Source organism: Parabacteroides sp. AM58-2XD, assembly GCF_003463685.1.
In the GTDB taxonomy this organism is placed as follows: Bacteria; Bacteroidota; Bacteroidia; order Bacteroidales; family Tannerellaceae; genus Parabacteroides; species Parabacteroides segnis.
Window position 1 is genome coordinate 1 of record NZ_QSDP01000001.1, and the last position, 57,671, is coordinate 57,671.

The window sequence follows — 57,671 nt, forward strand, 5'->3', positions numbered from 1 at the left end:
GTTTGCAAAATCTTCACGTAAAAAATCCAGTCGTTAAGGTTCTATTTTCATAGTTAAGACTTTTCTATCTGCAAGATTACCTTTATTCCCCAATTACACAACTTTTTTTGAAATATTTTAATGATTTATGCCACAAAACATATTTTAATAGAAATTTTGGTGCGGTTGCCCTGGAGCTGCATCGAAAAGAGACTGGCGATCCGAGTCATGCCCGTATGTTTATGCATAATGTGAACCTGAATTACAGTATTCAGGATCCTGAAAAATATTTGTTTAATGCTACATTTCGTTATTGGAACAATCACCAGCCAAACTGGGATTACCGGGGAATTCTTTCCAACCTGGAAAATCCGGATGATTATGTAGACATGGTAGACTTAAATAGCGAGGACAATCAGGTTCCGGCACTGGACTTATATTACCAACGTAATTTAAAGAATGACCAAACGTTGGTATTCAATGTTGTGGGAACTTATAACCGTACCTCTTCCCGCCGTTTTTATCAGGAAAGCCGTGACCGGGAACTACTGACTGATATTAATAATCGCGTTTCCGGTAATAAATATTCTGTAATCGGCGAAGGTATTTATGAAAAGAAACTGGCGAACGGGAATCGTTTGAGTACCGGTCTGCGCCATACACAGTCATTTTCCAATAATGAATATCGCAACGGGCATAATTATGATACCCATATGAACCAGGCTGAAAGTTCTCTTTACGGAGAATTTAAAGGAAAAATTCGGAAACTCGATTATACATTAGGTGTTGGTGTTTCGCGATCCTATTATAAACAGGACGGAACGGACGATTCTTATCAGTATTATACGTTCAATCCGCGGTTCACGTTGCAATATGCTTTGCCTGGTCAGTCATTTGTCCGTTTAAGAGGTTATGTCGGAAATTCATCCTCTTCTTTAGGAAACCTGAGTGCTATCGAACAGGTGATCGACTCTTTGCAACTGCAACGGGGTAATCCTCAACTCGAGGCTTATATGCGTTATCGTCTGGCTCTTACTTACGAATTTCAGAAAGGTATTTTTTATACCAACCTGGACGGAGCTTATGAATATTTGCCGAATCCTATTATGGATGAGAAATTCCAGGAAGGGAATAAGATCATTCAGACCTGGAATAATCAGAAAAACTGGCAGCGTGTGACCGGTTCTGCCATGTTCCGTGTCGGACCGATTAAAGATATTCTGCAATTTTCGTTTACAGGCGGAGTAAACCATTATATCAGCAACGGCAATACTTACTCTCATACTTATACAAATTGGTATTGTAACTTACAGGCATCGCTTACCTGGAAAAAGTTTATGTTGATGTATCAGTTGGATACGAACTGGAACTGGTTCTGGGGTGAAACGTTGGACGGAGGAGAGAATATTCAGATTCTTATGGCGAAATATAATTTCAAGAACCTTTCTTTAGGCATTGGGGCATTTAATCCTTTCTCCGATAACTGGAAAGTGCAGTCCGAGAATTGGAATCAATATGCTTCCAGCAAAAAAACTTCTTATATCAAGGAAAGTTCCCGTCTTTTTGTTGTTTCGGTATCGTATAATTTCTCTTTCGGACGTACATATAAGGCCGGACAGAAACGTTTGAACAATAGTGACAGTGATTCGGGCGTAATGAGTACGGGTAAATAATATTCTTTGTATCTTTGAAGGAAATTAAAGAGTATAAAGTATGAAAGCAATTGAACCCAATCTGATAAAGGATAACTTTATTGAAATTATCGGGAAGGAGTGGATGCTGGTAAGTGCCGGTGATAAGGATAAGTTTAATATGATGACAGCCAGTTGGGGCGGCGTAGGTTTCCTTTGGAACAAACCGGTGGTGTTTGTTTTCATCCGTCCGGAGCGTTATACCCGTGAATTTGTCGATGAAAAAGGGTGTTTTACGCTCTCTTTCCTGGGGGAAGAACACAAAGCGGCTCATAAGGTCTGTGGATCCAAATCAGGCCGTGATATGGATAAAGTGGCGGCTACAGGCCTGACTCCTTATTTCACGGAGCTCGGAAATCCCTGTTTTGAAGAGTCACGCCTGACGTTGGAGTGCAAAACGCTTTATGTGACAAAGATGGATAAAAATAGTTTTATCGATCCGGCTTTGTATGAAAAATGGTACAGCGCATTGGCGGGTAATCTGCATAATGTATATGTGGCAGAAATCGTGAATGCCTGGGAAAAGTAATTTTACTTTATTCCCAATTCCCTGAGCATTTGCTCCGTATGAGTCAGAAAATACTTCGTTAATTGATAATGTTGTGTTTCCTCATACGGAGTAATATGTGCTCCATCCTCATCTATGGAATAGATATCTGCTCCCGGGTAAGCCATGATGATGGGAGAATGCGTGGAAATAATCAGTTGGCAGCCTTGTGCCACCAGTTCTTGTATCCGGACCAGTAAAGCCAGCTGGCGTTGAGGCGATAGGGCTGCTTCCGGCTCATCAAGGATGAAAAGGGTATTTCTTCCTGCATAATTCAGAAAAGTGCTAAGAAAACTTTCACCATGCGACTGTTCGAGGAGGCGGCGTCCTCCGTAAGCTGCCATAGAATAATCGCGGCCATAGTTTAGTATGTCTTTCATCGATTTGGCATCTATTTCGGCAGCATGTTCGAAGAAAGATTCTGCCCGGAAGAAGAAATGGTCGAACGGTTTCCGCTCTTCGATGAGGCGGATGCATTGGGGCAATACGTTTGAATAGGATTTCCAGGCTTCTTTTCCGTCATATAGCATGCCCTGGCTGTCTTCATCCCGTTCTTCGTATTTGAACATGATGCCTCGAGCAAGGTTGACTTGCCAGCTCCGTTTTCTCCGACCAGGAAAGTAACCGGTTTTCGGAAAACAATCGATTCGATGTACCGTACTGCTGCGGCTCTGAACGGATATTTGAGCTCTTCTACCGGGCCTTCCACTTCGGCAGGGTTAAGTAATTGTGCTTGTTTGAGATAAATCATAGCTTTCTTTTTTACAAATATATATAAACTTCCTGTTTTATTCAAATGATAAATAAGGAGTCAGTCTTTCTTTATCTGTTTCAGTAAATTCTTCCAGTAATTGAAGATTTTCCCAGCCGGATAACTTCCCTTTCTGTTTCCGTAGCTGTTCGATGATGTGGGCTTGCTGATAATTTATATAAGGATGTTTGCATAGTTCTTTAAAGGACATTTTATGGACCTCTAACGGACAGATCAGGGAGATATCTGCCGAAAACCACGATTTCATCGCATTATATCGTTCTTCATCAAGACCGTACACTTCACGAAGTTGTTCTACAGTATAGAAACCTCCCAGCAGTTCTCTGTATTTTATGATCCGGCGGGCAAAAGTGCTTCCGATCCCGGGAACTTTTTTCAGGATTGTGGTGTCGGCAGTATTTAGTTCGACAACAGTTCCGACAGGGTATTTTTCTGTTTTAGGAAAAGTCCTTCTTTCGGATGTATTTGGGGTTTCTCCCGAATGAAATTTATTTTTCTCTCGGGAGGAATTGTTTTTTCTCCCGGATGCAGGAGTTTTTACCTTTTCCGGATTCGGTTTCTTTGAAACGATTTTTTGAGCTGTTTTAGCCGGTTCAATGATCTGAACATTCTCTTTAGGAATTTGTTTCGGTTTATCATCAGTTAATAATAAAATGATCCAGGAAATAGAGATAAGGCAGAGCAAGAGAGTTAAGGCTCTGCGTTCTCCTTGGGAAAAATAGAGTAAATCACGCCAATTCATAGTTTATAAGATATTATGGTTTGATATTTCGTCGGTTTTTGATATGTGAGATGCTTTCCTTATAGGAAATGATGTCTAGCACTTCAATCCGTTTGTTAGTAATGCGGTATAAAATAAAATGGGCAGGGAGCATAATGGTTCTGTACATCTTATTTTGGGTTGGCATATATCTGCATTCCGGATGGATTAAATATCTTGAAGGTAGTTGTCTGACTTCTTCATAGATAAGGTTTTCATATTTAATTGCTTGATATTCCCCGAATAATTCTGTTCCGTAAGAGTATATATTGTCTGCAGAGATGAAAAATTCGGAAGAGACAATCAATGCTTTTTCCTTTGTTCCCTCCATTGCCGCATCATTTCGAATCCTTCTTCCAATGTATAAAATGGTCCTTCTTCGGCTTTACGAACGCGGGCAATAAATTCTTCCCGAGTCATGTCTAATCCGGGAAGTAACTTTCTTTTCTTTGAGACGGTTTTGATTTCCATACTGATAATTATTAAATGATGAATATTCTTTTGCAAAGTTATAAGTTACCTGTTGATAAGCAAATAATTTATACCTTTTTATTTTCAAAACAAGGAGGTTATCTTTTTGATCAGTCCCAATTCGTTCAGGAAGATCAGGCCGATTGCTACGGGAGCGATGTATTTTATAAAGAACGCATACGTATTGAAGAAGTAAAAGGTAATTGTTCCTTTATTCGTCAATTCTTCTTTCAATACTTTTCTTTCGATGCGTAAACCGACAAATACGCAGATCATCATTCCGCCGATAGGCATCATAATTTTTGCTGTGAGATAGTCCAGTGCATCAAAAATGATCATTCCGCCGATGGTATATTCTTTCAATAGACCGAAAGAGAGAGAAGCAAGGGCTCCGATGACGGCAACACCGGCAGAAACGATCCAGGCCGCTTTCTTTCTGGTCATATGATATTCTTCATGTACATAGGCCGTTGCCACTTCATGCAGGGAAATGGTAGAGGTCAAAGCTGCCAAAGCTAGTAGAATGAAGAATATGAAAGACCATATATTTCCGAAAGGTAACTGTTCGAAGATATTCGGAAGGGTGATGAACACCAGTTCCGGGCCAGCTGTCGGTTCAATACCAAAGCTGAATACGGCAGGGAATACCATGATACCGGCCAGTAATGCGACAAAAGTGTTCAGAACAGTCACCTGTATCGCTGTTAATTGCAGATTCGTATCTTTCCCGAAATAAGAAGAATAGGTGATCAGACACCCCATCCCGATACTCAGAGAAAAGAATGTTTGTCCCATAGCACTTAAAATAACGGAGGAGGTGATCTTCTCGAAGTCCGGTTTGAACAGGAAAGACAATCCTTCGTTTACCCCCGGCAGGGTTATGGAACGTATACATAATACCAGCAGTATAAGGAATAAGGCCGGCATCATGATCTTGGATGCCCTTTCGATTCCCTTCTCAACCCCTGAGACGATGATGAAATGTGTTATTGCGATGAATACGATTGTCCAACCGATCGGTCTGAGTGCGCTGGAGGAAAAGGCTTCGAACTCGGTGGTAAACTCGGCAGTAGTCTTTCCCGACAAAGAGCCGGTCATTGCCTGCCAGATATATTCCAGTGTCCATCCGGAAACGACGGAATAGAAACCCAATATAAGAAATGCAGCCAAGACTCCGTTATAGCCGATCAGCGACCATTGTGTTCCCGGCGCCAACTCCTTAAAAGCTCCGGCAGCGTTTCTGCGTGAGTGGCGGCCGATAAAAAATTCGGTGATCATGATAGGAAGGCCCAGTAAAACAGTGCATATCATAAAGACCAGCAGGAAAGCTCCTCCACCGTTCGATCCTACCATATAAGGAAAACGCCAGATACTACCCAAGCCTACAGCACACCCTACAGTTGCTAATATTACTCCGATTTTACTTCCAAAAGTTACTCTATCTTTATTTGCCATAGATTATTTGTCCTCTTTCTATTTATAATAAAACAACCCCGTCCTTGATATGAATTACGCGGTCGGTGTTGGCAGCCAGTTGTTCATCGTGCGTTACTATCACAAATGTCTGGTGCATCTGGTCGCGCAATTCGAAGAAAAGGCTGTGTAATTCTTCTTTGTTTTTTGTATCCAGGCTGCCCGAAGGTTCGTCAGCCAGGATGACGGCGGGGTTATTGATTAATGCACGGGCTACGGCAACGCGTTGTTTCTCGCCACCGGATAATTCAGCCGGTTTATGAGTCATACGATCCGATAGTTTCATGAAATCAAGTATTTCCTTCGCTCTTCTTTCTGCGTCGGACGCCTTTTCCCTGGCAATCAGTGCCGGGATCATTACGTTTTCCAACGCTGTAAATTCCGGTAGTAGCTGGTGGAACTGAAATACAAAGCCGATATTCTTATTACGGAAGGCAGCCAGTTCTTTTTCGGAAAGTTTGCCCGTTTCTGTTTCGTTAATAAATAATTTACCGTTGTCGGGCGTATCCAATGTCCCGATAATCTGGAGCAACGTTGTTTTTCCAGCACCGCTGGGGCCGACGATAGCTACAACTTCACCTTTATTGATCGTCAGGTCGATGCCCTTCAAAACCTGTAAATTCCCGAAACTTTTAGTAATACCCTGCGTTTGTATCATGTTGATTAAATATTTCTTATTACATAGGAAGCCAGATAACAGCCGAAAATAGCCGGCATATACGAAACTGTCCCGGTAGTCGTCCGCTTGCATTGTTCGTTCTCCACTTCCACTACGGCTTCCGGATTGGCGATTTCTGTAGAGAAAACGACCGGAATACCTTTGTTTAGTCCCATTCCCCGAAGCCGTTTGCGCACCGCTTTTGCCAGTGCACAGTTGCATGTCTTGGAAATGTCAGCGATTTTCACCTGCGACGGATCGATCTTTGCTCCGGCACCCATGGATGAAACAATGGGGATTTCACGTCGGTAAGCATGATATAGCAGATATGCTTTCGGACTGAGTGAATCGATGGCATCCACGATGAAATCGTACTTTTGGGCAGAAAGAACCTCTTCTGTCCGTTCGTCACGCAGGAATTCATTGAGTATTGTCAGCTTCAATCGCGGGTTGATATCCAGTAAACGTTGTCCCACAACTTCCGCTTTCTGCATCCCCAAGGTAGAATGTAGAGCCGGCAGTTGGCGGTTAATATTGCTGTCGTTCACCGTATCCGCATCAACAATGGTCATATGTCCTATCCCGGCACGGCATATCTGCTCGGCTGCATAAGCCCCGACGCCTCCGAGTCCTACGACCAACACATGGCAATGTGACAAGTACTCCATCCGTTCGGCCCCCAGTAAAAGTTCCGTCCGTGTGTTCCATTTGTAACTCATTTATATGTTTTTGAGCACAAAAGTAATAAATCAATCAGAAACCGCCTTTTTATTAGTCATCTTTTAACTATTCCTTCATTTCCGGTTTGTGCAGATGAGTAAAAAGCAGTAATATTGTACGCTTAAATTTAAAATACAATGAAGATAAAACGCTATTTAATGCTGGTTGCAGCGTGTACTCTCTTTTTAGGGAAAAGTTTTGCTGCCAATAACGAGAAACCGTTCGTGATACCTGAATTACAGGAATGGAGAGGTGCTCAGGGAATGTTTACTCCTTCTGCTACTTCCCGTATTGTTTATGCGGGTAAAGATCCTGCCGTTGCCCGTGTAGCCAATCAGTTTGCCGAAGATTATGAAACAATGTTCGGGCGTAAGTTGGCTGTCGTGCAGGGAAGAGCCTCTGCCGGTGACTTTGTTTTCTCCATATCCGGAGACAAACAACTGGGTGAAGAAGGATATGCAGTGAAAATTGCTGACCGTGTAACCGTATCGGCTCCTAAAGCTAAAGGTTTATACTGGGCAACCCGTACGCTTCTTCAGATGACGGAGCAAAACAGCGACCTGGCTTTGTCAAAAGGTTCAATGCGCGATTATCCGGATTATGCGATCCGCGGTTTTATGATGGATTGCGGCCGTAAATTTATCCCGATGAACTTTCTGCGCGATTACGTTAAGATGATGGCCTATTATAAGATGAATACGTTACAGGTTCACCTGAATGATAACGCTTTCAAACAGTATTTTGAACATGACTGGAACAAAACATATGCAGCATTCCGCCTGGAAAGCGAGTTCTTTCCGGGGCTGACGTCACGTGACGGCTATTATACAAAGAAAGAATTTATTGATTTCCAGTTGATGGCTGATAGTCTGGGCGTAGAAATCATTCCGGAAATAGATGTCCCCGCTCATTCTCTGGCATTGACGCATTATCGTCCGGAAATCGGTAGTGAGGAATATGGCATGGACCATCTGGATTTGTTCAAGCCGGAGACTTATCAGTTTGTAGACAGCTTGTTCCGGGAATATCTGGAAGGCAGGAATCCTGTATTTGTCGGTAAACGAGTACATATCGGAACAGACGAATATTCAAATAAAAAGAAAGATGTAGTGGAAAAATTCCGCGAATTCACTGATCATTACATTCGTTTCGTGGAAGGTTTCGGTAAACAGGCATGTGTGTGGGGTGCCCTGACCCATGCTAAAGGCGATACTCCCGTAAAATCAAAGAATGTATTGATGAATGCATGGTATAATGGTTATGCCGAACCGAAGGATATGATCAAGCAGGGATACGACCTGCTCAGCGTACCGGACGGTTATTTGTATATCGTTCCGGCTGCGGGTTATTATTATGATTATCTGAATACGGAAATGTTGTATAAAGAATGGACTCCGGCGCACATCGGGAAAGAGGTTTTCCCTGAAAAGCATAAACAGATTAAAGGAGGAATGTTTGCCGTTTGGAATGACCATGCCGGTAACGGAATCAGTACGAAGGATATTCATTACCGCGTATTCCCGGCTTTGCAGACACTGGCTGTAAAGATGTGGACTGGCAAAGACTGTAAAGTTCCTTATGAAACATTCAATGCGGCTCGCCTTTCCTTGAGTGAAGGTCCGGGAGTCAATGTAGCCGGTCGTATCGGTAAAACACCGCGTGCCGTATATAATCAGGAAACATTGAAGCCGGGAACCGAGACCGGGCTGAAGGAAATAGGTTATCAGTATACTGTTTCTTTTAATATCACATCAGTTCCCGAAGAACGCGGAACAGAGTTATTCCGTTCGCCGGATGCCGTCTTCTATCTGTCCGATCCTGTTTCAGGCAAACTGGGATTTGCCCGTGACGGTTATCTGAATACGTTCAACTATCAGTTCTACCCCGATGAAATGGCTTCAATTGCTATCAGCGGAGATGAGAAATCGACTCGTTTATATGTAAACGGACAGTTGAAGGAAGATTTGAATATCCAAAAACGTTTCTTCAACGGAGGAAAAGATTCCATGAGCTATGTTCGTACATTGGTTTTCCCGCTGGAAAAGGCCGGAAATTTCAAGAGTACGATTACTAATTTGGAAGTGCTGAATTATTGTAAGTAATAGGAAAGCAAATAAAAAAGCTCTTGCCGGCCGTATCATTGACAGCTGGCAAGAGTTTTTTATTGACTGGTAATTGTTAAAACCGTACTTGCAATCGAACCTGCATCATATTGATTTCGCATTTACCCAATGCAGAATACTTGTCCATCCAAAGATGTGCGTAGTTCAGGCGGGAGGAAATGTATTTGTTGAAATAATAGTTGATGCCGATGGATACGTCATGCTGGCTTCCTCCTGTGATATGGCTGCTGAAATCATTCAGGTTCGTATAATTGTAACGGCAGGCAAGAAGAATGGAATGTGGGTCTTCAGGCATCACCGGTATTGCATCGAGTGCATCGTAAGCATATTTGCTCCCTTTTAAGAGGAATCCGCCCAATATATATCCTCCGTGGGCAGAATAGGAGGGTAGGGAAGAATTTTGTTTGATTTTCGTGTAAAGAAACTCTGTTTGTAACAGCCATTTTTTTTGAAACAACAGGCATTCTACGTTCGACTGAACCTGATTTTTGGCATGTTCGAATGTCAAATCCAGTGTCCGTGGGGAAGGTATGTAAGTGACGCCTTTTGTCTTTAACCGGATTTGTTGTTCGCCGGTTTCCGTATTTTCATCAGGGACCTTGAATAAAACTCCCGTGCCTATATGGAATAATTGTCCCGGAGAGTTCACCGGACGCCAGACGACACGTCCGGAAAAGTTATAACCGGGTTTGGTTGTCTCGGAGAAACTGAGTCCGTCACCGCAAAAAGCACCGGCTGATAAATAATAGGAAGGAAGGGAACGTGTGTAGGATATGCCTATTCTGCGGTCCGGATAGAAAGTTTCTGCCACATTGGAGGCTGTGTTGAAAATTAAATCATTTGTGCTGGTGGACTGGTCTATACTGTAATAGCCGAGCATATAACCGGCACGGAAATAATTCCCGTCTTTGCCATATTCGGTAAATGCATCTTTCAGTGTTATCTTATTATTTGCAAAGCCTACATCTATTTTGGTATACCAGTTCGAATAGATACGGACTTTGGCTGCCAGCCGGACATCTGCTATATGCGCTCCGGCATGTAACTCTTTGGGAGAATGAATATAAACACCGCCATCCAGGAATAAACGGCCTGATAATTTCCAGTCGATAGGTGAAGAATCCGGCGTTGCAAAAACTGAAAAAGCAAAAAGAATAAGTAGAAATAAGGTTGTTATCCGTCTCATGAAAAATGTTCCTTTACAGTATTGAAACTGTAAAGGAACGAAAAAAATGGAAAAAATCGAAGTGATATTGTAAAGATATTGGTTATAGACCGAGTTATATCGTTTATTACTAAGACAGGAATTTTGAAAATACCCCTACTGGTATGGAAAGAAATATTGTTGTAGTTTGGAAGATACAAAAAAATGAAAGGGAAAGTCTGGATTTAACTCCAGGTCTTTCCCTCTCTTACTTAACCGACCCCTTATTTCCCAATAAGTTTTATATTACAAATGTATGTGATTTGTGATTATGATTTGTTTCATTAATCAACCAAATTAGGAAGAATGGCAGGCAAATATCAGCTAATGTATTCATCTGAGGTTCTTTAATAAGGATGAAGACTCGTTTTTGGGGAAATAGTTTTGGAAAGAATGTCAAGGAAGATGGGGCTGTTTCGATATCAGTGTATTGTGTCCGATACGGTCTGCCGGGTTCGGTATTCCATATTTATAAAAGAAAAGCCTCCTGCGCGCTAACTTTCTTTTTTCTCCCTTGTTTTAATAATAAGGGCGTTTTAACAATTGTAACATGTTTGTAATATCTGTGTAACACATGTGAAATATTTGTTTCAGACCTTTGTTGTCGAATATGTAACACTCATTTATGGAAACATTCTATCTGTTCCTCGTAATTTTTCTTTTCGTGCTGGCGGTATTTGACCTGTCGGTCGGAGTTAGTAATGACGCAGTAAACTTTTTGAATTCTGCAATCGGTTCGAGGGCCGCATCGTTTAAAACTATTATGGTCATCGCCGCAATCGGTATTTTTGTCGGCGCTTCTTTGTCTAACGGTATGATGGATATTGCCCGGCATGGGATTTATCAGCCGCAACACTTCTTTTTCTCCGAGATTATGTGTATCCTGCTGGCTGTCATGTTGACCGATGTCGTACTGCTCGATATCTTTAATTCATTGGGGATGCCGACATCGACGACCGTTTCGCTTGTGTTTGAATTGCTGGGAGGTACGGTGGCCCTGTCGCTGGTCAAGATAGCCAATTCCAACGGTGCTTTGCAGTTGGGGGATTTGCTGAATACCGATAAGGCCTTTACCGTGATTCTGGCCATCTTCCTTTCTGTGGCGATTGCTTTCTTCTTCGGAAGCGTGGTGCAGTATATTTCGCGTCTCATCTTTACATTTAATTATAAGAAACATACAAAATACTTTATAGCGCTGTTTGGCGGTCTGGCGGCTACTTCCATCCTTTATTTTATGCTGATAAAAGGGTTGAAGGAAAGTTCGTTTATGACCGGTAATCTGAAAGAGCTTATTTACGGCAATACCAGCATGGTTGTGTGGGGAGCTTTTATTTTCTTCACTATCCTAATGCAAATCCTTCACTGGCTGAAAGTGAATGTATTCAAGATTATTGTGATGCTGGGTACTTTTGCCCTGGCGCTGGCTTTTGCCGGAAATGATCTGGTGAACTTTATCGGTGTTCCTCTGGTCGGCTATTCTTCTTATATGGATTTGATGGCACAGGGGGGAACGACGACGACGGATACATTCCTGATGGGTTCGCTGCTTGCCCCGGCTCAGACACCCTGGTATTTCCTGGTCGGTTCGGGTCTGGTGATGGTGATTGCACTGGCTACTTCCAAGAAGGCGCATAATGTGGTGAAGACTTCGCTGGATTTATCCCGCCAGTCGGAAGGAAACGAGAGCTTCGGAACATCGCCGGTGGCACGTATGCTGGTCCGTACTTGCAATAATGCTTCCAGCACGATTCTGAGTGTGGTTCCTCCAAAGGTAAAGGACTGGGTTGACAGCCGGTTTAATAATGATGAAATTATTCTGGAAGACAAAGCCAGCTTTGACCTGGTCCGTGCTTCGGTTAATGTGGTACTTTCGGGATTGCTGATTGCGTTGGGTACTTCTTTGAAGTTACCGCTTTCAACGACTTACGTGGCATTTATGGTGGCAATGGGTAGTTCGTTGGCCGACCGTGCCTGGGGACGTGAAAGTGCAGTTTACCGTATTACCGGTGTGTTGTCGGTTATCGGCGGATGGTTTATTACGGCGGGAGCTGCTTTTACGATTTGTTTCCTGGTTGCTATTGTTATTTATTTCGGAGGTATCGCGGCGATGGCTGCGATGGTCGGCCTGGCAGTTTATATGTTGATACGCAGTCAGATTGCTTATAAGAAAAAGATGAAGAAAGAAGCCTTGAAGGAAGAAGTGAACACGACAGTGGCCAAACTGCGTGATACGACAGACAGCCGCGAAGCCCTTTCTTTGTTCCGTGAACATAGCCGCGAAGAATTACAGTCGGTATTGCTGTTTACCGCGGATGCACTCGACCGCTCCGTTCATGGTTTCATGAATGAAAATCTCCGGGAGCTGCGTAAAGTCCTGAACGAAATAGAAGAGAAAAAGATACATTTGAAGCAAGTAAAACGTGTCGGTACGCTGGGCGTAACGCATCTGGAACACGATATTGCCGTCGAAAAGGGATTGTATTATTATCAGGGGAATGATTTCGCCAGCGAGATTATCTTCAGTGTTCGCCGTCTGACAGAACCCAGCAAGGAGCATGTGGATAATAACTTCAGTCCGCTCAACGATATTCAGAAAGAAGATTTCAGCAAAATGACGGAGAGCATCATTACTTATCTGAAACGTTGCGCTGCCATGATTGAAACGAACGATTATCATCGCCTGGACGATGTCATAGTCGAATCCGTCTCCTTGACCAACCAGCTCACCGCCCTGAAAAAAGGTGAATTGAAACGTATCCAGGGACAGAGCGGAAGTACGAAGGTAAGCATGGTCTATCTGAATATGGTACAGGAAGCGCAGAACGTTGTATCGTTTACTGCAAACCTGGTGAAAGTAAGCCGTAAATTCCAAAAGGAATAAGGATGAAAAACGGCACCGGGGCAAAATGACTTATAATGTTATTCGCTAGTCGATTACAGTTTCCTCGTAGTTCCTGTTTCAGGAAACTGTAGTTCCCTGCCCGGGGAACTGTAATTTCCTGGGCAGGGAACGCGAGTTTCCAAGGCAGGAAACCGCAGTTTCCTAATAAGGAAATTGTAAGGAAACTATAAGGAGTTTATAAAGGAACTATCAGGGAAGAAGATGCCGGCTTTATAATGCCAGCATCTTCTTTTCTTTTATCAGGTCGCTTTCATCCATGCGGAGAGAAGGGACGGTGCACATTTTGATGTAATCGCCGGTCTGGCAGGTGTAGTCGTAATAGGATTGTTGTTCGGGCGTGAAGTCTTCTTTGGCTATCAGGCCGTTTTTCATTGCCAGAAACTCTGCGATGTCCGTACTTTCTGATTCCTTTATGAGGACGATACGGCGGGCGACCGGATTGCGGTTGTAATCCAGTCCCAGATATAAACCGCGCAGCTGGCGGGGATTCTTGAACATGGGAATTTGCAGATAGACAGTAACCAGCGTTAACGGGGGAACCGGATTTTCACTGAACATGCAATAGAAGTTTTGAGGGTCCCCGTTTACCCCGATGCCCCATTGTGCTTCATCGTATGCATTGAGCCGGCCGATACGGATATGGTCCTTATTGTCGGACAATGTGATTATATAAGGTTCGCATTTCAGGCAATCGCTGGAGGAGGAGAGGCTATAGCTGGTATATAACCCGCAGATGTTGGCTGTCTTCCGGGCGGAAAGAGATAATTCCTCGTTGAGCGACTCGATGAAAGGAATCCCTTTCTGTGTGTGCAATGCCGCTGGTTCCAGTTCGTCGAGACGGTTCAGCGTGTCTTCCAGTCCCGAAAGCAGTTTTCTTTTGGATACGTTATTAACCAGCGATAGCGCCTGGTCGAGCGCCTCTTCCTGCAGCATTGTTTTGGCCGATTCAAAATAGGCGGGCAAGACAGTTGTATAGAGCGATGACAATACGCTCGGAGCCATTCCCACCCAATCGGCTATTTCTTTCATCTTCGTACCGTTGTTCCTTAAATATTCAATCCTTTTGTAGAGTTCTAAGAAGTCATTCATCATGTAACATTTTCTTTAATACAATACAAAATAACGCCCCGTTTGTTGCATTTCCGTTACATGAATGTTACATAAATATTTCTTTATAATTTATTGATATTTAGTTATATATTAATAATACATATTCATGTGTTCAGTAATATTCCTGTAACATCTCCGGGATACTTTTGCCGTCGAAAACAAAACGACAGCATGATGAATAATTTGTTACATATCAACGAAACAACCCGGAAACGTCTTTCCGATTTTCTTTTTATCCTTTGGGCCGGAGGTGCCGCCTTGTTATCCTATTCATTAGTATATGCACTACGCAAACCTTTTACGGCTGCCTCCTTTGAAAATGCGGAATTCTTCGATTTGGATTATAAAGTGGTGGTGACAATCTCACAGATACTGGGATATGTCATTTCCAAATTCATAGGGATTAAGCTGATTTCCGAGTTGAAGCCGGAAGAACGGTTTAAGTTTATCCTCACTTCTGTGCTGCTGGCGGAGTCTTCGCTTATTTTATTCGGATTGCTTTCCACGCCGTTCAATGTGGCAGCCATGTTCCTGAACGGGTTGTCGCTGGGATGTATGTGGGGAGTCATTTTCAGTTTTATCGAAGGACGCCGGGTGACGGATATTCTGGCAAGCCTGCTGGGAGTCAGTATGGTGATTAGTTCGGGTACGGCCAAGTCTGTCGGGTTGTATGTCATGAACCATCTCCATGTAAGCGAGTTCTGGATGCCGGCCCTGATTGGCGGCGTTGCGCTTCCCCTCTTGTTGTTGCTCGGTTGTGCGCTGAACAAACTTCCAGAGCCTAACAAAGAAGACATCGCCATGAAGTCTGAACGCGAAACGTTGAACGGACAGCAGCGCTGGGAGTTGTTTAAGAGCTTTATGCCTTTCCTCAGTATGCTTTTCGTAGCAAACATAGCTATTGTAGTCCTGCGGGATATAAAAGAAGATTTCCTGGTGAATATCATAGATGTCACTGCTTATTCCCCCTGGCTTTTTGCCAGATTGACAGTGTGGTGACGTTGATTATCCTGGGGATATTCGGTTTGATGGTCTTTGTGAAAGACAATCTGAAAGCATTATCCGTCCTGTTCGGTCTTATCATCATGGGAATGATTGCAATGTCGGTCGTTTCTTTCGGGCAGGACCGGTTCCACCTGTCACCTGTGACATGGCTGTTTATCCAGAGCCTGTGCCTGTATATTGCCTATCTGACTTTCCAGACTATCTTTTTCGACCGGTTCATCGCCTGTTTCAAGATACGTGGAAATGTAGGGTTCTTTATCGTGACGACAGACTTTCTGGGATACACCGGAACCGTATTGGTTCTTATCCTGAAAGAGTTTTGTAACCCTAATATCAATTGGGCGGTATTTTATAATCAATTAGCCGGTTATGTTGGCATCTTTTGTTGTATCACTTTCATCTGTTCTTTCGTATATTTGCATCAACGTTTCCGTAAAGAAACGGGTATGACAGCCGCCAGGGAAGAGACACTTGAAGCCACTCCGCAGAATGCCATCACCGTAGCCTGAGAGAAATAATAAAAACTAGTATATAAAGTTATGAAGAAGATTTCGTGTGTAATTATGGACTGGGCCGGAACGGCCGTCGATTTTGGTTGTTTCGCTCCTTTGAACGCCTTCCTGAAAGTCTTTTCGGAAGAAAAAGGAATAGACATTACTTACCGTCAGGCACGTGAGCCGATGGGACTTCTCAAGATAGACCATATCAAGGCTATTCTGAATATGCCGGAGGTGAATGATAAATTCCGTGCACGTTATGGCCGCGACTGGAATATGGACGACGTGAACGAGATGTATCAGAGTTTCGAAAAGCATCTGTTCGCTTCCCTGAAAAACTTTACGACTCCGATACCCGGTGTACTGGATACTATCCGACTGTTGCGTGAAGACGGACTGAAGATTGGTTCGACAACCGGCTATACGCAAGCTATGATGGACGTGGTCCGTCCGGGTGCCGCCGCAAAAGGTTATGTGGTGGATAACCTGGTGACTCCCGATGATGTCCCCGCAGGCCGTCCGGCTCCCTATATGATTTATAAGAATATGATTGACCTGGCTATCCCGTCGGTGGATAATGTGGTGAAGGTGGGCGATACGATTGCCGATATCAAAGAGGGAGTGAATGCGAAAGTATGGACTGTCGGTCTTATAACGGGAAGTAACGAGATGGGTATTTCGGAAGAAGAATACAACCGTCGCTCTGCCGACGAACTGGCCGGACTGAAACACGAAGTGCGTGAACGCATGTTGGCTGCCGGTGCCCATTTCGTATTGGACAACATCACAGAACTTCCTGCTTGCATTGAGAAAATTAACAGATAAAATAAGGATATAATAGCTATCATTGAATATGAGAAATTATCTTTTGCTGACACCCGGCCCATTAAGTACGTCACAGACAGTGCGCGAAGCCATGCTCCAGGATTGGTGTACCTGGGATAAAGATTATAATGGAGGAATCGTAACCCCAATCCGTAAAGGTCTGCTGGCTATCGCCGGGCTGGATGAAAACGAATATACCGATGTGCTCCTGCAAGGCAGCGGAACCTACTGTGTGGAAGCAACCATCGGAGCCGCCGTGAAACCGACCGACAAACTGCTTATCCTTGCCAACGGCGCTTACGGGAAACGTATGGCGCAGATTGCCGGATATTACCATATCGACCATGTCCTGGTCTCTTTGCACGAAACAGAACTGATAACAGGTGAAGTTGCCCGCCGTGCCCTTGAAGAGAATCCGGGCATTACCCATCTTTCGATGGTACACAGCGAAACGACGACCGGCCTGCTGAACCCGATTGAAGAGGTGGCGGAAGTCATTCGCGGCAAGGGCATCACTTTTATTGTCGATGCCATGAGCAGCTTTGGCGGTGTACCTATCGACATGAAGAAGCTGGATATCGACTTCCTGGTGAGCAGTGCCAATAAATGTATCCAGGGAGTTCCCGGATTCGGTTTTATCATTGCAAAGAGGGAAAAGCTGATGGCTTGCAAAGGTGTGGCCCGTTCATTGTCACTGGATATCTATGACCAGTGGGAAACGATGGAGAAGGGTGGAGGTAAATGGCGTTTCACGTCTCCGACACATGTAGTCCGTGCCTTTTACCAGGCAATGAAAGAGCTGAACGAAGAAGGAGGCATTGCCGCCCGTTACGAACGTTATAAAAAGAACCACCGTACATTGGTTGACGGAATGCGTGCACAGGGTTTCAAGACCTTGCTTCCCGATGCTTCACAGGGTCCGATTATCACTTCTTTCCTTTATCCGCATGCCGGGTTTGATTTTAACGCATTCTATGCTGCTCTGAAGCAGAAAGGATTTGTGATTTATCCGGGTAAAATATCCGATGCGGATACTTTCCGTATCGGTAATATCGGCGATGTATTCCCGGAAGATATGGAGAAGTTGCTGGAGGCAATCCGGGATACAGACTACAAATAGAATATAACTCTGAAAACAGTTGATATACTATATTATAACCGGATGTTGCCGCTCACTTCCGGTTATAATTAGCCCAATCTGAAAAAAATGCAAGAATAATGAATCGATAATTGCTTTTATATTGTATATGATAATAATTTTGAGTACGTTTGCTCCCATTAAAAATCAAGTTATTCAGGAGATTGTTCGAAATTGATTCATCAGTGCCTATTTAGTTGATGGATGGTAGTAATTTAATAATAAAAGCAAATGAAACGGTCAGATTTAATTGCAGCTATAGCTGCTGAAAGTGGTTGTAGTAAGAAAGATGTAGATGCAATGCTTGAAGCATTTTGTTCTGTTGCGACTGATGCACTTCGCCAGAGGGACCCAATAGTGCTGAAAGGCTTTGGTACTCTTTCTCCAAGAGAGCAGAACAGCCGTCCGGCCCGCAATCCCAAGACAGGTGAGGTTGTTATTATCCCGAAACGTCTGAGTGTGAAGTTCAGCGTTGGTAAGTTCCTTTTTGAAGACCTGAACAAGTAACTGCTATTGGTGGGCGATGGAATCCCGCAGGACGAGTATTCCTTCCGGTCCCATATTGAATAGTAAGTCTACGATACTTAAGTTGGGGAGGAATCCGAATTTATCCCGGAATACCTGGTAATAGGGTTGCGGGAGAAAGGCGGAATCTTCCCCTTCGTGTTTCGGGCGGATGATTTCCCGGAAATCGTTCGGTACTTCCGGAATGTAAGTCTCCGTATAGACAACGTTCGGTTGCAGGTCCAGCAACCGGCAGACCAGCATGCGCAGCTCCTCGTTGAAATCAAACAGGAACTCATATTTCTTTTCGTAGAACGGTGCGAAATCTTCCTCGTAATATTCAAAGAACGGACTCATATTATAGGCCGATACCAGTGCATTCCAATGCAGGTGGCGCCAGTTCCCGTGGTCGGATATGCGGATATCCTTCGTCGGGCATTTCAGCGTGTCGGGCTTGACGATGGGGACGGAGAGTGACAGCGGACCGTTGGCAGCCGCGATTGTACAGCGGTTGCGGTAGGTTTGCTTCAGATAGTTTTCAGCTGTTTCTATCCGTACCTCTTCAAATTGGTAGAGTTTGCAGTATTGTTGTACCGGGCCCAGATAGGCCGAAGAAATATATACAGGTTGCATGATTAGTTTACGGGTTTAAAAATTCGTTGCCGGTCTTTGCTGTACCAACAGAGCCAGGCGTTTCCAATGATATGGTTGCGTGGGATGAATCCGAGGTGACGTGAGTCCACCGCTTCGTTGGCATTATCGGAAAGCATCCAGTAATAATCCTGGTTGAAGAAGAAGAAATCTGTTTCCCGACCGTCCAGGAATAACTTCCCGTCACGGAATACGGCCTTGTCGCCGGCTTCGGCTCGGATGGCTTCACGGCAGGCGGTGAGTGCTGCTGCATTGAGGCGGTAGGTTCTGCCTTTTTGGGGAACGACCAGTTCGTACGTATCCATCGGGTTTTTAAGGAAACGGATGTTGGCATCTTCCGATAATTCTTCTCGTATCTGATATTCCTCAAAGGAAGTCAGGTTGAAGGAAATGCCGAACGGTTCTTCTTTTATCTCCCTGAGCGGGATATTCAGTTTCTTCTGTGCCGCCAGTACTTCCTCCTGTGCCGCCTGTGTCACGATATAAGTATTGAGTGACCGGGGAGAATGAGGAATGAGCCTTCCGTTTACCCGGTATCCGTCATTACTAATCCGGATTGTGTCGCCTGGCATACCGATGCAACGGCTCAGAAATAACGGGCTCGATGTCGTATCTTTCAGCAGCGGACTGGTAAATAAAACCACCCGGTTGCGCCCCGGGTTGTCTTTCTGCGGGAGCTTGTTCACCAGAATATAATCGCCTTTATGCAGGGCAACTTCCATGGAGTCGGTCGACACGTGATACGACTCCATACAGAAATAACGGATTACCATAACGCCCCCCACCAGCAACACGATTGTCACCAGCCATTTTATAACAGATATGGAGGAACGTTCAGCCATAAATAATTAATCCGGATGCACCATGCGGAACAGACGGTTCCAGCGGATACCACCGTCGAACAGGCTGCGGTCTTTATCCAGTGACAACCAGATAAGGATAGGCTTTCCTACGATATGGTCTTCCGGAACAAATCCCCAGGAACGGCTGTCGGCACTGTTGTGACGGTTGTCGCCCATCATCCAGTAATAATCATATTTGAATGTATAGTCTGTTTCCGGCTTTCCGTTGATATAATATGTACCGTCTTTTTCTTCCAGTGTATTGTTTTCGTAGTTTTTGATGCAACGGCCGTATAGAGCGATGTTGCGTTTGTTCAGCGGTATTGTCGCCCCTTTCTTCGGAATCCACAGAGGACCGTAGTTGTCGCGTGTCCAACCTGTTTCATACCATGCCGGATAAGTCAACCCCGAAAATGCATCCGGTTCGATTACAATCTTTTTTACAATAGGCAGTTTCTCGGCTATCGCCAATGCTTTCTTGGTCAGCGGCATGCGGTAGACCGGATTGTATTGTCCGGGGGCAATCGATTCGAAACCGAGGAAAGACATTAAATCCTGATAATATCCGTTGTTGGAGACAAGTATCCGGTCTTCTTTGCTTACGTTCATCAGGCGGAACTGTTCTTCCGTGATAGGGGAACCATCCGTTTCGACATAGTAACAGAATTGCATATTCTCTGGATTCTCAGCCGCTTTACCATCGATATATACCTGGTTGTCGCGTATTTCTATAGTGTCGCCCGGCATACCGATACAACGTTTCACATAGTTTTCACGTTTGTCTACAGGACGGTAGACTACATCCCCGAAGGTGTTTTTATCCATCCAGATGCGTTCGCGTCCTCCGTTTTGTACAATCAGTTCGTCGTAGCTCGGATTTTGCTGTTTCAGGGCAACCGTGTCGCCGGCAGGAAAGTTGAACACTACGATATCATTGCGTTTTACATGACCGAAACCTTTTACCCGTTTGTAACCCCATTCCGGCCAGTCCAGATACGATTTACAGTTGAAGAACGGCAACGTGTTCTGTACCAGCGGGAACGACAGCGGCGTGTTCGGGACACGCGGACCGTAACTCAGCTTGCTTACAAACAGGTAATCGCCTACCAACAAAGATTTCTCCAACGAAGAACTCGGAATTTGGTAGTTCTGGAAGATGAACAGATTAATGAAATAGACGGCAATTAGCGCAAATAGGATATCGTCCACCCATTCCAACGCATTTCGTACCGCCGGGTTCTTTGACCGTTTCCAGGCTCCCCAGGGAATATATTTTGTCAGGAAAATATCTACGAGTACAATCAACCCGAACAACAACCAGAGGTTCTGCATCCAGATTGAAAAGAGTATATACAGTACGGCAGAGATACCGAACTTAATCCATTGTTTCTTGGAAATTTGTTTCATTTGCTGACTAATGTGGAATTAAAATTTAAGCATATCGTCCATACCCAGGAAGCCTTTCTTCCCGGCGGTAAATTCAGCGGCAACGACAGCGCCGAGTGCGAAACCTGCGCGGCTCTTGGCGTCATGTTTGATACTGATATAGTCGACATCCGACTCATAGGTCACCTCGTGGATGCCCGGCACTTCGCCTTCGCGGATGGCGTGGATTGGCAGGTCGGTCGGCTGTTCGGCTGTTTCCAGTGTCCAGCGGTCTTTCCGGTCTACGTTTTCAATGATTCCTTCTGCCAGTGTGATAGCGGTACCGCTCGGAGCATCCAGTTTGTGGATATGGTGCGTTTCCGTCATGCTGATATTGTAGGAAGGGAAATTATTCATGATTTTCGCCAGGTATTTGTTGAGGGCGAAAAAGATATTTACTCCGATGCTGAAATTGGAAGCGTAGAAGAAAGTCTTGCCTTCCTTTTCACATTTCTCTTTTATTTCGCTGATACGGTCCAGCCAGCCGGTCGTGCCGGAAACAACGGGAACGCCGGCAGCGAAACTCTTCATATAATTGTCGAATGCCGTGGCCGGAGTCGTGAACTCGATGGCTACATCTGCACTCTTGAAATTAGCTGACTGAAATTCTTCCGGGTTGTTTATATCTACGATAGAGACGATTTGGTGTCCTCTGTTCAATGCAATCTGCTCGATGGTTTTACCCATCTTTCCGTAACCGATAAGTGCAATCTTCATAATCTTTTCAGAATAAAATGAATAAATAAGCTAATAACTTAGCCTTCAGGGGTGCAAATATAAAGAAAATGAATTAGATTTGTGGCATAAATCTTAACTCTGAAAAGAATATGGAACGTTTATTACATTATGTTTGGAAATACAGACTGTATCCAACGACTTCGCTTCTTACTACTGACGGACGTACAGTATCGGTCATTGACCCCGGAACACCCAACACCGATGCGGGCCCGGACTTCTTCAATGCAAAGATGAAAATAGATGGTACTTTGTGGGCCGGGTGTGTTGAAATCCATGACAAAGCCTCCGACTGGCTGCTTCATCGCCATGATAAAGACAAGGCTTATGATGCCGTTGTTCTCCATATTGTGGAGGTGTCGGACTGTATCGTTTACCGGATGAACGGGGAAGTTATTCCGCAAATGGAACTGGCAGTGCCGGAGTCGGTTGTGCGGAATATCGACTGGTTGCTCCATCATGACAGCTCCCTTCCCTGTGCCGGATATATTCCTCAAATGGAGCCCGTTCACATTACATCGTGGCTGGGGGCTCTGCTCGGCGAACGGCTGGAACGGAAAACGACCGATATATTCCGTTTGCTGGACCAGTATGCCGGCGACTGGAACGAAGTCTTTTATATTACTTTAACCCGCAATTTCGGTTTCGGAGTGAATAACGACATCTTCGAGCGTCTTGCCAAGAGCTTACCGCTCAGGTATATTCAGAAGCAACGCGGCAGCAGTTCGCAGGTCGAAGCGATGCTCTTCGGACAGGCGGGGATGCTGAATGAAGCAATCGATTGTCCTTATTACCGTTTGTTGCAACGCGAGTATCAGTTTCTCCGTTATAAATTCGGACTGACTCCGCTGGACTGTTCCCAATTCAGGGACCTTCGTACCCGGCCCGTCAATTTCCCCTGTCTGAAACTGGCGCAACTGGCGGCTGTCTGGATGCAATACGATACCTTGTTTTCTGTTATCCTGACGGCAGGCAGTATCGGTGAGATTAAGCAATACCTGCGTGTCACACCTTCCGCTTATTGGGAGACGCATTATCATTTCCGATGCGCTTCCGTTATAAAAGAGAAAACAGTCGGGGAGAATTCTTTGTGTATATTATTGATAAATACGGTAGTTCCTATTCTTTTCGCTTACGGGGTCAGGAATAAGCAACCCGAATACTGCGAGCGTGCAATCCGTATCCTTGAAAATCTCCCTCCGGAGAAGAATACTATTGTTTCGGTTTTCAGCCGGGCAGGGATAAAAGTCTGCCATGCAGGTGACAGTCAGGCGCTGATTCAGTTGAAACGGGAGTATTGCGAGAAGAAGAAATGTTTGTATTGCCGGATCGGGTTCAGGTATCTGAAACGGGGTATTCCCTCTTTATAGAATGCAAAGATTTCTTATTTAGCGTATATATCACTATTAGTCACCGGATTTTTCCCTATTTTTGCCATCTGATTAAAAAGCGATTGAATGGGTAACAGATATATAAAAGATTTATTGCTGGTACTGTGCGGAGTGTTTCTGTTGGTAACCATGTATTCGTGTGCCAATATGGCTTCTCCGAACGGGGGACCTTACGATGAGACCCCCCCAAAATTCATAAGCAGTCTGCCTGCCCCCAATCAGACGAATTATAAGGGGAAGAAGGTGGAGATTCTGTTTGATGAACTGGTTCAGCTGGACAAGCCGTCGGAGAATGTAATCATCACGCCGCCGCAGATGCAATTACCTGTGATTCGTGCCGCGGGAAAGAAAGTCGTGGTCGAACTGAAAGATACACTGAAAGAAAATACGACTTATACGATCGACTTCACCAACTCGATCTCCGATAATAACGAGAAGAACGTATTCGAGAATTTCTCCTTTGCCTTCTCTACCGGTGATGTGATCGATACGCTGGAGGTATCGGGTATTTTGCTGAATGCCGAAAACCTGGAACCTATGCCCGGTATCACGATCGGTCTGCATAAGAACCTGGAGGATTCGGCTTTTGTGAAACTACCTTTCGACCGTACTTCGCGTACGAACGATAAAGGACAGTTCACCATCCGCAACATCTCGCCGGGCAGTTATCGTATTTTCGGTCTGAATGATGTCAACCGCGATTATAAATTCGACCAGCCGGGCGAGGAGATTGCGTTTAACGACTCCATTATCATCCCCTCGCTGGAGTTGACCACCCGGCAGGATACGCTTTGGAAAGACAGCCTGACCATCGATACGATCCGTACGGTTGCCTATACGCGTTATTTCCCGGATGATATCGAATTGCGTCTGTTCAAGGAAGACTTCGTGCGCCAGTATCTGCTGAAACCGGAGCGCCAGCAGGAAAACTTGCTGACCATACGGTTTAATGCTCCGCTGGACACCGTACCGCTTCCGAAGCCGCTCAACTTTACCCCGGAGAATCCTGACTGGTTCTTTACACAGGAAACGGAGGCGGGAAAAGGCGTTAATTTCTGGCTGACCGATTCGCTGGTCTGGAAACAGGATACGTTGCAGGTGGAGCTGTCGTATCCGAAGAGCGACTCGCTGAACATTCTCCGGCCGCAGACCGATACGCTTCAGTTCGTGATGCGCCGTCGTCCCGAAAAGAAGAAAAAGAAGAAAGATGACGAGCCGGAACCGATCGTCTTCCTGGGTATGCAGATCGACGCGCCTGGTTCGATGGACTTGTTCGATACCGTATCCGTTACGTTCAATGAACCGATCCTCGAACTGCCGAAGGAAGTCTTCTATCTGGACCAGAAGGTCGATACGGTGTGGACTCCGGTTGATTTCGAGCTTTTCCCGGACTCTGCCAACAGCCTGAATTACTTCATTCGCCGTCCGTGGAAATATGCCGAGGAGTATCGCCTGTCGGTGGATTCGGCAACGATCTTCAGTCTTTATGGCAAGTGGAACGAACCGTATTCGGCTGAGTTCAAGATTAAGAAAGAGGATGAATACGGACACTTATATATTAATGTAGAAGGAATTGATACGACCGCTTATGTGGAATTGCTGAACGGTAGTGATGCTCCGGTGCGGAAGGCAAAGGTAAAGAATGGCGGTGTCCTTTTCATGGATCTGAAACCGGACAAGTATTATGCACGCCTGGTGGTCGACCTGAATGACAACGGCAAATGGGATACCGGTAATTATGCCGATAAACGCCAGCCGGAAGAGGTTTACTATTCGCCCGTGCAGTATAACGTATTACAGAACTGGCAGGTAGAAGAGACCTGGAATGTCAAGGCAACCCCATGGGCAAAACAGAAACCTATCGAGATTACAAAGAATAAGCCGAAAGAGGCAACCAAGAAGAAAAGAAATTACAAAGATGAAGGACAACAGAAGTCTTCTTCGCGCAATAGCGGTATGGGCGGCAGCATGGGCATGCCGTTCTAAAGGAACCGGTTTATGTCTGCTGATCCTGTTGTTGCTCCTTTCCGGAGTGGCCGGTGCGCAAACTATTCCGGTGAAAGAGCGGTTCAATGCCGGTGAGGAGGTGCAATATGAATTGTACTTCAAGTGGGGTATTCTGATGCCGCGCGCCGGACAGGCAACCTTATCCATTAAAGATACCCGCTATGAGGATAATCCGGCTTATCATTATAACCTGTTGTTCCGTACTTCCGGCATGTTTGAGAAGATATTCTCCATGCGTGATACGATCGACTGTTATTTTACACCCGAGATGCAGTTGCTTCGTAGCGAGAAACGGGTGAATGAGAATGACTACTATCTGATCGACGACTTGAAGTTCTCTTATACTAAAGGGAAGACTTCGGCCCATTCCCATCGCTATACGCCTTCACGGACGAAGATCGACACGATGATCGTTTCCGAACAATATATGTTCGATATGCTGGGTGCAACCATGTACCTCCGTTCGCTGGACTGGGATAAGATGAAACAGGGTGATGAATTTCCGTTTCATGTGGTGATCGGACGAGACCGGATCAACATCAGTTTTCGCTATACCGGGCAGCAGATCGTGGAACGTAACGAGACGCTGAAATACCGTACCCGACATTTCTATATCGATATTTTTGACGATGCTTTCACCCAAAGCAAGGCGGCCGCCGAAATATGGATCGGAGACGATGAAAATCATATCCCGGTCAAGATTCGTGCCAAGCTGAAGATAGGAGCGGCCGAGGTCTATTACAAATCATCCAAAGGATTGCGTTACCCGCTTACTTCGCGGGTGGAAATTCCCCGGCGTTAGGCAGTGAGAGAGTGAAACGTGTTTCGGAGTAAGGTTGTGAACTGACCTGGAGTTCGCCGCCATGCATCCGTACGATCTGGCGTGAAAGGCTCAGGCCGATACCCGTACCCTTGTTCTTGGTTGTGAAGAAAGGAATAAAAATATCTTCCAGCATATCGTGGGGGATGCCCGGCCCGTTATCCGTTATTTCTATCAGGGTCGTGGTGCCGGTTTGTTTTACTGTGAGTGAGATTTCACCGTTATCCTGTCCTTCCAATGCTTCCATCGCATTTTTCAACAAGTTGATCAAGACCTGTGAGAGTAGTTCTTCATCGGCATTGACTGTTATTTCGTCCTGGCAGAGGTAAACAGTCAGACCTATCTGTAAACGTTGCAGGTCCGACTGGAACAGTAGTTCGATGTTGCGTACCTGGCGGGAGAGGGAGAACGGATTGGGATTGGGAGCCTGCAACCGTGCCAGTTGGCGGTATGAATTGGTGAAGTTCATAAGGCTCTGTCCCTGGCTCTTGATCGTATCCAGTCCGCGGACCGTCTTCCGGATGGTGGCGTCGTTGATCTCGTCGCAACTTTTCGTCGTGTCGTTGCTCCGGTAATAGGAGAGGAGCGTGCCTGAGAGGGAGACGATCGGAGCGATCGAGTTCATGATCTCGTGGGTCAGGACGTGCATCAACTTGTCGTATGCCTCGTATTCTTTCCGTAACAGTTCGCGTTCGAACTCTTTCTGCTTGCTCTCCGTCATCAGGCGGTGGATGCGGTTGAATGCCGTATGTAGGCGGCGTTGTTCTTCCGGTCCGCTGTTTTCGGGGAAGTAAAGCATCGACTCATTGTCTTCGATGGCGTCGAGGAACAGTTGGATACGGCGGTTCGATGTATTGAGGAAATAGACGAGGACCCCGACCAGCCATAAGGCGATCAGTAGGGTGACGCATCCCAGTATGATGGCTTTACCGGTGATAATACCCGTTAATCCTACGCCGGCAACAAGGAGGATGACTGCGACCTGGAAGACTATCTTCAGATAGATGCGTGTGCTGAACATTCGTTTCACAGGTTGAACCGTTTTAGTTTGTTATATAAGGTCTGCCGGCTTACCCCCAGTTGTTCGGCTGCTGCGGTCAGGTTGCCGTCGTTCTGGGTAATAGCCGCCTCGATCGTCTTGCGCTCCACTTCTCCCAGGTTGGGGGTATCGGAGAACGAGACGGATTTTCCGGGACGGATAAAGAGGTCAGCGGCACGGATTACATTCTTCTCGGCCAGGATCACTGCTTTCTCGATGGTATGTTGCAACTCGCGTATGTTGCCCGGCCAATTGTAACGTTCCAGTTTGGCCGCTGCCTGTGGGTGGATGGTCAGGCCCGGCTGATTGTACAGGGCCGTATACTTTTTCAGGAAGTAGTCGATGAAAAGGGGAATGTCTTCCCGGCGGTTCCTGAGAGGTGGTATTTCTATTTGTATGGTGTTGATGCGATAGTAGAGGTCCTCCCGGAAAAGAGACTGCTTCACCAGTTCCGGCAGGTCGCGGTTGGTGGCGGCGATCAGACGTATGTCGATCGGGATTTTACGGTTGCTTCCCAGTCGGGTGACTTCGCGGTTCTGCAGGGCGGCGAGCAGTTTGGCTTGCAGGCCGACCGGGAGGTTGCCTATCTCATCCAGAAACAGGGTGCTTCCGCTGGCAGCCTCGAATTTACCCGGACGGCTTTCGCGGGCATCGGTAAAGGCACCTTTCTCATGTCCGAACAGTTCGCTTTCGAAAAGGGATTCGCTGACGGCTCCCATGTCGACGTTGATCATTTCCCGGCGGCTGCGGAGCGACAGGCGGTGTATTTCGCGGGCGAGCATTTCTTTACCCGTACCGTTCTCGCCGGTGATAAGGATATTCGCATCTGTTTTGGCAACCTTGGTCACGACCTTGATCAGCTTCATCATAACGGCGGAGTGGCCGATGATCATGGCTGGTTCCGCAGGGCGGTCGGGACGGTTACGGTCGGTCTTCTGTTTGACCTTTTCCCGTTCTACGGCTTGTAAGGCGGCGTGTATCTTTTCGAGCAGGACTTCGTTGTCCCAGGGTTTGAGTATAAAATCAACGGCTCCGCTTTTCAAGGCTTTGACAGCCAGTTCCACATCTCCGTAGGCGGTAAGCATGATGACCGGCAGTTCGGGGGCTATTTCCTGGATACGGCGTAGCCAGAACAGGCCCTCGTTTCCGGTGTTTACGCCTGCGGAGAAATTCATATCTAGAATGACAAGGTCGACCGGCATCGTATCCAGCACGGATAAGATGCTGTTCGGGTTGGAGGCGGTCTCTACCCGTTCGAATTCATCTTCCAATAATAATTCGAGCGAAGTCAATACACTTTTATTATCATCTACAATGAGAACTGTTCCGGTTTGCATACGATTAATTTTTCCGTAAAGGTATTGGCTTCCGGGGTACTATGCAAATGAGCGTCAAAATATTTGACACTAATAACAGGATAATATAACACTATAGTCCTAATCCGATTAGCACTCGTATGCTAAGGCAGTCAGCACAGTAGTGCTGGTGAGGGTAACACTACTGTGCTGGCCCCGTATCAGGCACAGGGGGAGGGCTTGTTCTTTTATGATTGACACATCAGCGTCCATATTTTTGACAATCGGGCGTCCATATATTTTACACCTTGCGAGGCTGTTTCTTTTGTGCGTTTTGATAATCAATCAGCGTAAAATGTGGCACGCCTTTTGCCTTTATATGTGCATGATGAAAATGCAAATAACAATTAAATATGGATGGAGGTTAGCCTGCCTGTTGCTGTTTGGTTCGGCAGTGGGAGCAGGTGCACAGGAATCCTGGAGTGTCGATTCTTGCATGCGCTATGCGCTGGAGAGGAACCTGGCATTGAAAAACAGCCGGCTGGATACCCGTATCGCTCACGAAGACTTTACGGCGGCGATAGGTGATTTCCTGCCTTCGGTTAGTACCAGCGGGGCTTTCGGGAAACGGATGGGACGTTCGGTCGACCCGAAAACGAATTTGTATACCACCTCTTCCTTCGTGGAAAGTACGCTGGGGGTCGATATATCATTGCCTGTCTTCGACGGATTCAAACGTATCAACCGGGCGCAGTTCACCCGGCTGAACAGGCAACTGAGCTGCGTTGCCGGGAAAGCGGAGGAGAATCGGGTGGCTTTCGAGGTGATGGACGCTTATTATGTATATATCTTTGACAGGAAGATGAGTGCCCTGGCTGCCGAACAACGTAAGCTAAGCGAGCGTTACCATGAGCAGATGCTTGAATATGTGGACCTCGGCCTTCGTTCTCCTTCTGACCTTCAGGAGGTGAAAGCCCGTTTGCAGAGCGATATTTATCAGGAGACGGTGAAGAAGAAGACGGAGCGTCTTTCTTTTCTTGCACTAAAAGAGTTGTTGCAGATGCGCGATTCGGACTCTTTATCCGTTAGTGACAGAGAGGGGGATGACAGCGAGTTGCCGCTTCTTGCCGGCTATTCGGCTCCGGAAGTGTATGCAGAGTCGGAGACTGCGCTTCCCGAGTTCCGGATGATGGATTTGCGGGAACAGGCGTCGCGAAAGTCGCTCGCCATCGCGTCGGGAGCTTTCTCGCCTTCCATCCGGGCAGATTTCAGTCTTTATTCGAGTTACTATGATACGGAACGCGATGCGGACGGACATATCTCCTCGTTCGGGCAGCAGATGAAAAACAATTGGAACAAATATATCGGTCTGCGGGTATCTTTCCCTATATTCAGCGGTTTGTCCCGCTTTACGGCAGTCAGGAAAGAGCGTTTCCGCCTGCAACAGGTAAGGAATAACAACGACCAGCAACGAATATCCTTATATAAGGAGATAGAAGATGCCTGCCTTTCCTTACAGGCTTCGGCAGAGGAACATCACCAGGCGAAACTGCAATTGCAGGCAGCTGCAACCACCCTCAAAGAAAACGAGGAGAAGTGGGAGGAAGGGATGGTTTCCGTCTTCGAACTGATGGAGAAACGGAACCTGTATATCCAGGCCAAAGCAGAACTGGCCCGTACCCGGCTGCAATATGACCTGAAACACCGGATGGTCGAGTTTTACCGTACCGGTTCATTTTTAGTAAAATAACAACAAAGAACAGATATGAATAACAACATGGACACCCCTATCGAACGGAAATCCCGTTTGAAGAAGAAACATCTGTATGCGATGACAGGAGGCGCTTTCTTCCTGGTCTGCCTGCTTTACTTTATTTTCCGCGATACCTCTTCCTCCATGAAAGTGGACAAGGAACGGCTGACCATCTCCACCATCGTCCAGGGTGAGTTTAATGATTATATCCGTGTGATAGGGCAGGTGCTCCCGGACCGTATCATCTACCTTGATGCCATCGAGGGCGGCCGGGTGGAAGAACGCCTGATAGAAGAAGGGGCACAGATCAAGGCCGGCGATGTTATCCTCCGCCTGAGTAACCCGCTGCTGAATATCGGTATCCTGCAAAGCGAGGCAGACCTTGCCTATCAGGAGAACGAACTCCGTAACACCCGCATCAGCATGGAACAGGAACATCTGCGCCTGCAACAGGACCGTATCAGCCTCAACAAAGAACTGGTACAGAAGGACCGCCGTTACCGGCAATACGAACGCCTGTATAACAAACAACTCCTGGCCCGCGAAGATTTCCTGCTGGCAAAGGAAGACTACGAAAGCGCCCGCGATCAGCTTGTCGTGCTGGACCAACGTATCCGCCAGGACGACCTTTTCCGCAGCAGCCAACTGGAGAGCCTGGATGAGAATATCCGGAACATGAAACGGAGCCTCTCCCTTGTCCGCGAACGGTTGGAGAACCTGAAGGTGAAAGCGCCCGTCAGCGGCCAGCTGGGCAATCTCGAAGCACAGATAGGGCAGTCCATCGCCCAGGGGGAACGTATCGGGCAGGTCATCACCCCCGAACTGAAGGTGGAGGCCAAGATTGACGAACATTATGTGGAACGGGTGATGCCCGGCCTCCCCGCCAGCTTCGAGCGTGAAGGGAAGACCTACGACATGGAAGTGACGAAAGTCTACCCCGAAGTGCGCGACGGGCAGTTCCGTACCGACCTCATTTTACCGGAGGACGCCCGGAGAATATCCGTGCCGGGCAGACCTATCACCTGAACCTGCAACTGGGTGACCCCGTACAGGCCATCCTGATTCCCCGCGGCAGCTTCTACCAGGCAAGCGGCGGCCTGTATGTATATGTCGTGGATGAGGACGAGACCGTCGCCCGCCGCCGTCCGGTGAAGATAGGCCGCCAGAATCCGCAGTATTATGAAGTGACCGAAGGAGTGAAACCGGGAGAGAAAGTGATTATCTCCGGCTATGAACTCTTCGGGGAAAACGAACGATTGATTATCAGATAACAGAAAGGATAAATATGGATTATCTTTCCCAAGTCATAAAAAGCCAGCGGGCCCGCAAGTCACTTTCGGTGATTAATATCTTTGGCCTGTCCGTGTGTATCTCGGCCGCCCTGCTGATTCTGCTCTATGTCCGTTTCGAACTGAGCTACGACTCTTTCCATGACGGCGACCGCGTGTACCGTGTCGAAAGCCGTTTGTATGAGGGAGCAACGCTGACGGATAACTGGGCGACGACTGCATTCGGCCACGGTCCGGTGATGAGCCGGGAGATACCGGGCATCGAAAAGTTCGTCCGGCTGACCGCCCAGGACCGGGAGCAGGTGGTTACCTACCAGGATAAGCAGTTCGCCGAAAGCCGCTATTGTTTTGCCGAACCTACCTTTTTCGACCTCTTCCGTTTCCCCATTCTGAAAGGGGAGAGAGACGGCCAGCTGACCCGCCCCAATACCGCCGTGCTGACGGAAAGTGCCGCCCACCGTTATTTCGGCGAGGCGGAGCCGTTGGGCAAAATCCTGACCTTCCGCACGTCGACAGCCGAACAACATTTTGAAGTGACAGGCATTATTGCCGACATGCCGGCCAATTCGCATTTGCATTATGATTTCCTGCTGTCTTATTCCACGATACCGAAGGAGCGGCAGGATATTTGGTATATTCACGGCGTCTATACGTATGTCCGCCTGGAACCGGGGAAAAAACCGGAAGATATAGAAAATGCCTTTGCTGCTATTTCAGATAAATACAAAACCGCAGCCTTGAAGCATAAGAATTGGAAGGTGGAATTAATCCCGTTGAAAGATATTCATCTGACTCCGCAGAAGTCGTATGAGAAGGAGACGAAAGGCAGCCGTACCGCTGTGTATATCCTTTCGGTGATGGCGATTGCCCTGTTGCTGACAGGCTGGGTCAATGCGCTGAACCTGATGGTGGCGCGTTTCCTGGAACGAGGAAAAGAGTTCGGGGTCCGTAAAGCCTTCGGTGCCTCCCGCCGGCAGATGCTGTTGCAGGGACTGACGGAAGCCGGCATCGTCAATCTGCTGGCAACCTTGATTGCGCTCGGTTGGCTGGAGGTATTGCTGCCGCTTGTCTATACCTGGGCGGAACATGATTTTGGTGCCGATATATTAGTACAACCGCAGTTCTGGCTGGCCGTAGCGGTTATTGCCGGGCTCGGGACGCTCTTCACCGGCTTATATCCTTCCTATCTGCTGACACGCATCCGTCCGTCGGATATTATACGCGGGAAGTTATTGCATAGCCGGAAAGGCAATAAGATGCGGAAAACATTGATTGTCGTGCAGTTTGTCGCCTCCTTTATCCTGATAACGGGCACGTTTGTCGTTATCTCACAGGTTCGCTACATGCAGAATGAGGCCGCTTCTTCCGGGACGGACCGGATAGTCGTATTGAAATATCCCTCCTTTACAGATGAACTGTCCGTCAGGATGGAAAGTTTCAAGAAAGAACTGAAGCGGAAGACGTATGTCCGCCAGGTGACTGTTTCCGGTGCTGTGCCGGGGGTGGAGGTTGCCAATTATTTTGCCAACCGTCCGTTCGGCAGCGACCCGTCCGAGGTGAAGCTGGTTCAGATGTTCGCTGTCGATTACGATTACCTGGCTACCTATTCGCCGGAGATGGTCTGCGGCAGGGGATTCTCGGAAGAGTATGGAGATGAACTGAATAAGGTCGTGCTGAACGAAGAGGCCGTCCGCCTCCTGGGTTTCCCTTCTGCGGAAGCGGCTTTAGGCAAACAACTGACGATGGAAGTGCTGCAAGACCCTCTCCAGGTGATAGGGGTGGCGAGGAACTATCACCAACAGTCGCTGGCTGTCCCTTATAAGCCAATCATCTTCTTCCTGAAAGACCGCGTTCCGATTATCGGGACACCCTATATTTCCATCCGCATGGACGGTGTGGCCGGTCCGGCCCGTCTGGCGGAGATAGAACAAATCTATCGCGATTTCTTCCCGACTTCGTTGTTCTCCTATTTCTTCCTCGACGATTTCAATAGGAACCAGTATAAGGAAGACCGGAATTTCGGATGGATATTTGCCGCATCGTCTTTGTTGGCCGTCTTTGTCGCCTGTCTGGGATTGTGGGTAATCACGCTTTTCTCGACCTTCTCACGGGTAAAGGAAGTGGGAATACGTAAGGTGCTGGGAGCAGGGAAAAGGAATCTTTTTGTAGTTTTGACGCGTGAATTATTGCTCCTTACGGTACTAGCGTCCGTGATAGGCGTTCCCGTGTCCGCTTTCCTGATGAATAACTGGCTTGAAAGTTATGCGTTTCATATCCCGTTGCCCTGGTGGAGTTATGTGGTGGCGTTCGTGCTGCTGATGTGCATCGCTTTCGGGACGATTGCCCGGCAGGTATGGCGCATCATCCGCCTGAAACCGATGTATATTTTAAGGAGTGAATAATTTATAAATAGGAACATATGATTAAAACAGAGAACCTGTCTATGCTCTTCACCACAGAAGACGTACAGACCAAAGCATTGAATGAAGTAAGCCTGGAGATAAAGAAAGGCGAGTTTGTGGCTATCATGGGCCCTTCGGGTTGCGGCAAGTCCACCTTGCTGAATATCCTGGGAACGCTTGATTCGTCGACTTCGGGCAAATACTTCTTCGACGGAAAGGAGATTGATAAGATGAGCGAGAGCCAGCTGACTTCTTTCCGTAAGGGGAATATCGGCTTTGTATTCCAGAACTTCAACCTGATTGACGAACTGACGGTCTATGAAAACGTAGAACTGCCCCTTGTCTATCTGAACGGCAAGAAGTCCGAACGTAAAAAGAAGGTGATGGAGGTGCTTGAACGTATGAATATCGCCCATCGTGCCGGCCATTTCCCGCAGCAGTTATCCGGCGGCCAGCAGCAACGTGTGGCTATTGCCCGTGCAGTGGTAACGGACTGCCCCCTGATTCTGGCGGATGAGCGACGGGTAATCTGGATTCGACAAACGGCCTCGAAGTAATGGAATTGCTCAGCGAACTGAATCGGCAGGGGACGACGGTCGTTATCGTCACCCATTCCCAGCGGGATGCGAAGTATGCCCACCGGGTTATTCATTTGCTGGACGGGCGGATTGTATCGGAGGACCGGATACGGTAATATACGACACCCGTATAAAATAAGGTTCTATTACCCTGAACACTCAAACAATATAAACATGATTCTATCAAACTATTGGAACAGTGCCCTGCGCAGCCTGACGAAAAAGAAAGGCTTCAGTGCAATCAATATAATCGGCCTGGCAATCGGTATGGCGGCCGCCCTGCTGATTCTGACCTACGTGGCTTTCGAGTACAGCTACGACAATATGCACAGCCGTGCCGACCGCATCTTCCGCGTGGAAGCACGTTTCTACGAAAACGGCGAACTGACGGATAACTGGGCAAGCAGTTCGGCCGGCTACGCCACCGCTATGAAGCGTAACCTGGCAGGCGTGGAGGATTATACCCGCGTCGGCAGCCAGTACTATCCGGAGCAGGTCGTGAAATACAACGAACTGCTCTACCGTGAGACTGGCATCGGGTATGCCGAGAAGAATTATTTCAACTTCTTCGATTATGAATTACTGAAAGGCGATAAGAATACCTGCCTCGACGGGCCGAACAAGGTGGTGATAACCGAGCGCATCGCCAATAAATATTTCAAAGGGGCCGACCCGATTGGGAAGATACTGATTTTCCGCAGCAATATCGGCGAAGAGGCGTGCGAAGTAACCGGTATCATGAAAGATATGCCTGTCAACTCGCACGTGCGTTACAGCATGATGATCTCCTACGAAACTCTTCCGAAATGGATGGACGAATACTGGTACCGCCATGAAGTGTACTCATACGTCCTCCTGAAGTCGCCCGCCCTGAAGAAACAGGTGGAAGAGGCCTTCCCCGCAATGGCGGAGAAATACAAGACGGATGAGGCACTGAAAAATAAGACCTGGGCAATCGAATTGACCAACCTGCGCGATATCCATCTGAATCCGCAGAAGGCGTATGAACCGGAGACGAAGGGTAACAGTTCTTCCATGCTGGTACTGATATGTACGGCGTTGGCTATTCTGTGTATTGCCTGGATTAACTATATCAATATGACGGTTGCCCGCTCGATGGAACGGGCTAAAGAAATCGGCATACGCCGGGCTTCTGGGGCGAGCCGCCGGCAAATCGTGGCACAGTTCCTGTTCGAATCGCTGATAACGAACGGGGTTGCCTTTATCCTGGCTATCGGGTTGATGGAGGCGTTGATGCCTGCTTTTAACAACCTGACCGGGCGTGACCTGGGATTCTCCGTGTGGGTGACGACCTCGTTGGGGTGGATGCTGTTGTTGATTTTCGCTCTGGGCGTGTTCCTGTCCGGTTTCTATCCGGCGACGATTTTGTCCGGCATTAAGCCAATCCGGATGCTGAAAGGGAAATTCACGCATACGAAGAATGCGGCAACGACCCGTAAGGTGCTGGTCGTTTTGCAATATACGGCGTCGATGGCTTTGCTCTGCGGAACGCTGATCGTGTATGCACAGTTGCAGTTTATGCGTCAGGCATCGCTGGGTGTCCGTGTGGACCAGACGTTGGTGTTGAAATTTCCGGCGCATTGCGAGGACCTGTCCACGAAGCTGACGGCGATGAAAAGGGAGTTGAAGGCGTTGCCTTCCGTAAAGAATGTGACGGTTTCCGGTGCTGTTCCGGGTACGGAGGTGACGGATTTCTTGTCTATCGTCCGCCTGAGCGACGCCACAAAGCAAACCCGCCTGTTGGAAATGCTCAATTGCGATTACTATTATCTGGATGCCTATGACTTGAAGTTTGTTGCTGGCCGTGGTTTCGGCGAAGACTTTGGGGGAGATGTATATAATATCGTCCTGAATGAGGCGGCCGTCCGTACATTGGGCTTTGCCTCGGCTGATGCCGCGATTGGCGAACGCCTTTCCGTGGAGACGGTGGACCAGCCGATGAAGATTATCGGTGTGGTGAAAGATTATCATCAACAGTCTTTGAATAAAGGCTATACGCCTATCCTGTTTGCCCTTCACGACAAACTGAGCTGGATGAAGCAGCGTTATATCTCCGTGGTGATGGAGAATGCCAATCCCCGTGAGTTGGTGAAGCAGGCGGAGACGGTCTGGAACCGTTATTTCCCGGATTCCAGCTACGATTACTTCTTCCTCGACCAGTTCTTCGACCAGCAATACCGGCAGGATGAGGTGTTCGGGTTGATTGTAGCTCTCTTTGCGATACTGGCGATTTTCATCTCCTGCATGGGACTTTGGGTGCTGGTGATGTTCTCCTGTTCGACCCGTGTTCGTGAAATGGGTATACGTAAAGTCTTAGGTGCCTCCAAAATACAGTTGTTCTATGAACTGGGACGTGAGTTCTTTATCCTGATCGGCATTGCGATAGTGATAGCTCTTCCTCTCTCCTGGTGGGTCATGGACGGCTGGCTGAGCAATTATTCGTTCCGCACCGACTGGAAAGCCTGGTTCTTCCTGGTTCCGGTGATTTTGTTGTGTGTGATTTCCCTGTTGACCATAGGCTGGCAGACTGCTAAAACAATCCTTAGCAAACCTGCCCGGTCGTTGCGGTACGAGTGAAATAAAATGTACGCTATTTGCTAATCTGACGGCAATAGCGTACATTTGTTGTCGATCATTTAAAGAAAGGGTATGAATATGACACACTTGGAATTACAGGCACGTAAGTTGAACCTGATACAGGATATAATCAATACGATCGACAATGAAGAATTGATGAGCCGCCTGGAAGCCGCCTACAAAAAGGTCAAGAAACTGGCTTCGACAGAAGACCAAAGACCTTGTGCCTATACGCTTGAAGAAGTAAATAAGCGTTTGGACCAGGCAGAAAAGGCTGTAAGGGAAGGTCGTGTTTTTACAACTGAACAGGTTCGTGAACGATTGAAGTTATGGCAACAGAAGTAGTCTGGACTGAACCGGCTCTTGATGAGTTGAACGAAATTTATACTTATTATAGTGAGCAAAAAAGCGAATCTGTGGCTGTTAATGTGTTTAATGCGATAGTGGATGCAGCAGATCGTTTAGCATTGTTCCCTCAAATGGGAGAAGTGGTAGATTTATTGTCTGGGCGCATGAAATGTTACAGATCATTAATAGAAGGTAATTATAAAATAATCTATTATGAGGAGAATAACATTGTTAATATAGCTCTTATTTGGGACTGTCGTCAAAATCCCTTGCGTTTATTGGATAAACTGAAATAAAAAAGGCTTGTACTTTTATTTGCAGAGTACAAGCCTTTTTCTGATTTTTATTCAAGTATCATCACTATCATTTCATTATCAGCCAATGAATCGGCCAGCTGGCGGACGCGTTCCTGTTGTTCCGCCGGTAATTTGGAGAAGTTTTTCATCTTTTGCAGGGCTTCCAGTTTCCTCTTGGTATAGCTGGTAAACAGTTTATTATCCTGCCAACTGATTTCGCCTAAGATAACAGGGATACCGTTCGGCATTTCTGCCGGCAAAAGAAATTCTTCCGGGTAATTGTTTTCATCCTGAATAAGCGATAGCTGTTTATTATCTTTATTATATAATGCATACGAATAGAAGACGCTTTTCTCATTGCGTGTATTCGGACAATCGTAGTTTTTCGAATACGTGAAGAGTATGAAATGATCCGTATCGACCCAGCTTTTGGCTACGTATTTCTGAGACTTATCCCCGTATAGTCCGTTGTCGATATTTAATTTCTTATCTCCGAATTGCAAGATATATTCCGGGTATAAACGGTTGGGTGAGGAGACGCTGAAGATTGTATCGTTGAATGCTTGTCTGAAATAGGCTTTGTCTTTGTTCCGGTAACTCCAGGAGCTTTCGGGAAAAGCATACGGACACTTAACTTGACGGTCGGGAGATTATAATTACCGAATACGCATAACGTGTCGTATGAGTTCTTGTTGAATGTCGTAAACATGACCGGTGACATGAAATCGCCGGAGATATTAAATAAGGTTGAATCGTCCAGGCTGGTCAGGAAGGCTGTCTGCTTGGGGTCAATGAAGCGGATTTCTTCGATCAGGCGGCCGTCTTCAATTGACTTCCAGACCATTTTATTGTATTTGTTGACGGTGTCCCTTTCCATATAACGGTATTGGTTTCCGGGTTCCAGTGTAATTCCGTTGATTGTGCTTTTCCTATTGTTGGCATGAAATTCCAGTTTCTGGGTGGTAGGATCGTATTTCAGTTCGTCAATGCGGGAGATAAGCAGCGTATCTGTGAGCTGTCCGTTTAAATCGAAACAGAAAGTACCGAAAAGGTCACTTGTCAGAATCCGGTTTTCCAGAAGTTGTACGTTTGTATTTACTCCTCCGGCACTGCTCATACCGCGGTCGTAAGAGACGATGATACTGGCATCATACAGGAAACTTCCTTGGTCGGGGGAAAGTGGATTTTTTAGAGTGACGCAGGTTGCCTTGTTGAAATGCTCTTTCAGTGAGAAAGGCCGGACAGGCAGCTTGGTTGTGAAGTCCAGTACGACAGGAGGATTGGCGGGATCGGCTGTACGTATTTCTGTGTTTTGTATGCCCGGATTCAACTGGCTCGTTTCGATGATGACGGGCTTTGCCGGAGTTGTCTCGGCTGTTTCTTCCGTTTGTGTGTTTCCCTGTTTTCCGCCGCAGGCACATAAGGCGATTCCGATACATAAAATAGCAGTACTTGTTCCGACTTTCATGTGTTTCATAATTCGTGTATTTATTGTTTCAGGAAGAGCAAATGTAGGGAAAACAAAAACGTATAACAAAATAAGGAGTTGACATATTCATCTCTTCTTATTCTGTTATACGTTTATTATTCAGACAGATAATGTATTTTATATCTGTTTGTCGATTGACATTTCATTTTATTCTATCGGTGTAAACGGAAGTTCCGTGTCTTTCCTGTATCCGGAGCCGCTGAACGTAGCAATCAGTTCTCCGGCTTCATTCGTGATATTCACTTCGCAGTTGGCAAGCCGTTTATGGCTGAATACTTCCCGTGCTTCGGCATAAAGGAATCCTTTGCTTTCGGCCTTGAAGAAGTTGATATTGGAAGTGATGGACAATGTCAGCCGGGCATGGCTGTTGGTAGCTGCCGCAAACGCCAGGTCGGCCAGCGTAAAGATGGCACCTCCCTGGCAGACACCGCCACCGTTCAGGTGCATAGGTTTTATCTCCATACGGGCTTTGGCATAACCATTGCCCGTTTCCAATAATTCTACCCCGGCAAATAAGGCAAATTTGTCGCCTTGAAGAAATTCGTTTATTGTCATTACGATAATATGCTAATTTGAAAATATGCCAATGTACCAATGAAAGATACTCCGATTGGCATATTGGCACATTGACTGATTGATTATTTACTTAGCTTCCATTCTGCTCCGTCTTTGGTATCCTTAATCTCGAATCCCATGGTAGTCAGTTCGTTACGTATCTTGTCGGAAGTAGCCCAATCCTTATTGGCTTTTGCCTGTTGGCGGATAGTCAGCAAGAGGTCTACAGCTTTACCGAATGTCTCATAATTGTCGCCTCCGGCAGATGCTTCGTCTTTCATTCCCAGGATGTCGAATACGAAAGTGTGGAATACTTCTTTCAACTCTTTCAGGTCTTCAGCCGAGATAGTCGCTTTGCCATCCTTTACGGAATTGATGGCGCGGGCGGCATCGAACAGATGAGAGATGACAATCGGAGAGTTCAGGTCATCATTTAAAGCGTCATAACATTTCTTGCGAAGGTCTTTCACATCTACTGTCGAGGCATCCGAAGCTGTTAGCTTTTGCAGATGGTTGTAAGCATCCATCAGACGGCTCAATCCTTTTTCTGCGGCTTGCAGGGCTTCGTTGCTGAAATCTACCGTACTGCGGTAATGTGCCTGGAGGATGAAGAAGCGGATTGTCATGGCCGAATAAGCCTGGCTCAACACTTTGTGGTCGCCGGTGAAGAACTCATCCAGCGTGATAAAGTTACCGAGCGATTTACCCATCTTCTGTCCGTTGATGGTAATCATATTGTTATGCATCCAGTAGTGAACCATATCATCTCCTTGTGAAGCGACAGCCTGTGCAATCTCGCATTCATGGTGCGGGAAGATCAGGTCCATGCCACCCCCATGAATATCGAAATGCTGTCCCAGGTATTTCTTACCCATCGCCGTACATTCGCAATGCCATCCGGGGAAACCGTCGCTCCACGGAGAAGGCCAGCGCATGATATGTTCCGGCTGTGCACATTTCCAGAGGGCGAAGTCGATGGGGTTATGCTTCTCGTCCTGGCCGTCCAGCGCACGGGTCGTGTTCAGCATATCTTCGATATTACGGCCCGAAAGGATACCGTAATTATGGTCTTTGTTGTATTTCTCTACGTCAAAATAAACGGAGCCTTCGCTTTCGTAAGCATATCCGTTGTCAAGAATCTTCTTTACCAGTTCGATTTGCTCGATGATATGGCCCGAAGCATGCGGTTCGATGCTGGGAGGAAGCACGTTGAGGGCCTCCATCGCCTTGTGGTAACGGTTCAGGTAGAACTGCACCACTTCCATCGGCTCCAACTGTTCCAGACGGGCTTTCTTGGCAATTTTGTCTTCACCTTCATCGGCATCATGTTCCAGATGACCTACGTCGGTAATGTTGCGTACATAACGTACTTTGTATCCTATATGTGTAAGATAACGGAACAACAGGTCGAATGTGATAGCCGGGCGGGCGTGTCCCAGATGCGCATCGCCATAGACCGTCGGACCACAGACATACATGCCTACGTGGGGTTCATGCAACGGGATAAATTGTTCCTTCTTTCTTGTGAGCGTGTTGTAAATACTTAATGGATGTTCCATATCTGTTCATACTTTAAAAGTTGCTTTGTCTTTACCTGTATCATCGTAATACTGAGGAAGACAGAATGCAAAGATAATGCCTTTGTCTATTTTGAGCAATCTTCGCAGCAACCTTTTAATACATAGTTGATACTTTCCAGCGTAAAATTACGGGGTAATTCGACCATCGGTACCGGAATATTCCGCAGGCAGAATGTCCTGTGGCATTTCAAACAATAAAAATGCGCATGAAGTTCACTGACGGAACAATTGCAATCGTTACCGCAAACCGAATATTTCAAAGAACCCGAACCGTCGTCGATACAATGGATAAGGTGATGGTCCAGGAAAAGGTTGATAGTCCTTGATACGGTCGATTTGTCTACCGTGTCCAACTCATTCTCCAGATCGAGCAGGCTGAAAGCCCTTTCAAACTGCATCATCGCTTTCAGGATAAGCAGGCGGATGGCTGTCGGTCTGATTTCTCTTTGTTTCAATATATCTAAATAAGCATCCATATCAATCTGTTTTAGTCGTCTTTAATATTCGTACGGCATTGAGGATTGCCAGCAAAGCAACACCGACATCGGCAAAAACCGCTTCCCACATGGTAGCAATCCCTCCGGCTCCCAGCATCAGAACAATCAGTTTGACACCGAAGGCCAATGTTATGTTTTGCCACACGATAGTACGTGTAAACTTTCCGATGCGAATTGCCGTTGCCACTTTGCTGGGTTGGTCGGTCTGTATTACGACGTCGGCCGTTTCGATGGCGGCATCACTACCGAGGCCTCCCATGGCAATGCCTATATCGCTTAATGCAAGGACTGGCGCATCGTTTATCCCGTCGCCGACGAAAGCGATTTTGTTTGCTTTGTCCTGCTTCAATACTTCCAGGTGGGCGACCTTTCCTTCCGGCAGCAGGTCACCGTAGGCCCGGGGAATCCCCAATTGTGTAGCTAATTTAGAAACAATAATTTGTTTATCGCCTGATAATATTTCCAGGTTATTAATATTTAAGTCTTTTAATTGTTTGATAGCTTCCGCAGCATCTTCTTTGGGCGTATCGGCAAGCTGGATATAACCAGCGTATTGCCGGTCGATTGCACAGACAACCACGGTATCCGGATTCTGTTTCATACTAATGAAACAGTTGTTTCTATATGGTGAAACACTTGTTTCATTAGGAGGAAACAAAATTCCTTCCGAGTCTAACAGACGGGGGTTACCTACTAATACTTCTTTCCCGTCGACTATTGCTTTTAATCCGTAACCAGCCAGTTCGGTCGTATCGATGGTTGTGTCGATTGTTACCTGCTGCTCTTGGGCGTATGCCAGGATCGCTTTGGCAATAGGGTGGTTGCTCCGGCTTTCGACAGAAGCAATGATACGGAGCAGTTCTTTTTCAGGAACGTTATTTTCAGTAGACAGGCTTCGTACTTCAAAGACTCCTTTGGTGAGCGTACCTGTTTTATCGAATACTACGGTGTTTATTTTGGTGATGGCATCCAGGTAATTCCCTCCTTTAAAAAGGATGCCTTGCCGCGAAGCCGCCCCGATCCCTCCGAAATATCCCAGTGGAATGCTGATAACCAATGCACAGGGACAAGAGATAACAAGAAATACCAGCGCACGGTATAACCAGTCGTTAAAGATGAACAGGAAGTCCGGCTGTACCAGTGAATAAAGATAAGGTATAAGGACAATCAGAAAAGCCAGTCCGGTTACGATTGGTGTATAAATGCGGGCAAATTTACGGATAAACAGTTCGGCCGGCGCTTTCCGTTCGGATGCATTCTGCACCAGTTCGAGAATACGTGCCAAGGCACTTTGGTTATATGGTTTGGTTACTTCCAGCCGGATTACCTTATCGGTCACAATCATTCCGGCCAAGACATTTTCATTCGGACTAATCGTTCGTGGAACGCTTTCTCCCGTAAGTGCTGCGGTGTTGAAGGAAGCGGTCCCGCTGAGTAATTTACCATCGAGAGGAACTCTTTCTCCGGCTTTCACCTCTATGATTTCTCCCGGAATTACATCGGCCGGAGCTAACGGAACACGTTCGTTATCACGAATAACAACTGCTGTTTCGGGCCGGACGTCGAGCAGTGCACTGATATTTTTACGGGCCTTCGACAATGCATTTTCCTGAAACAGTTCGCCGACGGAATAGAATAACATAACAGCCACGCCTTCCGGATATTCCCCGATATAGAATGCGCCGAGTGTAGCGATACACATAAGCGTGAATTCACTGAATATTTCTTTTTCGCGAATACTTTCAACCGCCTCTTTCATCACTGGAAGCCCGACCGGCAGATAAGCGAGTGCATACCATATAAATCTGACGATTGGGTCGAAGAATCCGGCCTCCGCTACCTGCATCGCAATTCCTCCCAGTAGCATCCCGAAAGAAATTGCCGGAAGAAGATAAGGCGAAACTTTTCTTTTACGTTCCGTATGGCAATGATTACAACTGCAATGTCCCATATCTGTCATGTTTTATTTGTTTTTCCTGATACAAAGGTAGGGGTTATGAGGTGCAACAAAGTTGCAAAGAATCCGTATATTTGTCGGGTTAATGTTTAGAAAATGAATAATATGAAAAACTCTCGTACTCTTATTGGTATTTTATGCTGTCTGGCCATGCTCTGTTCCTGTTCCCAGACAAAGAATCAGTATGACTTGTCGAACTTTGGTCTGACTCCCGACAAGAAAGATAATGCTTCCCCTTTGATGGCGAAGGCTTTGGAACAGATAGCCGCCTCCCATACAGGCGATGATACGATAACAATCGTACTCCCTAAAGGCCGCTATGATTTCTATCCCGAGGTGCAGCGCAAAAGGAATATTTTATCTCTAACCACGACCAGGATAATCCGAAGCTGGTGGGACTGCCTTTTGAGAACATGAAGAATGTCATTTTCGATGCACAAGGTTCGGAATTGATTTTTCATGGCCGTATGTTACCTGTTTCACTGATTAATTCGGAAAACTGCACCTTGAAGAATTTTAGTATCGACTTTGATAATCCGCATATCAGCCAGGTGAAGATATTGGAGAACGATACGGTTGCCGGTGCCATTACTTATGAGGTGGCTCCCTGGGTGGAATATGAAATCCGTGACAGTGTATTTTATGCCAAAGGTGAAGGTTGGGAGCATGCTCCGGCTTGGGGTATCGCCTTTGAAGGAGATACCAAACGCCTTGTTTATACAACCAGCGATATTGCTGTCGGTTCTAAAGGCGTATCGGAAGTTTCTCCCCGCGTGCTTAAATCAACCAAATGGAATAATAAGAAACTGATTCCGGGGACAGTTGTTGCCATGCGCGGCTGGGGACGTCCGACACCGGGTATCTTTGTTTCTTATGATACGAATACAACACTTGAAAACATCCAGGTTCATTATGCGGAAGGTATGGGATTACTGGCGCAGATGAGTGAGAATATCACACTGGATAAATTCTCCGTATGTCTTCGTGGTGATAACGATCCCCGTTACTTCACGACGCAGGCAGATGCTACTCATTTCTCCGGTTGTAAAGGAAAAATCGTTTCTGTAGGCGGCTTGTACGAAGGTATGATGGACGATGCCATCAATGTACACGGAACTTATCTGAAAATCCAGAAACGTGTAGATGATAAAACGCTGGTAGGTGAATACATGCATCCGCAAAGCTATGGTTTTGAATGGGGATTTCCTGGTAATGCCGTACAGTTTATCGACTCGAAAACAATGGAGATAATCGGCGACCCGAATAAGGTTACAGCCATCAAAGCGTTGGATAAGCCAAGTGCTCACGGAGCTAAAGTGTTTGAGATTGTTTTTGAGAAACCGATTGATCCGGCTATCAGTGAGAAAGGAACATTCGGTGTCGAGAATTTGGAGTGGACTCCTGAAGTTTATTTTGCAGACAACGTAATCCGTAATAACCGTGCCCGTGGTTCCCTGTTCAGCACACCGAAGAAAACGATTGTTGAAAAGAATGTATTCGACCATACATCCGGTACGGCCATTCTGCTCTGTGGTGACTGTAATGGTTGGTTTGAGACCGGTGCCTGCCATGATGTGGAGATTCGTAACAATAAATTCATCAATTCATTGACGAATATGTTCCAGTTCACAAATGCCGTTATTTCAATCTATCCGGAAATACCCGACCTGAAAGACCAGAAAAAATATTTCCATAGTAATATCGTCATTGAAAATAACGAGTTTGAAACATTCGATGCCCCGATCCTGTATGCTAAATCGGTAGATGGCCTGATTTTCCGCAACAACACAATCAAACAGAATAATCAATATCCGGCTTTCCACTGGAACAAGCACCGTTTTTTCTTCCAGCGTGTGATTCATTCAGAGATCAAGGATAATCAGTTTGACGGCGGCTTCGACGAGAAGCGCGATGTGAAGGTAGAGAATTAATCTGCCTTTTGAATAGCATTGTCAGACCTTTTCAAAATCTATTTTTTGAGAAGGTCTGATGATTTTATATCACATGCTATTGTAAACCGGAAAGTACTCCCTTTCCCAAATTCCGATTCAACGGACATCTCGCCACCCAGCTTGTTGACAATCATTTGGCAGATAGATAAGCCGAGTCCGGTTCCGGGAACGAACTTGTCGAATTTGGTGAATCGTTCAAATACATGGTTTAAATTCTCCTTATCTATCCCTTTTCCTGTATCGGAAACATAGAAAGATAATCCGTTTGGAATGACTTCATAGCCGATTGTAATAGAGCCTTCCGAGGTGAATTTGGCTGCATTGTTCAGTAAGTTGGTGATTACCTGTATCAGCCTGTTCTTTTCGGAATGGATAATGTACTTTTTATAAGGCAGGTTACAGATAAGTTTTACCTGCGATGGTAAGTGCGAATCATAGACCTGCTTCAAATCAGCAATGACTTCTGTAATATCAAAATCACTGTAGTTGAAGGTCATTTTTCCCGCATCGATTTTGGATATGTCGAGTATGTCGTTGATAATCTGTAGTAGCAAATCGTTGTTTTCTTCGATAATCCGGATAAATTCATCTTTATCCTCATGATCATCTGTCTGGGCGAGAAGCTGGGAGAAGCCGACAATGGCATTCAGCGGTGTCCGTATTTCATGGCTCATATTAGCAAGGAAAGCCATTTTCATCCGGTTGCCTTCTTCTACTTTTTCAATATGTGTGATATCGATCAGAAGGCCTGTTACGCTTTTAAGATTTCCGTCGGGAGTATATTCCAACGGAACGGAGAAAGTATTCATCCAACGATAATCCGTATCTCCGTCCAGCATGACGCGTAAATGCAGGTTACTGTATCCTTTGCATTCACGGGCACGTCTTTCTTGTTCCTTTTGCAAAATAAGACGATCATCCGGGTGAACAGTGAAGCTGAACGATCCGCGGATGAAATTACCGGGATCGACCGGATCGGGATATATTCGCGTATATTCTTGTGTCTTGATATCCAAATCCCATTGGATAATATTGGCAGCCTGAATAGCCAGGTCGCTGCGTTGTATGTAATTGCGGAATCTTTGTTCGCGTTCTATCTCTTCTGTAATCTCTTCGCGTGTCCCGATTAGTTTGAGGACATTTCCGTTTTTATCATATTTAGAAACTTTGGCAATTAGTCTGACCCATCGGTATGAACAGTCAAGACCTTTTATGCAGAATTGAATATTCAAAAGTTCGGAACGTTTATTCAGAATATCGTCGAATGCCTTTAAATAGGTTTCCTGATGTTCGGGGGCAATTGCTTTATAAATATCCTTTATTGTCGTATCCTGATTGAAAAATACGGATTCTCCGGCAGAAGAAAATATGCCGGTCTGATTGTCATATTCCCAGATAATCATATTTGTGATTTGTAGGAGTAAATCACGTTGCTGACGATTCTCTATCAGTTCCTGCACCTTATTTTTCTGGTCTGTGATATCTTTTTGGGTACCGATTAGACGGTCTATCTTCCCGTCCTCTCCACGTATGCCCATTGAATAAATCTCATACCAGCGTATTTCTCCTTCCGGTGTTAACAGGCGGAATTGTTCGATGCTTTGTTCGTGTTTCTCTTCAACAATGTCGGTGACCAGTTTGACATGACGTTCTCTGTCCTCGGGAACCAGTTGTTTGGTGACATCCCATAGTTTCATTCCCGGCTGTGGCACGGTATTTTCATCAGATAAATCGAAAGAGTCGCTTTCGGGAAGATAAGACCACACCGACAAGTTTCCGGCTTTTAAAGCCATTGCCAGTTTGTTCTTTTCATTGATAGTCTCTAACTGGGCTTCTACCCGTTTGGTCATATTTCGGAATATGCCGAAAGTATAATCTTGGAAAGGAATTATATATCCTTCGGCATAACCAATATGGCTTTCATTCTCTACTTCGTAATGAATTATATTCGATTTACGGGTTTTCATCGTATCCAGAAATGCATTCAGGAGTTCATTTCCGGAATTACCTCTTAAATTCTTATAGCTAAACAGCTCCCGGATAGTTTGCCCTTTTTGCTGTTGAGGCGTAAGGAACAAAGATATTTCGGCTGATAATTAAGTAGGTCTTCAATAAAACCTTCTTTATTAACTATTAAAACGGTATCAGGAAGGAGTTCCAGGAACTGCTTCATGCCTGTCAGTGAACTTTCATCATTCGCCATAGCCTATAAATTTCGGAGGTTGACTAGTCGACAAAGTTACTGAATATATTTCTCTCTGATTAAAAAAACAGAATAGAATATATTAAAACCCGATGAAATTCACAACTTTTAGTGAGCGCAGGAGGATTACTGCTTTATTCGTTTTAAACTATAGTTCAGTCCGGATTCTGCTTTTTTGAAATCATCTCCAATCAAAGTGATTGTAGAATCATTCTCGCAAAGGAAATTCGTTGTTTCATCGCCATTATCGGAAATCAACTGCCAGACGGTGGCATTCTCATCTCCGGGTATTCCACGCAATGTCATTCGTTTGCCGGTAGTGACGAAAGTAACATCTTTACCGTCTTCGGCTTCCAGGTAAGTCTGTGAAAGAGAGAACGTACCATCACCGCTATGTTCACGGCTACGGATTGTCAGGTCGTAACGGATGCCGGGCAATCGGCGCAAGGCAACTCACCTTCATAAGTGAGCGTTTGCATTTTACCCAGGGAGTCATCGCTTTCCGCCTTGTCTTGCCGGTATATTTCTTTTTGGCGCTGGCTAATTGTCCATATACCATCTTCGAGACGTATATTCTTAGTGTCATCGTCTTCTATATTCCAGGCATAACCTCCGGCGGGAAGCGAGCGGCGGTCGAGTATTTCATTCGGTGTACCGTTTGAGAAAAATAACTCAGCCTTTAATGAGTCCGGGCTGAAAACGATATAAGCGGATGATTTACCATCGGTGGCTTCCAGTCGTATTCCCGATTCAAAAAGGCGGATACAATTTTGTTGCACTTCCGACCAGGTATAACCGGCAGAAGCAATACAGCCATGTTCGTCTTTATCATTTCCAACCATTTCGGCAGATTCGTTTTCAGCCTGGGATTCTTGTTTCGCTTTCTGTTGTCCACAGGAAAAAAGAAGGCCTGTGCAAAGGATAAGGCAGATAGGATAGGCCCGTTGTTTGTTCTTTTCATCAGAATGAATGTTTTTAATTTGTTTATAAACGGATATCATTATACTATATAGAAACAAAGATAAGTTATTTTTTGTTCCTTTGTGGCTTGAATAAGATAAAGCCTGCAAGGAATGAGAACAGCTCTTTTTACTGTAATTTTTCTGATAATAGCATGTCTGTCGCCTCTCTGTGCACAAAATGAGACTGTGTTGCCTGACAGTTTAAAACAGAAGATGCCTGTTATCGAGTATAAATTCAATGCGAAACATCTGATACTTCCGGCTTCGCTGATTACAGTCGGGGCAGTCGGTACTGCTATTGACGGTATGAATGATTTTCATCTTTTCTCGCGGAAAAGCGATGTTAAGAAAATTCATCTCGATGATTATATGGAGTGGGGGATGCTGGGCTGGGTATTTGTTTGCGACCTGATGGGGAAGGAGAAGCATAACTGGGGGGACCAGCTTTTCCTTGTCACTCTGGCGGAAGGGATGAATGCCGTTATGACACGTACCCTGAAATATACGGTTAAAGAAATACGTCCGGACGGAGGCCCGTATTCTTTTCCTTCCGGACATACGGCGAATGCTTTTTTAGGGGCACATATGGCCTATAAAGAGTTTAAGGACAGCAGCCTATATTGGCTTATTCAGGATATGCCCTGGCCCTTTTTGTTGCGGGTTCCAGATTATATAATAACCGGCATTGGGTAGCCGATGTCGTCGCCGGAGCCGGATTCGGTATTTTGTCCGTCGAACTGGCTTATCTCACCTATTTCCCTATTCGTAACGCTATTGCCCGTAAGATAAACCGTAAAGCGGCTCAAAATATGGTTATTGCTCCGACCTTTAATGAACAGGGAGGAGGAGTTTATTTCTCTTATTCGTTTTGAATAATCAGGATAACTGCTTATTGATAGCCAGTAATTGTTCGATATGTGTCCGGTCGTTGCTGAGACGTGGAATTTTGTGCTGGCCGCCTAATTTCCCTTTTTCTTTGAGCCATTCGTAGAAGGCGCCTTCATGGGCGATTGTGATTTCCAGCGGTTGAAGAGATATTTCCTTATAACGTTTGGCCTCATAGTCCGAGTTTAATTCCTGTAATGTTTTATCCAGTAATGAAGCGAACTCTTCCATGGAAGGAGGCATCTTTTCAAATTCGATAAACCATTGATGACGGCCTTTCGCCTTGTCGAGCATAAAAAGAGGGGCTGCTGTATATTCTTTGACGATAGCTCCGGTCTGCCGGCTGACCTTACTGATTGCTTTGTCAGCATTATCGACCATCAATTCCTCTCCGAAAGCATTGATATAATGCTTGGTTCTTCCCGAAATAACGAATTTATGCGGGAAAAGAGAGGTAAAACGCACCGTATCTCCAATCTGATAACGCCATAGTCCGCCGGAGGTCGTGATGACCATCGCGTAGTTTTTTCCTGTCTCCACTGCTTCCAACGGCAGAATGGTCGGATTGGGCATACCGACTTCCGACATAGGGATAAACTCGTAGAATACACCGTAATCTTGCATCAACAGCAAACTCTGATCCGCCGGATCATCCTGTATGCCGAAAAATCCTTCTGAAGCATTGTACGTTTCCATATAATGCATCTTGTCCGAAGGAATGAGGGCTTTATATTGTTCCCGGTAAGGTTCGAAGCTGATACCTCCGTGGAAGAATACTTCCAAATTGGGCCAGACTTCGGTCAGATAGTCCCGTCCGGTCTTTTTCAGAACAGACTTGATTAATACCAACATCCATGAAGGAACACCGGAAAGACTGTTTACATCCTTATTCCACGTACTGTCTACGATCGCTTTTATTTTGCTTTCCCATTCATCCATCAGAATAATCCGTTTAGCCGGAACACGCATCAGGTTGACCAGCGGATTCAGGTTCTGTAGCAGAACTGCGGACAGGTCGCCGCAATGGGATTTTTGATTTAAAGGAGAAGGACTGTGGCTACCGCCCAGAATCAATCCTTTTTTGGAGAAAAAATGACTTTCCGGATTATTTCTCAGATAGAGGGCAACCGTGTCGAAACCACCTTTGTAGTGACAGCCCTGCAATATTTCCGGAGTGACGGGAAGGAATTTACTTTTGTCGTTCGTGGTGCCGCTGCTTTTGGCGTACCACTTTACTACCGAAGGCCAGAGTATGTTCCTTTCTCCGTTAATCATCCGTGTAACGTAAGGCTTTATGTCGTCATATATCTGCAACGGGACACGCTGGCAGAAATCTTCATATCTTTTGATACTTTTATAATCATATTTCAACCCCCATTCCGTGTTGCGGGCTGCCGATAATAACGACCGTAGCTGCTTGCGTTGCAGCCGGTCGGTCTCCTGCCCATATTTTTCTATCTCCTTTTGACGGGGGCGGAAGAGTAGTGATATTGTATTTGTTAAAATATCCATGCTCTTTTTATTTGTATAGGTTGCAAATGTAGGCATTCTCTTTTTATTTATATCTTTGTCGTATACATAATTAACAAAACAATGAAAATAGGTATCCTTTCTTCGGGAGGTGATTGTCCCGGTATAAACGCAACGATTCGTGGTGTCGGTAAAACTGCCATAATGCATTATGGTATGGAAGTGATCGGAATTCATAGTGGTTTTGTTGGCTTGTTGAACAAAGATATTCAATCGTTCGACGAACGTAGTCTTTCCGGTATCCTGAACCTGGGCGGAACGATCCTGGGTACTTCCCGTGAAAAACCGTTCCGTAAACTACTCGCCTCCGGTGAAAGTGAAAAACCTCAGGTTATTATACAGAATTATGAAGAATTAGGATTAGACTGTCTGGTCTGTATCGGTGGAAACGGTACACAGAAGACAGCCGGAATGCTTTCTGCCCTTGGTTTGAATATTATTGGTGTTCCTAAAACAATCGATAATGATGTGTGGGGAACGGATATAACGTTCGGTTTCGATACGGCTGTCAATATTGCGACGGATGCGATCGACCGTTTGCATTCTACTGCCAGTTCGCATAAACGGGTCATGGTAGTGGAGGTAATGGGACATCATGCCGGCTGGATCGCTCTTTATGCCGGAATGGCGGGAGGTGCGGATGTGATACTGCTTCCCGAACTGGGATATGATATGGACAAAGTAAACCAGACGATTCTCGACCGTGCCCATCGTGGCAAACCCTATTCGATTGTAGTCGTTGCCGAAGGAGTGGAAACGCCCGATAAGAAGCGTCCTTCCGATTATATCACCCGTACGATTGAGGCGGCAACCGGAATAGAATCCCGTGATACGGTGCTGGGATATATCCAGCGTGGCGGTAATCCTTCACCTTTTGACCGTAATCTGGCTACCCGCCTGGGAGGACATGCGACGGAGTTGATTGCCAACCGTCAGTTCGGGCGTATGGTCTGCATGAAAGGAAATAATGTGGAATCGATAGCCTTGTCGGAAGTGGCCGGCAAATTAAAACTGGTCACTCCGGAACATGATCTGATCGTTCAGGGAGAAAGAATGGGGATTTCGTTCGGTAAATAATTAATTACCGAACTTCTTCATTGATTGTGGCATCGATACACTGCGTACTATTACTTATTGTTTGCTTGACCGGAGCCTGTTCCTGCTCCGTTGTCGAATCTTCCTCCGGAAGATCTTCAAACTCATGCTCGGCAGTTGTTTCGCCGGTCTGTTTCTTTTTCAGTTCGGAAATGAATTGCTGGAATACTTTATCCGTACGCAATTTCTTGATTGCCATCTTAGCAGCGTTCTGCTGTGACTCCTTTTTGGAATAACCGATACCGACGCCTATTTGTGTGTCGGCCAGTGTGACGCCCGTTTGGAAGACCGGATTGCCGTCATTGTCGGTGAACGATTCTATCAATTCGAATGTAATTTCCAGTTTATTTTTCTGGCTCCATTCTATCAGACTGGATTTGAAGTTTACTTCTTTACGGGCGATATTATCCAGGTCGATGTATTTATTGATGATTACATCTTCTACAAAATGATAACACATGCGGTATCCCTGATCCAGATAGATTGCTCCGATCAGTGCTTCCAGTGCATTGCCATACATATGATTATTGTGAGAACTCAGTTTGGCTGAGTAGACAACCATCTTGTCGAGTCCCAGTTCAACGGCTACGCGATTGAGTGTTTCGCGTTGAACGATTTTGGAACGGGTGTTGGTCAGGAAACCTTCCCGTTTATTTTGAAAATGTTTGTATACAATGTCTGCCACGACGGCATCCAATACGGCATCACCCAAGAACTCCAGTCGTTCGTTGTTCAGCCATTTTCCATCGCTGGCTTCCACAGAGGAAGATTTGTGCAGGAAGGCCTGTTCGTAAACGTGGATGTTATCGGGGTAAAATCCCAGTATTTTATATAAAGAAGAATAAGGCTCCTTATTCTTATGTTTGAGGAGCCTTATCTTTTTGTATAATTGTGTAAACACTTTACTTCACAAATTTTTTTACAATCATGCTGGCATTGTGACCACCGAACCCGAAGGTATTGGACAGTGCTGCGTTAACCGTTCTTTTTTGTGCTTTATTGAACGTGAAGTTCAGATTGTAATCGATTTCAGGATCATTGTCTCCTTCTTCATGATTGATAGTCGGAGGAACAATATCTTCATTAACAGCCATAATACAAGCAATTGCTTCCAATGCTCCGGCTGCACCCAGTAAGTGTCCAGTCATAGATTTCGTTGAACTGATGTTCAGCTTATAGGCATGTTCGCCGAATACATCCAGAATAGCTTTTGCTTCCGAGATGTCTCCTACCGGAGTAGAAGTACCGTGAACATTGATATAGTCTATCTCTTCCGGTTTCATCTCTGCGTCTTCAAGAGCATTCTTCATCACCAGTTTTGCACCCAGACCTTCCGGATGAGAAGCTGTCAGGTGGTAAGCGTCTGCCGACATACCTGCACCGACAATTTCACCATAGATCTTAGCGCCTCTGGCCAATGCATGTTCCATCTCTTCAAGAATCAGACAGGCTGCACCTTCACCCATTACAAATCCGTCGCGACTTGCGCTGAATGGGCGCGAAGCTGTTTCCGGTGATTCGTTTCGGGTTGAAAGAGCGTTCATCGCATTAAAACCGCCAAGACCGGGAGCCGCAATAGCAGCTTCTGCACCACCTGTAACAATTGCATTTGCTTTTCCTAAGCGAATGTAGTTGAAAGCATCGGCAATAGCATTGGTTGAAGATGCACATGCTGAAACAGTCGCAAAGTTCGGACCACGGAAACCGTACATCATTGAAATATGTCCTGCTGCAATATCTGCAATCATTTTAGGAATGAAGAACGGGTTGAATTTCGGACCGATCGTGTCTTTTGTTTTTTCATAACTGGCAACTTCTTCTTCAAAAGTCCTGATACCACCGATTCCGGCAGCGAAAATAACACCGATACGATCTTTATTCTCATTCTCCAAGTCCATAGCTGCATCTGCAACAGCCTGTTTGGCTGCGCTGATAGCCAATAAACTATAGCGGTCGCATTTGCGAGCTTCCTTACGGTCCATCACCTCTAACGGATCAAAACCTTTAACTTCGCAGGCAAAGTGCGTTTTAAATTTTGATGCATCAAAATGAGTAATAGGTCCCGCTCCACTCTTCCCGTTGATAAGGCCCTCCCAGGTTTCTGCGAGGGTATTACCAAGAGGAGTAATGGCTCCAAGACCTGTTACTACAACTCTTTTTAATTCCATACCTTTAATTAAAAGGATTGATTACTTCGCGTTAGCTTCGATATAAGCGACTGCATCGCCTACTGTTGTAATCTTTTCTGCCTGATCATCAGGAATTGAAATACCGAATTCTTTTTCGAATTCCATAATCAACTCTACAGTGTCAAGAGAGTCTGCTCCTAAATCATTAGTAAAGCTCGCTTCGTTTGTAACTTCTGTTTCTTCAACACTTAATTTGTCAACGATGATAGCCTTTACTCTAGATGCAACTTCAGACATAACTTTTTCAATTTAGATTAATAAATACGAATATACTTTTTAAATTTGCAGTGCAAAGAAAAGAATTTTTTATGTTACAAAACAAATTTAATGCACTAAAAATGCGGAAAACTGCACATTTTTTCTTTTCGTGTGCACTAAAACATAGGAAAATATGAAAAACGTAGCAATTTTTGCCTCCGGTTCGGGTACAAACGCGGAAAATATCGCCCGGTACTTCTCTAAAAGTGAAACCGTTAAAGTCGCGGTTGTTTTGTCCAATAATAAGAATGTGGGCGTTCATGCACGCGTCAATAATCTGGGAATTCCGTCTTTTGTGTTTTCCCGCGACGAATTTGTGGAAGGAACCCCCATTTTGGCGAAACTGGCGGAATATCAGATCGATTTGATTGTTCTGGCTGGTTTTATGAATAAGATTTCAGATGCATTGCTGACTGCTTATCCGGGTAAAATCATCAATATCCATCCGGCTCTGTTACCGAAACATGGCGGAAAGGGTATGTATGGGATGCATGTGCATGAGGCTGTCGTTGCTGCCGGCGAGAAAGAGTCAGGCATAACCATACATTATATAAATGAGAATTACGATGAAGGTGATATCATTTTCCAGGCTAAATGTGAGGTATTGCCTGCCGATACCCCTGAAGAAGTGGCTACTAAAGTGCATGCATTGGAATATGCTCATTATCCGCATGTGATTGATGACTTATTGAAATAGTAAGAAAAAGGTATAAAAAATTAAGCCCTGCCGGATCAAGAAATTACCGGCAGGGCTTTTCATCTATTAGTGGTTTAATCAGAATGTTATGCTCAATTGCATCACATAAGTGCGTGGTGCCGATACCAGCATCGGGCGTGTGCAATATTCTTTATTAAAGAGATTGTTGATCATAAACTGGAATGATACGTCTTTCGTTATTTTTACGCCGGCACGCAGGTCGACTACACAATAGTCCGTATTCTTTTCTTTCCAGTATGTATTAAGCGTTTCTCCGCCGATATTTCCATACAGCAGTTGACGGATATACTCCATGGCATCCGGCTGTTCTTTTTCGCGCTCGTCTACCATCAGATAATCGACTGCCAGCATCTTACTCTTCCAAGTCATATTCATACCCAGATTCAGGCGTTTCCACTGGAGATCAAGCACACCTTTCACCGTGTGTTTCTGACGATATTTCAGATATTTGGAATCGTTGGATTTTTCCTTGGCACGGAGAGGGTCATTGTATTGTGCTTCGATTTCATTCTTTTCCTTGTAATCGATATCCTCGGGTTCGATGAAAACATATCCCAGGTTATAAGATAACTTGGTGTCGGGATTGAAGTTGTAGAAACCGTTTGTACTTATCTCTGCCCCATAGATGCGTGCTTTGGATACATTGTAGAATTGTGCACCGATACCCGGCATCTGACCTTTGGCAATGATACCCAGGATTTCCTGTGTGCTGTTGGCATAGGCATAAGAGTTGGGGTCGAAGAAGCCGAAACGGAATTCGATCATGTCCGTGTATTGCGTATAGAAACCGGCCACATCGAAGAATCCCATCAGATTACCGAATTTATATCCTTGTTTGAACCCCAGTTCTGCATTTACCCCTTTTTCCGCCTTTACTTCATTGTTCGGGAATACACCGACTCCACCGATATCCTTGCGGGCATATTTCTCGGTCAGAGAAGGATAACGATAGCCTTGTCCGAAGCTGGCCCGGATGAAGCTGTAATCAGCCAGTTGGTAGTTCAAACCTGCACGGAAGATCGGTTTGACAGGTACTTTAGCTCCGAATATCTTTGTGTCGGCTTCACGAAGGAAATCGTCCACACGATAATATTCGGCACGCATACCGGCAGACACGCTCAGACGGTCGAAAAAGCGTTGGTCATACTGGAAGAACAAGGCAGCATTGTCGCTATCGTGATTGCCTGTCGTTACAGAGGTACTTCGCATGTGTTCATAAGTGGCTCCGGCTGTGATCTGTGTACCGTTGTCCCATTTTTTGTTGAACTGGTAATCCAGATAATACGTATAATTCTTGTCGATGGTTACCGGGTCAGCCTTCGGGTTGATCGCATTGGACAACCAAGGGATTAGGTCGGAGGTGTTGCTAGGAATACCGCGTTTCATCACCCATGAAAGCAAGTCGCAGTAATCGGCTGTAGTCGCTGTTGGGAAAATGCTTCCTAGCAGATTGGTTGTTCCGTTTACCAGTCCGTTCAGGTCGCCTTGCAAAGCCGGCTGGATGATTGGATAGAGCATGCTGTAATCGCCGTTTTGTACGTTTTGCACAATACCGGTAATGGCATTGACATCAGTACCCATATTTCCCAAAATGTCCGTGATCGACTTCCCGCTGTTCGAGCCGTCTGCTATATTGTCACCGCGGTAATAGAAGCGGGCCTTTACCTTGTGGGAGGTATTATTATTCGGGTTTGTGAAATTAAAGAACGGGTCGATGTAGAAGGTATTTGCTTCGCGTCCCATATTGGCAATGGGAGACGGTTCATAAACATCTTTCGGCGAACGCCAGAGGAAGAAATCGGCATATTTGTCGCTCATGAAGTTTACGTTGAAACCATAGTTCAGCAAATTACCGTCTTTCATCGGTTGATGGTAAGTCAGGTTACCGCCGGCACGAAACCGTTTGTTGTAACCTTGTTTTTTATATCCTTCGTCGGTAAACATATTCAGTCC

44 protein-coding genes and 8 pseudogenes (1 of these 52 running past the window's edge) are annotated in these 57,671 nt (G+C 45.9%); 22 read left to right on the forward strand and 30 right to left on the reverse strand.

The features are described from left to right. Nucleotides 1-176 precede the first annotated feature (176 nt). Together DXA15_RS00005 and DXA15_RS00010 are read left to right on the forward strand one after the other, a co-directional pair. A pseudogene (locus DXA15_RS00005) lies at nucleotides 177-1,652 on the forward strand (TonB-dependent receptor); the annotation flags it as partial. 40 nt (nucleotides 1,653-1,692) lie between these two features. After that, a complete protein-coding gene (locus DXA15_RS00010) occupies nucleotides 1,693-2,199 on the forward strand; it encodes a flavin reductase family protein (protein ID WP_128132707.1) in 507 nt (168 codons plus the stop codon). Between the two features lie 2 nt (nucleotides 2,200-2,201). Here the strand turns inward: DXA15_RS00010 and DXA15_RS00015 are convergent. The 7 genes and pseudogenes from DXA15_RS00015 to DXA15_RS00040 all read right to left on the reverse strand — a co-directional run bounded on the left by DXA15_RS00015 (nucleotide 2,202) and on the right by DXA15_RS00040 (nucleotide 7,070). Further along, a pseudogene (locus DXA15_RS00015) lies at nucleotides 2,202-2,968 on the reverse strand (AAA family ATPase). Between the two features lie 37 nt (nucleotides 2,969-3,005). Continuing rightward, nucleotides 3,006-3,731 carry a helix-hairpin-helix domain-containing protein gene (locus DXA15_RS00020; protein WP_128132708.1) on the reverse strand — a complete coding sequence of 242 codons (726 nt, stop codon included), beginning with the start codon at nucleotides 3,729-3,731 and terminating at the stop codon, nucleotides 3,006-3,008. 13 nt (nucleotides 3,732-3,744) lie between these two features. Further along, nucleotides 3,745-4,080 carry a type II toxin-antitoxin system RelE/ParE family toxin gene (locus DXA15_RS25210; protein WP_128132709.1) on the reverse strand — a complete coding sequence of 112 codons (336 nt, stop codon included), beginning with the start codon at nucleotides 4,078-4,080 and terminating at the stop codon, nucleotides 3,745-3,747. Then, nucleotides 4,053-4,220 carry a hypothetical protein gene (locus DXA15_RS25215; protein WP_158579621.1) on the reverse strand — a complete coding sequence of 56 codons (168 nt, stop codon included), beginning with the start codon at nucleotides 4,218-4,220 and terminating at the stop codon, nucleotides 4,053-4,055. The genes DXA15_RS25210 and DXA15_RS25215 overlap by 28 nt, the downstream gene beginning before the upstream one ends. A gap of 84 nt (nucleotides 4,221-4,304) precedes the next feature. After that, nucleotides 4,305-5,675, reverse strand: a complete 1,371-nt coding sequence (locus DXA15_RS00030) for a sodium-dependent transporter (RefSeq protein ID WP_128132710.1) — start codon at nucleotides 5,673-5,675, stop codon at nucleotides 4,305-4,307. Between the two features lie 22 nt (nucleotides 5,676-5,697). Further along, nucleotides 5,698-6,351, reverse strand: a complete 654-nt coding sequence (locus tag DXA15_RS00035; RefSeq protein WP_128132711.1) for an ABC transporter ATP-binding protein — start codon at nucleotides 6,349-6,351, stop codon at nucleotides 5,698-5,700. A gap of 5 nt (nucleotides 6,352-6,356) precedes the next feature. Next, entirely contained in the window at nucleotides 6,357-7,070 is a 714-nt protein-coding gene (locus DXA15_RS00040; RefSeq protein ID WP_009860627.1) for a ThiF family adenylyltransferase, read from the reverse strand. A gap of 138 nt (nucleotides 7,071-7,208) precedes the next feature. Here DXA15_RS00040 and DXA15_RS00045 point away from each other — a divergent pair, with 138 nt between their 5' ends. Beyond that, complete coding sequence (locus DXA15_RS00045; RefSeq protein ID WP_128132712.1) at nucleotides 7,209-9,173, forward strand: family 20 glycosylhydrolase; 1,965 nt, start codon at nucleotides 7,209-7,211, stop codon at nucleotides 9,171-9,173. A 76-nt stretch (nucleotides 9,174-9,249) separates the two neighbouring features. Here the strand turns inward: DXA15_RS00045 and DXA15_RS00050 are convergent, their stop codons facing one another. Next, the gene (locus DXA15_RS00050; RefSeq protein ID WP_128132713.1) at nucleotides 9,250-10,380 is read right to left on the reverse strand and encodes an OprO/OprP family phosphate-selective porin; all 1,131 of its coding nucleotides are present in this window, start codon (nucleotides 10,378-10,380) and stop codon (nucleotides 9,250-9,252) included. A 643-nt stretch (nucleotides 10,381-11,023) separates the two neighbouring features. Here DXA15_RS00050 and DXA15_RS00060 point away from each other — a divergent pair. Continuing rightward, the gene (locus DXA15_RS00060; protein ID WP_128132714.1) at nucleotides 11,024-13,279 is read left to right on the forward strand and encodes an inorganic phosphate transporter; all 2,256 of its coding nucleotides are present in this window, start codon (nucleotides 11,024-11,026) and stop codon (nucleotides 13,277-13,279) included. A gap of 231 nt (nucleotides 13,280-13,510) precedes the next feature. On the opposite strand, the gene DXA15_RS00065 is transcribed toward DXA15_RS00060, so the two are convergent. Then, a complete protein-coding gene (locus tag DXA15_RS00065) occupies nucleotides 13,511-14,389 on the reverse strand; it encodes a hypothetical protein (protein ID WP_186958040.1) in 879 nt (292 codons plus the stop codon). A 195-nt stretch (nucleotides 14,390-14,584) separates the two neighbouring features. Here DXA15_RS00065 and DXA15_RS00070 point away from each other — a divergent pair. From DXA15_RS00070 to DXA15_RS00085, 4 genes and pseudogenes are all read left to right on the forward strand, one after another. Next, nucleotides 14,585-15,924: pseudogene (locus tag DXA15_RS00070) on the forward strand (DUF5690 family protein). A gap of 30 nt (nucleotides 15,925-15,954) precedes the next feature. Further along, nucleotides 15,955-16,737 carry a phosphonoacetaldehyde hydrolase gene (gene phnX / locus DXA15_RS00075; protein ID WP_128132716.1) on the forward strand — a complete coding sequence of 261 codons (783 nt, stop codon included), beginning with the start codon at nucleotides 15,955-15,957 and terminating at the stop codon, nucleotides 16,735-16,737. A gap of 28 nt (nucleotides 16,738-16,765) precedes the next feature. Next, nucleotides 16,766-17,857 carry a 2-aminoethylphosphonate--pyruvate transaminase gene (phnW, locus tag DXA15_RS00080; RefSeq protein ID WP_122326735.1) on the forward strand — a complete coding sequence of 364 codons (1,092 nt, stop codon included), beginning with the start codon at nucleotides 16,766-16,768 and terminating at the stop codon, nucleotides 17,855-17,857. 249 nt (nucleotides 17,858-18,106) lie between these two features. Next, entirely contained in the window at nucleotides 18,107-18,382 is a 276-nt protein-coding gene (locus DXA15_RS00085; RefSeq protein WP_122361879.1) for an HU family DNA-binding protein, read from the forward strand. 3 nt (nucleotides 18,383-18,385) lie between these two features. On the opposite strand, the gene DXA15_RS00090 is transcribed toward DXA15_RS00085, so the two are convergent. The 4 genes from DXA15_RS00090 to dapB are packed head-to-tail and all read right to left on the reverse strand — an operon-like array spanning nucleotide 18,386 to nucleotide 22,014. Next, nucleotides 18,386-19,012, reverse strand: a complete 627-nt coding sequence (locus DXA15_RS00090) for a WbqC family protein (protein ID WP_128132717.1) — start codon at nucleotides 19,010-19,012, stop codon at nucleotides 18,386-18,388. Nucleotides 19,013-19,014: 2 nt separating this feature from the next. Then, nucleotides 19,015-19,872: a signal peptidase I gene (lepB, locus tag DXA15_RS00095; protein ID WP_128132718.1), complete on the reverse strand. Its 858-nt coding sequence runs from the start codon at nucleotides 19,870-19,872 to the stop codon at nucleotides 19,015-19,017. 6 nt (nucleotides 19,873-19,878) lie between these two features. After that, nucleotides 19,879-21,279 (reverse strand): signal peptidase I, encoded by a 1,401-nt coding sequence (gene lepB, locus DXA15_RS00100; RefSeq protein ID WP_128132719.1) that lies wholly within the window; start codon nucleotides 21,277-21,279, stop codon nucleotides 19,879-19,881. An 18-nt stretch (nucleotides 21,280-21,297) separates the two neighbouring features. Next, the gene (gene dapB, locus DXA15_RS00105; protein ID WP_128132720.1) at nucleotides 21,298-22,014 is read right to left on the reverse strand and encodes a 4-hydroxy-tetrahydrodipicolinate reductase; all 717 of its coding nucleotides are present in this window, start codon (nucleotides 22,012-22,014) and stop codon (nucleotides 21,298-21,300) included. Nucleotides 22,015-22,124: 110 nt separating this feature from the next. On the opposite strand from dapB, the gene DXA15_RS00110 reads away from it, so the two are divergent. The 3 genes from DXA15_RS00110 (at nucleotide 22,125) to DXA15_RS00120 (ending at nucleotide 26,232) form a co-directional block, all read left to right on the forward strand. Then, a complete protein-coding gene (locus tag DXA15_RS00110) occupies nucleotides 22,125-23,402 on the forward strand; it encodes a DUF2851 family protein (RefSeq protein WP_128132721.1) in 1,278 nt (425 codons plus the stop codon). Between the two features lie 87 nt (nucleotides 23,403-23,489). Beyond that, the gene (locus tag DXA15_RS00115) at nucleotides 23,490-25,409 is read left to right on the forward strand and encodes an Ig-like domain-containing protein (protein WP_128132722.1); all 1,920 of its coding nucleotides are present in this window, start codon (nucleotides 23,490-23,492) and stop codon (nucleotides 25,407-25,409) included. Beyond that, on the forward strand, nucleotides 25,342-26,232 hold the full coding sequence (locus DXA15_RS00120; RefSeq protein ID WP_128132723.1) for a DUF3108 domain-containing protein: 891 nt from the start codon (nucleotides 25,342-25,344) through the stop codon (nucleotides 26,230-26,232). Before DXA15_RS00115 ends, DXA15_RS00120 begins: the two co-directional genes overlap by 68 nt. Here the strand turns inward: DXA15_RS00120 and DXA15_RS00125 are convergent. Together DXA15_RS00125 and DXA15_RS00130 are read right to left on the reverse strand one after the other, a co-directional pair. After that, entirely contained in the window at nucleotides 26,201-27,271 is a 1,071-nt protein-coding gene (locus tag DXA15_RS00125; protein WP_186958146.1) for a PAS domain-containing sensor histidine kinase, read from the reverse strand. The two genes, DXA15_RS00120 and DXA15_RS00125, sit on opposite strands and share 32 nt — an antisense overlap. Nucleotides 27,272-27,276: 5 nt before the next feature. Continuing rightward, nucleotides 27,277-28,626, reverse strand: a complete 1,350-nt coding sequence (locus DXA15_RS00130; protein WP_128132725.1) for a sigma-54 dependent transcriptional regulator — start codon at nucleotides 28,624-28,626, stop codon at nucleotides 27,277-27,279. Nucleotides 28,627-28,978: 352 nt separating this feature from the next. Between DXA15_RS00130 and DXA15_RS00135 the strand changes: the two genes are divergently transcribed. The 7 genes and pseudogenes from DXA15_RS00135 to DXA15_RS00165 all read left to right on the forward strand — a co-directional run bounded on the left by DXA15_RS00135 (nucleotide 28,979) and on the right by DXA15_RS00165 (nucleotide 37,848). After that, a complete protein-coding gene (locus DXA15_RS00135) occupies nucleotides 28,979-30,334 on the forward strand; it encodes a TolC family protein (protein ID WP_233566572.1) in 1,356 nt (451 codons plus the stop codon). A 27-nt stretch (nucleotides 30,335-30,361) separates the two neighbouring features. Further along, nucleotides 30,362-31,608 (forward strand): annotated as a pseudogene (locus DXA15_RS00140) (efflux RND transporter periplasmic adaptor subunit). A 14-nt stretch (nucleotides 31,609-31,622) separates the two neighbouring features. Then, on the forward strand, nucleotides 31,623-34,028 hold the full coding sequence (locus tag DXA15_RS00145; protein WP_128132727.1) for an ABC transporter permease: 2,406 nt from the start codon (nucleotides 31,623-31,625) through the stop codon (nucleotides 34,026-34,028). A 17-nt stretch (nucleotides 34,029-34,045) separates the two neighbouring features. Then, a pseudogene (locus tag DXA15_RS00150) lies at nucleotides 34,046-34,722 on the forward strand (ABC transporter ATP-binding protein). 58 nt (nucleotides 34,723-34,780) lie between these two features. Beyond that, complete coding sequence (locus DXA15_RS00155) at nucleotides 34,781-37,204, forward strand: ABC transporter permease (protein WP_128132728.1); 2,424 nt, start codon at nucleotides 34,781-34,783, stop codon at nucleotides 37,202-37,204. Nucleotides 37,205-37,276: 72 nt separating this feature from the next. Continuing rightward, a complete protein-coding gene (locus DXA15_RS00160) occupies nucleotides 37,277-37,549 on the forward strand; it encodes a hypothetical protein (RefSeq protein WP_147349089.1) in 273 nt (90 codons plus the stop codon). Next, entirely contained in the window at nucleotides 37,534-37,848 is a 315-nt protein-coding gene (locus DXA15_RS00165) for a type II toxin-antitoxin system RelE/ParE family toxin (protein ID WP_128132730.1), read from the forward strand. Before DXA15_RS00160 ends, DXA15_RS00165 begins: the two co-directional genes overlap by 16 nt. A gap of 47 nt (nucleotides 37,849-37,895) precedes the next feature. On the opposite strand, the pseudogene DXA15_RS00170 reads toward DXA15_RS00165, so the two are convergent. From DXA15_RS00170 to DXA15_RS00195, 6 genes and pseudogenes are all read right to left on the reverse strand, one after another. Further along, nucleotides 37,896-38,411, reverse strand: a pseudogene (locus DXA15_RS00170) (DUF4933 domain-containing protein); the annotation flags it as partial. Further along, nucleotides 38,327-39,325, reverse strand: a complete 999-nt coding sequence (locus DXA15_RS25610) for a hypothetical protein (RefSeq protein ID WP_128132732.1) — start codon at nucleotides 39,323-39,325, stop codon at nucleotides 38,327-38,329. The gene DXA15_RS25610 and the pseudogene DXA15_RS00170, both read right to left, overlap by 85 nt. A gap of 159 nt (nucleotides 39,326-39,484) precedes the next feature. Beyond that, nucleotides 39,485-39,892: a PaaI family thioesterase gene (locus tag DXA15_RS00180; RefSeq protein ID WP_128132733.1), complete on the reverse strand. Its 408-nt coding sequence runs from the start codon at nucleotides 39,890-39,892 to the stop codon at nucleotides 39,485-39,487. An 83-nt stretch (nucleotides 39,893-39,975) separates the two neighbouring features. Then, complete coding sequence (cysS, locus tag DXA15_RS00185) at nucleotides 39,976-41,451, reverse strand: cysteine--tRNA ligase (protein WP_128132734.1); 1,476 nt, start codon at nucleotides 41,449-41,451, stop codon at nucleotides 39,976-39,978. A gap of 86 nt (nucleotides 41,452-41,537) precedes the next feature. Continuing rightward, on the reverse strand, nucleotides 41,538-41,948 hold the full coding sequence (locus tag DXA15_RS00190; RefSeq protein WP_128132735.1) for a Fur family transcriptional regulator: 411 nt from the start codon (nucleotides 41,946-41,948) through the stop codon (nucleotides 41,538-41,540). Between the two features lies 1 nt (nucleotide 41,949). Continuing rightward, the gene (locus tag DXA15_RS00195; RefSeq protein WP_128132791.1) at nucleotides 41,950-43,920 is read right to left on the reverse strand and encodes a heavy metal translocating P-type ATPase; all 1,971 of its coding nucleotides are present in this window, start codon (nucleotides 43,918-43,920) and stop codon (nucleotides 41,950-41,952) included. A gap of 156 nt (nucleotides 43,921-44,076) precedes the next feature. Here DXA15_RS00195 and DXA15_RS00200 point away from each other — a divergent pair. Further along, a pseudogene (locus DXA15_RS00200) lies at nucleotides 44,077-45,857 on the forward strand (right-handed parallel beta-helix repeat-containing protein). 38 nt (nucleotides 45,858-45,895) lie between these two features. On the opposite strand, the gene DXA15_RS00205 reads toward DXA15_RS00200, so the two are convergent. The 4 genes from DXA15_RS00205 to DXA15_RS25625 form a co-directional block, all read right to left on the reverse strand. Further along, nucleotides 45,896-47,845, reverse strand: a complete 1,950-nt coding sequence (locus DXA15_RS00205) for an ATP-binding protein (protein WP_233566573.1) — start codon at nucleotides 47,843-47,845, stop codon at nucleotides 45,896-45,898. Between the two features lie 44 nt (nucleotides 47,846-47,889). After that, entirely contained in the window at nucleotides 47,890-48,081 is a 192-nt protein-coding gene (locus DXA15_RS25615; protein WP_233566575.1) for a hypothetical protein, read from the reverse strand. Nucleotides 48,082-48,207: 126 nt separating this feature from the next. After that, nucleotides 48,208-48,528, reverse strand: a complete 321-nt coding sequence (locus tag DXA15_RS25620; RefSeq protein ID WP_233566577.1) for a copper resistance protein NlpE N-terminal domain-containing protein — start codon at nucleotides 48,526-48,528, stop codon at nucleotides 48,208-48,210. Beyond that, nucleotides 48,495-49,082, reverse strand: coding sequence for a copper resistance protein NlpE (locus DXA15_RS25625; RefSeq protein ID WP_233566579.1), 588 nt, complete (start codon nucleotides 49,080-49,082; stop codon nucleotides 48,495-48,497). Before DXA15_RS25625 ends, DXA15_RS25620 begins: the two co-directional genes overlap by 34 nt. Before the next feature lie 72 nt (nucleotides 49,083-49,154). On the opposite strand from DXA15_RS25625, the pseudogene DXA15_RS00215 reads away from it, so the two are divergent. Beyond that, nucleotides 49,155-49,915, forward strand: a pseudogene (locus DXA15_RS00215) (phosphatase PAP2 family protein). 4 nt (nucleotides 49,916-49,919) lie between these two features. On the opposite strand, the gene DXA15_RS00220 reads toward DXA15_RS00215, so the two are convergent. After that, nucleotides 49,920-51,440 carry a GH3 auxin-responsive promoter family protein gene (locus DXA15_RS00220; protein WP_128132736.1) on the reverse strand — a complete coding sequence of 507 codons (1,521 nt, stop codon included), beginning with the start codon at nucleotides 51,438-51,440 and terminating at the stop codon, nucleotides 49,920-49,922. An 81-nt stretch (nucleotides 51,441-51,521) separates the two neighbouring features. Between DXA15_RS00220 and DXA15_RS00225 the strand changes: the two genes are divergently transcribed. Further along, a complete protein-coding gene (locus tag DXA15_RS00225) occupies nucleotides 51,522-52,535 on the forward strand; it encodes an ATP-dependent 6-phosphofructokinase (RefSeq protein WP_128132737.1) in 1,014 nt (337 codons plus the stop codon). Nucleotides 52,536-52,539: 4 nt separating this feature from the next. Here the strand turns inward: DXA15_RS00225 and rnc are convergent, their stop codons facing one another. From rnc to DXA15_RS00240, 3 genes are read right to left on the reverse strand one after another with little or no spacing between them, the layout of a single operon-like run. Continuing rightward, nucleotides 52,540-53,454: a ribonuclease III gene (gene rnc, locus DXA15_RS00230; RefSeq protein ID WP_128132738.1), complete on the reverse strand. Its 915-nt coding sequence runs from the start codon at nucleotides 53,452-53,454 to the stop codon at nucleotides 52,540-52,542. Between the two features lies 1 nt (nucleotide 53,455). After that, entirely contained in the window at nucleotides 53,456-54,721 is a 1,266-nt protein-coding gene (fabF, locus tag DXA15_RS00235; protein WP_128132739.1) for a beta-ketoacyl-ACP synthase II, read from the reverse strand. A 21-nt stretch (nucleotides 54,722-54,742) separates the two neighbouring features. Then, nucleotides 54,743-54,979 carry an acyl carrier protein gene (locus tag DXA15_RS00240; protein WP_009860668.1) on the reverse strand — a complete coding sequence of 79 codons (237 nt, stop codon included), beginning with the start codon at nucleotides 54,977-54,979 and terminating at the stop codon, nucleotides 54,743-54,745. A gap of 154 nt (nucleotides 54,980-55,133) precedes the next feature. Here DXA15_RS00240 and purN point away from each other — a divergent pair, with 154 nt between their 5' ends. Beyond that, nucleotides 55,134-55,697, forward strand: coding sequence for a phosphoribosylglycinamide formyltransferase (purN, locus tag DXA15_RS00245; protein ID WP_009860669.1), 564 nt, complete (start codon nucleotides 55,134-55,136; stop codon nucleotides 55,695-55,697). 78 nt (nucleotides 55,698-55,775) lie between these two features. On the opposite strand, the gene DXA15_RS00250 is transcribed toward purN, so the two are convergent. After that, nucleotides 55,776-57,671, reverse strand: partial view of a TonB-dependent receptor gene (locus DXA15_RS00250; protein WP_128132740.1) — the 3' portion only. It continues 918 nt past the right edge of the window; only the last 1,896 of its 2,814 coding nucleotides appear in the window; the start codon falls outside the window, past its right edge; the stop codon is at nucleotides 55,776-55,778.

Coding starts and splice junctions, on each gene's coding strand:
- DXA15_RS00010 (WP_128132707.1), top strand. CDS start 1,693: ATGAAAGCAATTGAACCCAATCTGATAAAGGATAACTTTATTGAAATT.
- DXA15_RS00020 (WP_128132708.1), bottom strand. CDS start 3,731: ATGAATTGGCGTGATTTACTCTATTTTTCCCAAGGAGAACGCAGAGCC.
- DXA15_RS25210 (WP_128132709.1), bottom strand. CDS start 4,080: ATGGAGGGAACAAAGGAAAAAGCATTGATTGTCTCTTCCGAATTTTTC.
- DXA15_RS25215 (WP_158579621.1), bottom strand. CDS start 4,220: ATGGAAATCAAAACCGTCTCAAAGAAAAGAAAGTTACTTCCCGGATTA.
- DXA15_RS00030 (WP_128132710.1), bottom strand. CDS start 5,675: ATGGCAAATAAAGATAGAGTAACTTTTGGAAGTAAAATCGGAGTAATA.
- DXA15_RS00035 (WP_128132711.1), bottom strand. CDS start 6,351: ATGATACAAACGCAGGGTATTACTAAAAGTTTCGGGAATTTACAGGTT.
- DXA15_RS00040 (WP_009860627.1), bottom strand. CDS start 7,070: ATGAGTTACAAATGGAACACACGGACGGAACTTTTACTGGGGGCCGAA.
- DXA15_RS00045 (WP_128132712.1), top strand. CDS start 7,209: ATGAAGATAAAACGCTATTTAATGCTGGTTGCAGCGTGTACTCTCTTT.
- DXA15_RS00050 (WP_128132713.1), bottom strand. CDS start 10,380: ATGAGACGGATAACAACCTTATTTCTACTTATTCTTTTTGCTTTTTCA.
- DXA15_RS00060 (WP_128132714.1), top strand. CDS start 11,024: ATGGAAACATTCTATCTGTTCCTCGTAATTTTTCTTTTCGTGCTGGCG.
- DXA15_RS00065 (WP_186958040.1), bottom strand. CDS start 14,389: ATGAATGACTTCTTAGAACTCTACAAAAGGATTGAATATTTAAGGAAC.
- phnX (WP_128132716.1), top strand. CDS start 15,955: ATGAAGAAGATTTCGTGTGTAATTATGGACTGGGCCGGAACGGCCGTC.
- phnW (WP_122326735.1), top strand. CDS start 16,766: ATGAGAAATTATCTTTTGCTGACACCCGGCCCATTAAGTACGTCACAG.
- DXA15_RS00085 (WP_122361879.1), top strand. CDS start 18,107: ATGAAACGGTCAGATTTAATTGCAGCTATAGCTGCTGAAAGTGGTTGT.
- DXA15_RS00090 (WP_128132717.1), bottom strand. CDS start 19,012: ATGCAACCTGTATATATTTCTTCGGCCTATCTGGGCCCGGTACAACAA.
- lepB (WP_128132718.1), bottom strand. CDS start 19,872: ATGGCTGAACGTTCCTCCATATCTGTTATAAAATGGCTGGTGACAATC.
- lepB (WP_128132719.1), bottom strand. CDS start 21,279: ATGAAACAAATTTCCAAGAAACAATGGATTAAGTTCGGTATCTCTGCC.
- dapB (WP_128132720.1), bottom strand. CDS start 22,014: ATGAAGATTGCACTTATCGGTTACGGAAAGATGGGTAAAACCATCGAG.
- DXA15_RS00110 (WP_128132721.1), top strand. CDS start 22,125: ATGGAACGTTTATTACATTATGTTTGGAAATACAGACTGTATCCAACG.
- DXA15_RS00115 (WP_128132722.1), top strand. CDS start 23,490: ATGGGTAACAGATATATAAAAGATTTATTGCTGGTACTGTGCGGAGTG.
- DXA15_RS00120 (WP_128132723.1), top strand. CDS start 25,342: ATGAAGGACAACAGAAGTCTTCTTCGCGCAATAGCGGTATGGGCGGCA.
- DXA15_RS00125 (WP_186958146.1), bottom strand. CDS start 27,271: ATGTTCAGCACACGCATCTATCTGAAGATAGTCTTCCAGGTCGCAGTC.
- DXA15_RS00130 (WP_128132725.1), bottom strand. CDS start 28,626: ATGCAAACCGGAACAGTTCTCATTGTAGATGATAATAAAAGTGTATTG.
- DXA15_RS00135 (WP_233566572.1), top strand. CDS start 28,979: ATGCAAATAACAATTAAATATGGATGGAGGTTAGCCTGCCTGTTGCTG.
- DXA15_RS00145 (WP_128132727.1), top strand. CDS start 31,623: ATGGATTATCTTTCCCAAGTCATAAAAAGCCAGCGGGCCCGCAAGTCA.
- DXA15_RS00155 (WP_128132728.1), top strand. CDS start 34,781: ATGATTCTATCAAACTATTGGAACAGTGCCCTGCGCAGCCTGACGAAA.
- DXA15_RS00160 (WP_147349089.1), top strand. CDS start 37,277: ATGAATATGACACACTTGGAATTACAGGCACGTAAGTTGAACCTGATA.
- DXA15_RS00165 (WP_128132730.1), top strand. CDS start 37,534: ATGGCAACAGAAGTAGTCTGGACTGAACCGGCTCTTGATGAGTTGAAC.
- DXA15_RS25610 (WP_128132732.1), bottom strand. CDS start 39,325: ATGAAACACATGAAAGTCGGAACAAGTACTGCTATTTTATGTATCGGA.
- DXA15_RS00180 (WP_128132733.1), bottom strand. CDS start 39,892: ATGACAATAAACGAATTTCTTCAAGGCGACAAATTTGCCTTATTTGCC.
- cysS (WP_128132734.1), bottom strand. CDS start 41,451: ATGGAACATCCATTAAGTATTTACAACACGCTCACAAGAAAGAAGGAA.
- DXA15_RS00190 (WP_128132735.1), bottom strand. CDS start 41,948: ATGGATGCTTATTTAGATATATTGAAACAAAGAGAAATCAGACCGACA.
- DXA15_RS00195 (WP_128132791.1), bottom strand. CDS start 43,920: ATGGGACATTGCAGTTGTAATCATTGCCATACGGAACGTAAAAGAAAA.
- DXA15_RS00205 (WP_233566573.1), bottom strand. CDS start 47,845: ATGAAAACCCGTAAATCGAATATAATTCATTACGAAGTAGAGAATGAA.
- DXA15_RS25615 (WP_233566575.1), bottom strand. CDS start 48,081: ATGGCGAATGATGAAAGTTCACTGACAGGCATGAAGCAGTTCCTGGAA.
- DXA15_RS25625 (WP_233566579.1), bottom strand. CDS start 49,082: ATGATATCCGTTTATAAACAAATTAAAAACATTCATTCTGATGAAAAG.
- DXA15_RS00220 (WP_128132736.1), bottom strand. CDS start 51,440: ATGGATATTTTAACAAATACAATATCACTACTCTTCCGCCCCCGTCAA.
- DXA15_RS00225 (WP_128132737.1), top strand. CDS start 51,522: ATGAAAATAGGTATCCTTTCTTCGGGAGGTGATTGTCCCGGTATAAAC.
- fabF (WP_128132739.1), bottom strand. CDS start 54,721: ATGGAATTAAAAAGAGTTGTAGTAACAGGTCTTGGAGCCATTACTCCT.
- DXA15_RS00240 (WP_009860668.1), bottom strand. CDS start 54,979: ATGTCTGAAGTTGCATCTAGAGTAAAGGCTATCATCGTTGACAAATTA.
- purN (WP_009860669.1), top strand. CDS start 55,134: ATGAAAAACGTAGCAATTTTTGCCTCCGGTTCGGGTACAAACGCGGAA.